Annotated in this window: 65 protein-coding genes and 5 tRNA genes (1 of these 70 running past the window's edge); 18 read left to right on the top strand and 52 right to left on the bottom strand. The window is 28.1% G+C overall.

The window, feature by feature from the left end; genetic code table 11:
- The 4 genes in view from flgK to XO12_RS04870 are tightly spaced (at most 14 nt apart) and all read left to right on the top strand, a layout consistent with a single transcriptional unit that may run on beyond the window.
- Positions 1–289, top strand: the 3' portion of a protein-coding gene (gene flgK / locus XO12_RS04890) for a flagellar hook-associated protein FlgK (protein WP_175419772.1). 2633 nt of this gene lie to the left of the window's left edge; the window shows 289 of its 2922 coding nt (coding positions 2634–2922); the start codon falls outside the window, past its left edge; it ends in the stop codon at positions 287–289.
- Positions 290–293: 4 nt separating this feature from the next.
- Positions 294–1190 carry a flagellar hook-associated protein FlgL gene (gene flgL, locus XO12_RS04885; protein ID WP_175419771.1) on the top strand — a complete coding sequence of 299 codons (897 nt, stop codon included), beginning with the start codon at positions 294–296 and terminating at the stop codon, positions 1188–1190.
- Positions 1191–1204: 14 nt separating this feature from the next.
- Positions 1205–2185 carry a flagellar assembly protein FliW gene (fliW, locus tag XO12_RS11615; protein ID WP_368493427.1) on the top strand — a complete coding sequence of 327 codons (981 nt, stop codon included), beginning with the start codon at positions 1205–1207 and terminating at the stop codon, positions 2183–2185.
- Positions 2186–2187: 2 nt separating this feature from the next.
- Positions 2188–2421, top strand: coding sequence for a carbon storage regulator (locus tag XO12_RS04870; RefSeq protein ID WP_047266132.1), 234 nt, complete (start codon positions 2188–2190; stop codon positions 2419–2421).
- 38 nt (positions 2422–2459) lie between these two features.
- Here XO12_RS04870 and tsaB read toward each other — a convergent pair whose 3' ends face one another.
- Positions 2460–3143 carry a tRNA (adenosine(37)-N6)-threonylcarbamoyltransferase complex dimerization subunit type 1 TsaB gene (gene tsaB, locus XO12_RS04865; RefSeq protein ID WP_047266131.1) on the bottom strand — a complete coding sequence of 228 codons (684 nt, stop codon included), beginning with the start codon at positions 3141–3143 and terminating at the stop codon, positions 2460–2462.
- A gap of 29 nt (positions 3144–3172) precedes the next feature.
- Here tsaB and XO12_RS04860 point away from each other — a divergent pair, with 29 nt between their 5' ends.
- Positions 3173–3712 carry a metal-dependent hydrolase gene (locus XO12_RS04860; RefSeq protein WP_175419770.1) on the top strand — a complete coding sequence of 180 codons (540 nt, stop codon included), beginning with the start codon at positions 3173–3175 and terminating at the stop codon, positions 3710–3712.
- On the opposite strand, the gene XO12_RS04855 is transcribed toward XO12_RS04860, so the two are convergent.
- From XO12_RS04855 to rsmG, 7 genes are all read right to left on the bottom strand, one after another.
- Positions 3697–5067 (bottom strand): M48 family metallopeptidase, encoded by a 1371-nt coding sequence (locus tag XO12_RS04855; protein WP_175419769.1) that lies wholly within the window; start codon positions 5065–5067, stop codon positions 3697–3699. The genes XO12_RS04860 and XO12_RS04855 overlap by 16 nt on opposite strands.
- Position 5068: 1 nt before the next feature.
- Positions 5069–6082 carry an AI-2E family transporter gene (locus XO12_RS04850; protein WP_047266128.1) on the bottom strand — a complete coding sequence of 338 codons (1014 nt, stop codon included), beginning with the start codon at positions 6080–6082 and terminating at the stop codon, positions 5069–5071.
- A gap of 1 nt (position 6083) precedes the next feature.
- Positions 6084–7067, bottom strand: coding sequence for an asparaginase (locus tag XO12_RS04845; RefSeq protein ID WP_047266127.1), 984 nt, complete (start codon positions 7065–7067; stop codon positions 6084–6086).
- A gap of 2 nt (positions 7068–7069) precedes the next feature.
- Positions 7070–8347, bottom strand: a complete 1278-nt coding sequence (locus XO12_RS04840) for a transcription antitermination factor NusB (protein WP_047266126.1) — start codon at positions 8345–8347, stop codon at positions 7070–7072.
- 719 nt (positions 8348–9066) lie between these two features.
- A complete protein-coding gene (locus XO12_RS04835; protein ID WP_047268258.1) occupies positions 9067–10209 on the bottom strand; it encodes a type III PLP-dependent enzyme in 1143 nt (380 codons plus the stop codon).
- Positions 10210–10349: 140 nt separating this feature from the next.
- Positions 10350–11138, bottom strand: a complete 789-nt coding sequence (locus XO12_RS04830) for a biotin/lipoate A/B protein ligase family protein (protein WP_047268257.1) — start codon at positions 11136–11138, stop codon at positions 10350–10352.
- Positions 11138–11842, bottom strand: coding sequence for a 16S rRNA (guanine(527)-N(7))-methyltransferase RsmG (gene rsmG, locus XO12_RS04825; protein ID WP_175419768.1), 705 nt, complete (start codon positions 11840–11842; stop codon positions 11138–11140). Before rsmG ends, XO12_RS04830 begins: the two co-directional genes overlap by 1 nt.
- 35 nt (positions 11843–11877) lie before the next feature.
- Between rsmG and XO12_RS04820 the strand changes: the two genes are divergently transcribed.
- A tRNA-Ser gene (locus XO12_RS04820) sits at positions 11878–11966 on the top strand.
- Positions 11967–12002: 36 nt separating this feature from the next.
- Here the strand turns inward: XO12_RS04820 and lepB are convergent.
- From lepB to XO12_RS04770, 10 genes are all read right to left on the bottom strand, one after another.
- On the bottom strand, positions 12003–12929 hold the full coding sequence (gene lepB, locus XO12_RS04815) for a signal peptidase I (protein WP_047266122.1): 927 nt from the start codon (positions 12927–12929) through the stop codon (positions 12003–12005).
- A gap of 2 nt (positions 12930–12931) precedes the next feature.
- The gene (gene rplS, locus XO12_RS04810) at positions 12932–13279 is read right to left on the bottom strand and encodes a 50S ribosomal protein L19 (protein WP_047266121.1); all 348 of its coding nucleotides are present in this window, start codon (positions 13277–13279) and stop codon (positions 12932–12934) included.
- Between the two features lie 32 nt (positions 13280–13311).
- Entirely contained in the window at positions 13312–13875 is a 564-nt protein-coding gene (locus tag XO12_RS04805) for an RNA methyltransferase (protein ID WP_047266120.1), read from the bottom strand.
- A complete protein-coding gene (gene trmD / locus XO12_RS04800; RefSeq protein WP_047266196.1) occupies positions 13865–14611 on the bottom strand; it encodes a tRNA (guanosine(37)-N1)-methyltransferase TrmD in 747 nt (248 codons plus the stop codon). The genes XO12_RS04805 and trmD overlap by 11 nt, the downstream gene beginning before the upstream one ends.
- A complete protein-coding gene (rimM, locus tag XO12_RS04795) occupies positions 14601–15167 on the bottom strand; it encodes a ribosome maturation factor RimM (protein ID WP_047266119.1) in 567 nt (188 codons plus the stop codon). Before rimM ends, trmD begins: the two co-directional genes overlap by 11 nt.
- A gap of 4 nt (positions 15168–15171) precedes the next feature.
- Positions 15172–15402, bottom strand: coding sequence for a KH domain-containing protein (locus tag XO12_RS04790; protein WP_047266118.1), 231 nt, complete (start codon positions 15400–15402; stop codon positions 15172–15174).
- A 17-nt stretch (positions 15403–15419) separates the two neighbouring features.
- Positions 15420–15695, bottom strand: coding sequence for a 30S ribosomal protein S16 (gene rpsP / locus XO12_RS04785; protein WP_047266117.1), 276 nt, complete (start codon positions 15693–15695; stop codon positions 15420–15422).
- 48 nt (positions 15696–15743) lie between these two features.
- A complete protein-coding gene (ffh, locus tag XO12_RS04780) occupies positions 15744–17072 on the bottom strand; it encodes a signal recognition particle protein (RefSeq protein ID WP_047266116.1) in 1329 nt (442 codons plus the stop codon).
- Between the two features lie 586 nt (positions 17073–17658).
- Positions 17659–19404, bottom strand: coding sequence for an AAA family ATPase (locus XO12_RS04775; protein WP_175419767.1), 1746 nt, complete (start codon positions 19402–19404; stop codon positions 17659–17661).
- Between the two features lie 408 nt (positions 19405–19812).
- The gene (locus XO12_RS04770) at positions 19813–20961 is read right to left on the bottom strand and encodes a hypothetical protein (RefSeq protein WP_047265361.1); all 1149 of its coding nucleotides are present in this window, start codon (positions 20959–20961) and stop codon (positions 19813–19815) included.
- A 209-nt stretch (positions 20962–21170) separates the two neighbouring features.
- Here XO12_RS04770 and XO12_RS04765 point away from each other — a divergent pair.
- Together XO12_RS04765 and XO12_RS04760 are read left to right on the top strand one after the other, a co-directional pair.
- A tRNA-Ser gene (locus XO12_RS04765) sits at positions 21171–21261 on the top strand.
- Between the two features lie 46 nt (positions 21262–21307).
- Complete coding sequence (locus XO12_RS04760; RefSeq protein WP_175419766.1) at positions 21308–23338, top strand: alpha-amylase family glycosyl hydrolase; 2031 nt, start codon at positions 21308–21310, stop codon at positions 23336–23338.
- A gap of 38 nt (positions 23339–23376) precedes the next feature.
- On the opposite strand, the gene XO12_RS04755 is transcribed toward XO12_RS04760, so the two are convergent.
- The 32 genes from XO12_RS04755 to flgB all read right to left on the bottom strand — a co-directional run bounded on the left by XO12_RS04755 (position 23377) and on the right by flgB (position 45848).
- Positions 23377–24504, bottom strand: a complete 1128-nt coding sequence (locus XO12_RS04755; protein ID WP_047265363.1) for a hypothetical protein — start codon at positions 24502–24504, stop codon at positions 23377–23379.
- A gap of 15 nt (positions 24505–24519) precedes the next feature.
- Positions 24520–25107 (bottom strand): CPBP family glutamic-type intramembrane protease, encoded by a 588-nt coding sequence (locus XO12_RS04750; protein WP_047265364.1) that lies wholly within the window; start codon positions 25105–25107, stop codon positions 24520–24522.
- 129 nt (positions 25108–25236) lie between these two features.
- Positions 25237–25455: a hypothetical protein gene (locus XO12_RS04745; RefSeq protein ID WP_047265365.1), complete on the bottom strand. Its 219-nt coding sequence runs from the start codon at positions 25453–25455 to the stop codon at positions 25237–25239.
- Positions 25456–25885: 430 nt separating this feature from the next.
- Positions 25886–25961: transfer RNA gene (locus XO12_RS04740), tRNA-Phe, on the bottom strand.
- 10 nt (positions 25962–25971) lie between these two features.
- Positions 25972–26047, bottom strand: a tRNA-Val gene (locus XO12_RS04735).
- A gap of 12 nt (positions 26048–26059) precedes the next feature.
- A tRNA-Glu gene (locus XO12_RS04730) sits at positions 26060–26135 on the bottom strand.
- Between the two features lie 84 nt (positions 26136–26219).
- A complete protein-coding gene (rdgB, locus tag XO12_RS04725) occupies positions 26220–26825 on the bottom strand; it encodes an RdgB/HAM1 family non-canonical purine NTP pyrophosphatase (protein WP_047265366.1) in 606 nt (201 codons plus the stop codon).
- Positions 26822–27481: a ribulose-phosphate 3-epimerase gene (gene rpe, locus XO12_RS04720; RefSeq protein WP_084822616.1), complete on the bottom strand. Its 660-nt coding sequence runs from the start codon at positions 27479–27481 to the stop codon at positions 26822–26824. Before rpe ends, rdgB begins: the two co-directional genes overlap by 4 nt.
- Complete coding sequence (rsgA, locus tag XO12_RS04715; RefSeq protein WP_047265367.1) at positions 27472–28371, bottom strand: ribosome small subunit-dependent GTPase A; 900 nt, start codon at positions 28369–28371, stop codon at positions 27472–27474. Before rsgA ends, rpe begins: the two co-directional genes overlap by 10 nt.
- On the bottom strand, positions 28368–28886 hold the full coding sequence (locus XO12_RS04710) for a PASTA domain-containing protein (protein WP_175419765.1): 519 nt from the start codon (positions 28884–28886) through the stop codon (positions 28368–28370). Before XO12_RS04710 ends, rsgA begins: the two co-directional genes overlap by 4 nt.
- A complete protein-coding gene (gene rlmN, locus XO12_RS04705) occupies positions 28883–29923 on the bottom strand; it encodes a 23S rRNA (adenine(2503)-C(2))-methyltransferase RlmN (protein ID WP_047265369.1) in 1041 nt (346 codons plus the stop codon). Before rlmN ends, XO12_RS04710 begins: the two co-directional genes overlap by 4 nt.
- A 43-nt stretch (positions 29924–29966) precedes the next feature.
- Complete coding sequence (locus XO12_RS04700) at positions 29967–30662, bottom strand: radical SAM protein (RefSeq protein ID WP_231580373.1); 696 nt, start codon at positions 30660–30662, stop codon at positions 29967–29969.
- Positions 30663–30762: 100 nt separating this feature from the next.
- A complete protein-coding gene (gene rnc, locus XO12_RS04695) occupies positions 30763–31485 on the bottom strand; it encodes a ribonuclease III (RefSeq protein WP_175419764.1) in 723 nt (240 codons plus the stop codon).
- The gene (locus XO12_RS04690) at positions 31482–33368 is read right to left on the bottom strand and encodes a transketolase (protein ID WP_047265372.1); all 1887 of its coding nucleotides are present in this window, start codon (positions 33366–33368) and stop codon (positions 31482–31484) included. The genes rnc and XO12_RS04690 overlap by 4 nt, the downstream gene beginning before the upstream one ends.
- Positions 33369–33395: 27 nt before the next feature.
- Positions 33396–33620 carry a DUF2905 domain-containing protein gene (locus tag XO12_RS04685; RefSeq protein WP_047265373.1) on the bottom strand — a complete coding sequence of 75 codons (225 nt, stop codon included), beginning with the start codon at positions 33618–33620 and terminating at the stop codon, positions 33396–33398.
- A gap of 1 nt (position 33621) precedes the next feature.
- The gene (locus XO12_RS04680; RefSeq protein WP_156166121.1) at positions 33622–34455 is read right to left on the bottom strand and encodes a regulatory iron-sulfur-containing complex subunit RicT; all 834 of its coding nucleotides are present in this window, start codon (positions 34453–34455) and stop codon (positions 33622–33624) included.
- Entirely contained in the window at positions 34452–35372 is a 921-nt protein-coding gene (locus XO12_RS04675) for a hypothetical protein (RefSeq protein WP_175419763.1), read from the bottom strand. Before XO12_RS04675 ends, XO12_RS04680 begins: the two co-directional genes overlap by 4 nt.
- 91 nt (positions 35373–35463) lie before the next feature.
- Positions 35464–35925 carry a YaaR family protein gene (locus XO12_RS04670; RefSeq protein ID WP_047265375.1) on the bottom strand — a complete coding sequence of 154 codons (462 nt, stop codon included), beginning with the start codon at positions 35923–35925 and terminating at the stop codon, positions 35464–35466.
- Between the two features lie 514 nt (positions 35926–36439).
- Positions 36440–37090 (bottom strand): RNA-binding cell elongation regulator Jag/EloR, encoded by a 651-nt coding sequence (gene jag, locus XO12_RS11460; RefSeq protein ID WP_052913149.1) that lies wholly within the window; start codon positions 37088–37090, stop codon positions 36440–36442.
- A 25-nt stretch (positions 37091–37115) separates the two neighbouring features.
- The gene (gene yidC, locus XO12_RS04660; protein ID WP_047265376.1) at positions 37116–38459 is read right to left on the bottom strand and encodes a membrane protein insertase YidC; all 1344 of its coding nucleotides are present in this window, start codon (positions 38457–38459) and stop codon (positions 37116–37118) included.
- A complete protein-coding gene (gene yidD, locus XO12_RS04655) occupies positions 38456–38719 on the bottom strand; it encodes a membrane protein insertion efficiency factor YidD (protein ID WP_047265377.1) in 264 nt (87 codons plus the stop codon). The genes yidC and yidD overlap by 4 nt, the downstream gene beginning before the upstream one ends.
- On the bottom strand, positions 38716–39066 hold the full coding sequence (gene rnpA / locus XO12_RS04650) for a ribonuclease P protein component (RefSeq protein WP_047265378.1): 351 nt from the start codon (positions 39064–39066) through the stop codon (positions 38716–38718). Before rnpA ends, yidD begins: the two co-directional genes overlap by 4 nt.
- Position 39067: 1 nt before the next feature.
- Positions 39068–39202: a 50S ribosomal protein L34 gene (rpmH, locus tag XO12_RS04645; protein ID WP_047265379.1), complete on the bottom strand. Its 135-nt coding sequence runs from the start codon at positions 39200–39202 to the stop codon at positions 39068–39070.
- A gap of 127 nt (positions 39203–39329) precedes the next feature.
- Positions 39330–41006, bottom strand: coding sequence for an HD-GYP domain-containing protein (locus XO12_RS04640; protein WP_052913150.1), 1677 nt, complete (start codon positions 41004–41006; stop codon positions 39330–39332).
- The gene (locus XO12_RS04635) at positions 40999–41712 is read right to left on the bottom strand and encodes a LysM peptidoglycan-binding domain-containing protein (protein WP_052913151.1); all 714 of its coding nucleotides are present in this window, start codon (positions 41710–41712) and stop codon (positions 40999–41001) included. Before XO12_RS04635 ends, XO12_RS04640 begins: the two co-directional genes overlap by 8 nt.
- Positions 41713–41757: 45 nt before the next feature.
- Entirely contained in the window at positions 41758–42492 is a 735-nt protein-coding gene (locus XO12_RS04630) for a Nif3-like dinuclear metal center hexameric protein (protein WP_047265380.1), read from the bottom strand.
- 100 nt (positions 42493–42592) lie between these two features.
- The gene (locus XO12_RS04625; protein ID WP_047265381.1) at positions 42593–43696 is read right to left on the bottom strand and encodes an ABC transporter ATP-binding protein; all 1104 of its coding nucleotides are present in this window, start codon (positions 43694–43696) and stop codon (positions 42593–42595) included.
- 32 nt (positions 43697–43728) lie between these two features.
- Entirely contained in the window at positions 43729–43992 is a 264-nt protein-coding gene (locus XO12_RS04620; RefSeq protein ID WP_047265382.1) for a type II toxin-antitoxin system Phd/YefM family antitoxin, read from the bottom strand.
- A 212-nt stretch (positions 43993–44204) separates the two neighbouring features.
- Positions 44205–44507 carry a cupin domain-containing protein gene (locus XO12_RS11610; RefSeq protein WP_047265402.1) on the bottom strand — a complete coding sequence of 101 codons (303 nt, stop codon included), beginning with the start codon at positions 44505–44507 and terminating at the stop codon, positions 44205–44207.
- A 181-nt stretch (positions 44508–44688) separates the two neighbouring features.
- Positions 44689–44997: a flagellar hook-basal body complex protein FliE gene (gene fliE, locus XO12_RS04610; RefSeq protein WP_047265383.1), complete on the bottom strand. Its 309-nt coding sequence runs from the start codon at positions 44995–44997 to the stop codon at positions 44689–44691.
- A gap of 12 nt (positions 44998–45009) precedes the next feature.
- Complete coding sequence (gene flgC / locus XO12_RS04605; RefSeq protein WP_047265403.1) at positions 45010–45435, bottom strand: flagellar basal body rod protein FlgC; 426 nt, start codon at positions 45433–45435, stop codon at positions 45010–45012.
- Between the two features lie 8 nt (positions 45436–45443).
- The gene (gene flgB / locus XO12_RS04600; protein ID WP_047265384.1) at positions 45444–45848 is read right to left on the bottom strand and encodes a flagellar basal body rod protein FlgB; all 405 of its coding nucleotides are present in this window, start codon (positions 45846–45848) and stop codon (positions 45444–45446) included.
- 63 nt (positions 45849–45911) lie between these two features.
- Here flgB and XO12_RS04595 point away from each other — a divergent pair, with 63 nt between their 5' ends.
- Complete coding sequence (locus XO12_RS04595) at positions 45912–46931, top strand: polysaccharide pyruvyl transferase family protein (RefSeq protein ID WP_047265385.1); 1020 nt, start codon at positions 45912–45914, stop codon at positions 46929–46931.
- A 14-nt stretch (positions 46932–46945) separates the two neighbouring features.
- Here the strand turns inward: XO12_RS04595 and XO12_RS04590 are convergent, their stop codons facing one another.
- A complete protein-coding gene (locus XO12_RS04590; protein WP_047265386.1) occupies positions 46946–47995 on the bottom strand; it encodes a hypothetical protein in 1050 nt (349 codons plus the stop codon).
- 165 nt (positions 47996–48160) lie between these two features.
- Between XO12_RS04590 and XO12_RS04585 the strand changes: the two genes are divergently transcribed.
- From XO12_RS04585 to XO12_RS04545, 9 genes are all read left to right on the top strand, one after another.
- Positions 48161–48577: an OsmC family protein gene (locus XO12_RS04585; RefSeq protein WP_047265387.1), complete on the top strand. Its 417-nt coding sequence runs from the start codon at positions 48161–48163 to the stop codon at positions 48575–48577.
- A gap of 1 nt (position 48578) precedes the next feature.
- Positions 48579–49400, top strand: coding sequence for an Mrp/NBP35 family ATP-binding protein (locus tag XO12_RS04580; RefSeq protein WP_047265388.1), 822 nt, complete (start codon positions 48579–48581; stop codon positions 49398–49400).
- Positions 49397–50425 (top strand): S-methyl-5-thioribose-1-phosphate isomerase, encoded by a 1029-nt coding sequence (gene mtnA, locus XO12_RS04575; protein WP_047265389.1) that lies wholly within the window; start codon positions 49397–49399, stop codon positions 50423–50425. The genes XO12_RS04580 and mtnA overlap by 4 nt, the downstream gene beginning before the upstream one ends.
- A gap of 336 nt (positions 50426–50761) precedes the next feature.
- The gene (gene thrC, locus XO12_RS04570) at positions 50762–51991 is read left to right on the top strand and encodes a threonine synthase (RefSeq protein WP_231580374.1); all 1230 of its coding nucleotides are present in this window, start codon (positions 50762–50764) and stop codon (positions 51989–51991) included.
- Positions 51975–52481 (top strand): (2Fe-2S)-binding protein, encoded by a 507-nt coding sequence (locus XO12_RS04565; protein WP_047265391.1) that lies wholly within the window; start codon positions 51975–51977, stop codon positions 52479–52481. Before thrC ends, XO12_RS04565 begins: the two co-directional genes overlap by 17 nt.
- Positions 52471–53316, top strand: coding sequence for a xanthine dehydrogenase family protein subunit M (locus tag XO12_RS04560; protein WP_047265392.1), 846 nt, complete (start codon positions 52471–52473; stop codon positions 53314–53316). Before XO12_RS04565 ends, XO12_RS04560 begins: the two co-directional genes overlap by 11 nt.
- Positions 53317–53321: 5 nt before the next feature.
- Entirely contained in the window at positions 53322–54104 is a 783-nt protein-coding gene (locus tag XO12_RS11605) for a xanthine dehydrogenase family protein subunit M (RefSeq protein ID WP_047265393.1), read from the top strand.
- Positions 54101–54559 (top strand): (2Fe-2S)-binding protein, encoded by a 459-nt coding sequence (locus tag XO12_RS04550; RefSeq protein ID WP_047265394.1) that lies wholly within the window; start codon positions 54101–54103, stop codon positions 54557–54559. The genes XO12_RS11605 and XO12_RS04550 overlap by 4 nt, the downstream gene beginning before the upstream one ends.
- Positions 54556–56856, top strand: coding sequence for a xanthine dehydrogenase family protein molybdopterin-binding subunit (locus tag XO12_RS04545; protein ID WP_047265395.1), 2301 nt, complete (start codon positions 54556–54558; stop codon positions 56854–56856). Before XO12_RS04550 ends, XO12_RS04545 begins: the two co-directional genes overlap by 4 nt.
- A gap of 195 nt (positions 56857–57051) precedes the next feature.
- Here the strand turns inward: XO12_RS04545 and XO12_RS04540 are convergent.
- Positions 57052–57671, bottom strand: a 620-nt coding sequence (locus tag XO12_RS04540; protein WP_175419762.1) for a PD-(D/E)XK nuclease domain-containing protein, incomplete at its 5' end; no start/stop codon positions are given.

The following is a 57671-nucleotide window of genomic DNA, read 5'->3' as shown; positions in this document are numbered from 1 at the left end:
ATTAAAAAGCGTAAAGATTTTTTCAGATGGAAGACATGATTTTGATGATTATATTTCAGATATGATAACAGATGTTGGATTATCAGGAGAAAAAGCTAAAAGAATGGAAATAAATAGCGATAGTTTAAGAACAGAATTTTTAAATCAACGTGAGAGCGTAAAAGGTGTTTCTCTGGATGAAGAAATGACAAATATGATAAAATATCAACAGGCTTTTAATGCTGCAGCTAAAGTAATTAATGTTGTTGACGGAATGCTAGACAGAATAATTAATGGATTGATGAGGTGATTTTATGAGAATTACTCAAAGCATGATAGCAAATAATGCTTTAAAAAATATAAGGAATTCTTATATAAGAAGAGAAGAATTAAGTGAGCAAATAAGTACAGGTAAAACTGTAAATAGACCATCCGATGATCCAACAAAAGCTGGAAAATCGAGTTATTTAATGAGTCGAAATAGATTACTAAATGAATACATAGATGATATAAAAAACACACGTTCAGTACTTGTTTATTACGATACAGCATTACAGGAAATGCAAAATGTCAATCATCGTATAAAAGAATTAACCGTTCAGGCTGCCAATGACACGCAAACTGTTGAAGATAGAAATCATATTGCTCTTGAATTAAAACAATTAAAAGAACATCTTTATAAACTCGCCAATACACAAATTGGAGGAAAGTATATTTTCGGTGGTGCAAAAACTAATGTTCCTCCTGTTAGAAAAGAAAATGAAAGTGTAGTTATTAATATTCCTCAGGAAGCGAATATAAGAGCCAAACTTCCTATTGAACATATAGACATAGAATATGGCGTAACAGTTTATGATGTTTTTAAAACAGATTCGGGTGAAACTGTATTTGGTATATTGGATAGACTTATAAATTCCGTAGAAAAAGGAAATAATGATGATATAGAACGCGATCTTGGATCACTTGATAATATACTGAATAAAGTAAATGCCAATCTTGCCAGAGTAGGAAGTGTTGATAATATGCTGGAATCTATGAAAAATAGATTTGAAAAGGTTGTAGACAACAATACAGATATTATAAACGAATTAATAGGAACAGATTTACCAAAAGCATTAAGTGATTTATCTCTGGAACAAACAACTTTGCAGGCAGCATTAAAAACAACTGCACAAATATTACCACAGTCCCTTGTGGACTTTATTAGATAGGGAGGAGATCAAAAGTGGCATTAAAAACATATAATACTCGAATTGGTGAAATCGAGGTAGAAGATAATGAAATCATTTATTTTGAAGATGGTATTCCCGGATTTGAAAATTTGAAAAAATTTGTTATATTTACCTTTCCAGAAACATATCCTATAATGTGGTTATTATCTTTAGAAGATGAACTTGTATCTTTTCCTATTATTGAACCTAAATTAATAAAAATAGACTATCAGGTTCAACTTCCTATTGAAATAGCTAAAAAATTAGATATAGAAAATATAAATGATGCCGCAGTTTTTGCAATAATGACAATACCTCATGAAAATCCGGAAAACGCTACTGTAAATCTAAAAGCACCTTTAATTATTTCTAAAAAAACAAATAAAGGAATACAATATATTTTAGACAATGAGGAATTATCTTTGAAACATATTATACGAGATGAAATTATAATAAGTCAGCAAATTCTTGAAAAACAGATAAAAGAAGTTTCTAAAATATCTAAAAAAACAAAAAATTTCAATACCAAATTTGGTGAATTGGAAATTTCTGATGACGAAATAATCACCTTTGAAAATGGAATTCCAGGGTTTGAAAATTTAAAGGAGTTCTACGTTTATTTTTCAAAGGATACATTTCCTATACAATGGTTAATTTCATTGGAAAATCCTGATATAACCTTCCCTATAATAGATCCAATATTGGTTAGAGCGGATTATTCATTTGAATTATCAAAAGACTTAGTCGAATATTTAAATATAAATAATCCAGAAGATGTTAAAATCTTTTCAATAATGACAATTCCTCATGGAGACCCTGATAATATTACCGTAAATCTAAAAGCACCTATAGTAATATCTAAAGTAAACAACAAAGGTATTCAAATTATTTTGGATAACGAACTATATCATCTAAAACATAATGTAAAAGAAGAAATAGAAAGAAGCAATGAAATTGTCAAAAAACAAGCACCTGATAATGAAAGGGGTGCATGATTATGTTAGTCTTATCAAGAAAAAATAATGAAGGTATTACTATAATGATAGAAGATAAAATTTTAAAGTTAAAGGTTTTATCCATCGAAGGATCGGTTATAAAATTGGGATTTGAAGGTCCAAAAGATTTCAAAATATATAGGGAAGAAGTATACAAAAGTATTATAGAAGAAAATATTTCAGCTACAAAGGTTAAAGATATTTCCCAGGTAAAGAAATTATTTGAAAAAAAATAGCCCTCAGGGCTATTTTTAATTAGATATTATAATTATTTTTAGTTATAAATATCTTTATTTATATTTACATTATTCTTTTTTTCAAAATTTTCAACTGCAAGTGGTTTTTGAAGATACAAAACTTTAAGATCTTCTGGTAAGACTGATAATTCTCTATTTTTTTCAATATAATTTACAAAAGATTTAGGAGATATATTCGCAATTTCTACCCGGTTATCCAGATTTAATTTTTCTTTGAAATATAAACTCTCTTCACCTAATAAAATTGTATCTTTTTTCAATAGAGCCGTTAAATCATCCAAATGAACAAGTTCTGGTCCAAAAGTACTTTTATTATTTTCAAATATATTTACATACGCAGCATCGACACGAGCCCTTTTTAAGATTGCTATCTGTTGAGATGAATTGTTATTCGTATTATAACTACTATACAGCAAATCTGTTGAAATAAGAGGAACAACCTTTTTCTTTTTCCTGAAGAGCAATCCCTGTATTGATGCTATTGAGATTCTTATACCTGTAAATGATCCTGGCCCTATTGTACAACCAAATAAATCTATATCATCTATGCATATATAATTTTCTTTTAAAACTGAATTTATCATTGAAATAATATAACTGCCGGAATTTTTTTCGAAATTTTCTTTATAATATATAGAATCATCTTTTTTCAATACAATCAAAACACCTTTATTGGAAGCATCTATACCTAATATATTCAAAATATCACCACCTGAAAGGAGAATAATGTATGCCAAATTTTAAAACACATATAATAACCGGAATTTTATTTTATCCAGTTTATTTTTTATTATATTCAGCAATTATGAATTTTTTTAACATTGAGTTTTATCAAAACGATACATTAATTTTAACAGCATTTTTTTTCTTTGTATTGGGTTCAGATTTGCCCGATGTCGACCATAATATGTCGTTGATAAACAAAGTATTCAGAATATTGTTAATTGGAGCAGGAATTTATTCTATATTCAAGATAGAAAAATATTATAATTTTCTTTCCTTTCTTTCAATAAATCTTTATTTAATAAAAACAATATATATTATAATAGGAATTATACTTGGATGGATTTTCGGTATTTTATTCAATCATATTACTAAACATAGAGGAAAATGGCATAGCCCATTTACTGGAATTTTGACTGGAATAATATTATATTTTCTTAAAACTTCAAATTATTATTCTGTTGATTATAAAACTTTATTCATTGCTTTATCTTTAACTACCGGATTTTTTATCCATCTGATTTTGGATTACTATTTTAAATCATGATTTTTTCTTTTGTTATGCGCTGTTTTATAAGCAATCATTGCTTTATCTATTTCATTTAATTCTTCTAAGATTCGGGCCATTAATATATAAGCTTTATAATCATCTGGATTTTTAATCAATATTTTTTCAACTACTTTTAATGCAACTTTATACATTTTCAAATTCATATAAAATTCAACACTTTTATATGAAACAACATTATAGGGAATATATAATACAAGCAATATTATCAAAATAATAACTATAGCTGGATAAATAATAAAACCTTTACTTTCTCCCTTTTCAGCAGATGTTGCCTTACTCGAAGTGGAAATATCTGATGTCTTTTGCTCTTTTGTATTTTGTAAAGTTGAATTTAATATTATTTTTTTCAAATTTGTGAGTTCTTTACTTATATTAGACGGTGATTTTTCAATTAAATCATCTAATTTATCTGGAATACTTTTAAATATTATCTTATTTGAACTTTCAATTCTTATACGTATGGTTTTGATAACTCCTTCTAATAATGTATATAACGTATTTTTTTCTATATTCAAATTTACCGTTTGATCGACTATATCTAAAACATTTAATGTAAAATCTAACAATTCTTCTGGTGAAATTATATATATATTAGAAGACAGTTCCCCTATTTTTGTTTTTAAATCAAAATATTTTTTTAATAATGAATATGTTTGCAATTCATTTGCGCTTATTACCCCCTGTTCTTTCAAAAAACTCAATAGTTTAAATGCTCCCATATAATTGTTTTCGTCTAAAAAATATGTTGAATTATTCAATATATTGTTAATATCCCGAATTTTAGACTTTGGAACAAATTTAACTATAAAGTTTTCCATATCTTTATCTAAAAAAACTGGGGATTTTATTGATTTATCAACCAGAATTTGTAAAAAACCCTCATAAGAAAAAGGGGTTATATATTTCTCAAGACCTTCTAATTTATATAAATTCTTATAAGAATTTAACTCCATAATCCCTGTTTCTAAAGTTCTTTTAACAATTAAAGGTATTTGTGGAAAAATTTTTAGAATTAATCCCGTTTCATCTTCATTTAATATGTTATTGTATAAACCTAAAGAACCACAAAATTTATTAAAATTTTCTTGAATTAGTGCTTCAAAAAATGGAGCATTTTTATAATTTTTATAAAAATACTTTTTTGCAGATAAAACTTCTCCAAGCACACCAATAGCAGGGTCATCAGGGTTTTCTGCAATATATTTAATGAATTCACCCCATGCTTGATTTAAAGTATCTGGCATTTTTGAAAGATTTTTAATATCTTCAATAGAAATAGAAAAAAGTATAATCGATAACACTAGAAAAAAAGAAACAAAAGTTTTTTTCATTTTAGCCCCTTTCAAGTTCTGGTTTTATATAAATTTGCCAGAAAACCTTTATTATCATAGCTGTCGGTACAGCAATTAAGGCCCCTGTTAGGCTTATAATTGAACCCAATATTAATAATGAAAAAATAGTAATAACTGGATTAATTCGACCATAATCTTTCATTATTGAAATAAATATAATAAATGCTATACCATGTATAACAGACATTATAAGCAAAAATAATAACATAGTTGTTAATCCACTTGAAACTCCGACTATAATCATAGGAATAAATTCTAAAACAACGCCTATAACAGGAATAAAATTTGTAACAGCTGCCCAAAAACTCAGTAATAACTGATATTTAATCCCTAAAAAAGACATTGCTAAAAAGGCTGAAACACCAACAAAGGCTGAAGCTAATAGCGTAGCAACAACATAATGTTCAATCTGATTAAACGTTTCATTGTAAAACTCATTTGCTGTTTTTCTCAAAGATTTCGGATAAAGATACTGTAATTTTTCTTTAAATGACTCAAAATAAAAACTAAAATATATAGTTCCGATAGTTAAGAAAAACAAAAAAGTGAAAGCTCTTTGACCATATGTTGGAATCAATTCAATAAAATTAGATAATAACTCTATTAACTTAGGTTGTAGTGAATTCATAAAATTTTCTATATTATCAACAATATTTTCTGGTTGATTTTGCAACAATACTTTCCATTGCGCTTTTTGAAAAAAGTCATTTAAAAAAACGACAAAATTGCTAATTTCTTTAATTACTGTTGGTATTAACAACACAAGTAATAAATATAAAAAGAATAAAGAACTAATAAGCGCTAGAATATTTGCAATTTTCATTGGAATTTTCAAACGATTCAATCCCTTGGCTATAAGATTTATAGCCAGAACAAAACCTATAGTAAAGATTATAATTGCAAAAACATCTCTTGAAATGAACGCTATACTTATAAATATTATAAAATAAACCGCAGAAAATAAAGCACCTTTTAAATTAGGGCTTAATTTCATTTTAATCAACTCCATTAAGTTCAAAATATTTTCTTAATTCTTCAATTTCGTTCGTAACCCCAAGAGCTACTGTCAATTTTATTCTTGCTTTTTGTCCTGAAACTTCATTTCCGAGTATTGCGCCTTTATTTTTCAAATCAGCTCCTCCACCATGATACCCATATACGCCTAAAACTCTTCCTTTAAAACATCTTGAAACAACAATAACAGGTATCTTTTTTTCCTTAACCAGCCATTCTATTTTATCAGCAACTTTTGGAGGAACATTTCCTCTTCCAAAACCTTCAATAACTACTCCTTTAAACTCAAGATCAGGTAAAACTTTCAAAATTGCTCCATCATCACCTGTATACGTTTTAATTAAAGCAACTTTATCCTCCACATCATTGGCATCAATATGCATTCTTAAAAGTGATTCTCTATAAAATATTACAGCATCTTCGTCAACAATACCCAGAGGCCCATACCCTGGAGAGTCAAAGGTTGCCACATTACTTGTATAAGTTTTTGTTACTTCTCTGGCAGAATGAATTTCGTCATTTAAACACACAAGAACTCCTTTATTCATAGCTTTTTTAGATGATGCGACTCGCACAGAAGAAATTAAATTCGCTGGTCCATCTGTACTTGGTTCATTCCAATTTCTCATAGCAGCTGTTAATACAACAGGTTTCCTTTCATTCAAAACTAAATCTAAAAAATATGCGGTTTCTTCAAGAGTATCAGTTCCATGAGTTATAACAACACCATTAATATCTTTGCGAGAAATAACTTTTTTTATAAATTTTGAAAGTTCAAACATAATTTTTGGTGTCATATGCGGACTTGGTATATTGGTAAATTCAATTAATTCAGTTTCAGCAATCTTTTTTAATTCAGGGATTTCGTTTAAATGTTTATTTCTTTCTTCAGAAGGTATTACCCCCAATAAAGGGTCATGAACCATAGCAATAGTTCCACCGGTGGTTATTATCGCAACTTTCATGTTTAACCCCTTTCTTTTATTTTAATTTTTGCCACATAAAATGGTATTAATGTATCATCAGGATAAAAATAATATCCAAAACCATCATAATAATTTTTTATATTATATTTATTCAAATCAATTTCTTCAAAGCTTATATTCGAAAACTTTTCGAATATATATTTCATAATTTTCGTATTCTCTTCTATCGAAATTGTACATGTAGAATATACAATTTCTCCATTGTTTTTAATCAAGTTACTAATAGCATTTTCCAATAATTTTATCTGAACATCTGAATATTTAATAAAATCTTTATTTGTAATTCTATGAAAGACTTCAGGATGAATTGAAGCCGTCCCTAAAGAAGAACACGGTGCATCAATAAGTATTTTATCATATTTTTCTTCATTATATTCAATGCCGGATATTAATTTTGTTTTAATTATATTAATTCCCAATCTTTGAATATTTGCTTCAATAAGTTCCAGCCTATCAATATCGATATCTAAAGCTACAATCTCTCCTTTATTATCTATCAACTGTGCCAGTTCTGTTGTCTTTCCTCCAGGAGCCGCACACATGTCCAGGACAGCTTCACCTGGATGAGGGTTTAAAATTAATGGAATAATTTGAGAACTTTCATGCTGAATATAAAAATAACCCTTTAAATATTCTTTTGTACTTTCAATTGGAAATTTTGGATTTTCAATAATAACTCCAAAAGGAGAATGAATTGTTGGTTTAATGGAGTATTCTGATAAATTTTTTATAAGATCATCTCGAGAAATTTTTAATGTATTTGTCCTTAAGGTAAGTGGATTAATTGAATAACTTTTTTTCAAGAATGCGTTGACATAATCTTCCGGAAAGTGTTCGTTCATATAGTCATATATCCATTTTGGAATTGAAAATTCTATCCATGGAGGCAAAATATAATCATCTTTTTTCCTCATAAGATTTTTAAGCGTAGCATTAACCAATCCTCTAACTTTTCTATTTTTCGCAACTTTAACCGTTTCATTTACAGCAACATAAGGCTTAAAACCATTTAGAATTTGATATGCCCCTAATCTCAATATCCATTTAGAAGCAGGTGGAATATTTTTATAATTTTTAATCAGTTTTTTTAAATAAAAGTCTATTTTCACAAGATTCCTTATAGTTCCCCATACAAGATTTTTTAATAACGCCATATCCTGATTTGAATAAATTTTAGTAAAATAATCAAAAGATTTTTGTGGAATATAATGCTTTTTATCAAATTCACGCAATAATAAATACGCGTCTTTTCTGACCATAAAATCACCTCTTTTTGTTATTATATCAGAGGTATATTACAGAATAAACAATTTCAAATTCAAATGTTTTTTCAAGTAATTATAATTTTATCGGAATAAATAGGAAATAATAATAACGAATCACAATCTTCGGCCAGGCGGTGAAAATTCTTAATCCTCATTAAATATTTGCTTACCGCTGTCGCTCAAACATTGCATCCATGCAATGGTTTCGCTCAAAAAAACGTCCTGTTTTTTTGACAGCTCACGCAAATATTTAACTCGGGAATTTTCAAGCCTTTTCTCAGATTATAATTCGTTATTATTATTAATCATATATAATTTATAATACATAAAATTTACAAACAATTATAAATAATTTTTATGACTATCATATTTTTTTAGAACTAATAACAAAATATTTCAAAAAATAATATGAGAGAAAGCTTGAAATTTCCTGAAAAAATTTTGAATGTTGCCGGTCAAAATCACATGGATGTGATTTTGAGCAAAGCCGAGCATGAATGCGAGTCTGAGCGACCGGCGAGAATGAAAAATTTTGAAGATTAGAAATTTCACCGCTTGAACGATATATTATTTTGAGAAATATTTTGTACCTAATAATTGACTCCAAAGTTTTTTATTATAATTTTATCAGATAAATAAATGATCGTCTGAACGAGATCAATACTTGCAAATTTTATATTTATAACTTCGATAAAATTTTATTATATAATTCCTCAATCTTTTAAAATTTCTTTTAATTCATCAAGTGTATAAACTTTTGGAGGTTCTATACCATTAAAATATGAAGAATATTCAACTGTATATGCACCTGAATTTATAAAATAAACAATATCATTATAATCAATATCTGATGGCAATAATGTATCCTCATAAATTGTGTCCACACTATCACATGTTGGCCCTGCTATTGTAAAAACATCTTTATTACCATGATTTTTACCTTCAACCTGAATTTCATACTGAAAATTTTCTATAGTTTCCATCAATCCATGAAACACACCAACATCTAAATATATCCATTTTTTACTTCCTTTTCTGCTTTTTAATATAACTCTTGAAACTAAAATTCCTGCATCTCCCACCATAGATCTTCCTGGTTCAGAAACTATCATTAAATTCTTGTGTTTCCATAAATATTCCCTTATGGAGTCTTCAACAACCTCTCCAATTTCTTCAACTGTTGGAATTGGTTTTGTATGTTTAACAGGTATTCCTCCACCTAAATTTAGCATTTTTAATTCAATTCCATTTTTCAAAAGTTTATTAAAAACAACACTCGACTCTAAAATAGCTTCTTGCCATTTATATTTATTATAAGATTGAGAACCAACATGAAAACTTACTCCAAAGGGCTTTAATCCATGTCTATTTGCCCAATTTAAAATAGAAATAACATGATCTATATCCGTTCCAAACTTTCCGGACAATGGCCAATCACTATCAGAAGAACTTGTTGCAATCCTTGCGTATACTTTTGAGCCCGGAGCATTTCTTGCAACCTTTTCTACCTCCATTTCACTATCAACAGAAAAATATTCAATTCCAACTTCCCATGCATAAGCTATATCTTTTTCTTTTTTTATTGGATTTCCAAAACTCATTTTTTTTGGCGATATTCCAAGAGATAATAATTTATTAATTTCTCCAACTGATGCAACATCAAAAGAAGACCCTAAATCCCTTAAAACTTTTAATATTTCAATATGAGAATTTGCTTTAACTGCATAAAATATTTCCACATTTTTCATTGAATCTTTTAATCTTAAATAATTTTTTTTAACCTGTTCTATATCCAATACTAAAAATGGAGTCTCTAATTTTTTAGCAGCTTTTCTAATTAAATCAGTAACTTTCATGTCTCTCCCTCCCTACAATTTTATAATATTGAGAAAATGATAAATCATTAATGTTACTATTACTAACATTATTGTTTAACAAAAAAAGCATTTTATATTAAAATAGAAAAACTAAATAAAATTAGGGATGGTCTCCATCCCTAAAGTGTATCGATATCAATTTCAAATTTTTTTACAAGTTTTTTTGTAAGGTCATATTCAGATTGTGAAAGTTCACCAATAAATACATCTTCATTAAATTCCTTTCCAAAACCGTATTTTAATGCTTCAGCTAGTTCTTCAAAAGAAATTTCTTTATTTAAAATACTTTTTATATCAATGACTTTTTTTTCCAGGTGATTATATAATTTTTCTTTCTTTTCCTGAGATAATTTAAATGAATTTACATAATTTCTCAATGGAAAACTTAATGGTATAGAACCATGTTGTAAAATATAATTTTCATTTCTATATTGTGCACTACCGATAAACTTTTTTTTATCAACTGTAATTTCATATATAGATGGTGCATCATAACATGCTGGAGTATTAAGATGCTTGTTTTTATTTTTTTCAACATCACAATGTATTTTCAAAATTTCTAAACTTTTCCTCAAAGCTTCAGCAATTACTTTATAGCTTCCAACTACATTATCCGGAAGCAACGGATGTTTGGTAGCCGCTGAAAAAAGATATGTTATTTCTTTATTATGTAAAACTGCTCTTCCGCCTGTTGGCCTTCTGACAATATCTATATTGTTATTTCTCAAATAATCTATATCTATATCCTCTATTTTTTGAAACCTTCCAAGCGATAAAGTTGGTAATGTCCAACCATATAATCTTATCGTTGTTGGTTGTATTCCCTTTCCTACATGTTTAGCAATAGAAAGGTCACATGCCATATTCCATGAACCCATATGATATGTATCGATAATAAGCCTTATCATCAAATACCTCCCAAAGGTTTTTTTAGCGCCATACCAATTTTTCTTGGAAAAGTAGACGGAGTTTCCCCCGTTTTTTTCAATATAATAAATACTCTATCTTTTTCAAAAAGTCTGTAATAATGTTCCTCTACAATATCAAAATATATTTTTTCAGCAGCTTTTATTAAATATTTTCTTTCTTCAGATATATATGTTGGACCTTTATACAGAAATAAAAGTCCATCTGTTTTTAATAACGGTGCAGCATATTCTAATAAAACATCACTTCTTGAAACTGCTTTAGCTGTAATATAATCAAAAGAAGATAAATTATTCTTTGAAAAAATTTCTACTCTTTCACTTATAGCATTAGCGTTTTCTAAATCCAATTCGTTTATAAAAAATTTTACGCCTTTTATTTTCTTTTCTATACTATCCAAAAGTGTAAAATTAATTTTTGGATACACTATTGATAATGGAATACCTGGAATTCCACCTCCTGTTCCAATATCTAAAAATTTATAATTATCTTTTAATTTAGCAAATTTAATAAAAGGGTATATACTATCTAAAATTAGGGATTTAAAAGCTATCTCGAAATCTTTTATTGCAGTAAGATTAACAGGGTAATTTATTATTAAATCAATAAACTTTTTCAGCTTATTATATGAATTTTTGTTCAAAGAAATTTCATATTCTTTAAAAAGTCTCAATAAAAATTTCATTGACAAGTACCTCCTAATGTGGTATAATACTTCTCGGAGACGTAGCCTAATTGGCTAAGGCGTCGGTCTTGAAAACCGATGGGGTTGACGCCCCGTGTGGGTTCGAGTCCCACCGTCTCCGCCAATATTAAACCGCCCAATTTTGTTGGGCGGTTTTTGGTTATTTTACAGATCCAAATCTATTATACGGCCATATTCTTAAAAAAGGTCTTCCTATTATATTTTCTTCTGGAACTATTCCAAAATATCTGCTATCAAAACTTTCAGTTGTATTATCTCCCATGAAAAAATAAAATCCATCAGGAAGATTAATTTTTACTCTGCCTTTTTCTTCAACAAAAACTTTATTTAAATCCAATTTAGATAAAACAGATTCATAATATTTTGTATAATCCAGTGTTTTGTTGTAATATCTAAAAGCACCAAGGTCAAACATAGGTTTTCTTATTTCGCTATAAGCTCTATATATATCGCTACTATATTTTTCTGGATATGCCATAAATTTATAATAGTCTTTTGAAGCAAAAATCCCATCAATATAATAATATCTATTTTCAAATCCTTCTGGTATCTTACCATTTACATATAATTGAGCTACAGAATTTTTTACACTTGATGGAACATTTTCCACACCATTATAATAATCTATGATTTTCTTTAACCAATATGGTGGTGTAAAATCTTTATCTGATTTTAATTTTTCCCATATTTTACTATCTGGCACTAATTCTAATGTATCTCCAGGAACACCAACTAATCTTTTTACATACTTCACATGACCATCAAATTTCTTCGGAGCAAATAAATCCATAAATTTATCAAATGCACCAAGTTGCTTTTGAGCACTTTTGTCAACAAAAGGTGTCCAAAAGACTATAATATCGCCTAATTTTGGCTTGCTATAATCATATGTTATTTTTTCGATAAACAAACGATCCAACACCTGTATGGTTGGTACCATAGAAGGTGTTGGAACCATCATTGTTTCAAAAACAAATAATCTTATTATTGTTCCAAAAATCACCGCATAAACAAGAGCATTAATCCATTCATACGTTTCTTTTTTTATTTTAGATTTAAGACTCAAGCTCAGTCCCTTCTCTCCTTAATCTTAATCTTACCTCTAATGTTTCTTAAGTAGTAAAGTTTTGCTCTTCTTACTTTACCTTTTCTTACAACCTGTATTTTTTCAATCGATGGTGAGTGCAATGGGAATATTCTTTCTACTCCTACACCATTTGCACCAATTCTTCTAACTGTAAATGTTTTTCCTAATCCGCCACCTCTTATTTTTATAACAATACCTTCATAGGCCTGTACTCTTTCTCTACCACCTTCAACAACCTTTACATATACTTTTACTGTATCACCAGGTCTGAATTCTGGAATATCTTCTCGTATATATTCTTTTTCAATGGCTCTAATATATTGATCCATGTTAAACCCTCCTTGAGAATATTTTATATTAATTAATTTTCTCCAAAAAGCCTATCCAACGCAATCGCAACCGCAGCTCTAACTGATAAATGGTTAAATTGCGCATTTCCTCTAATAGGTTCTAATTCATAATCACAAATTTCCCTTATTTCTTCTGGCATTCCCCAACCTGTTCCAAATAAAATTAAATGTGGTTCATCATTTTCAACAATAATTTTATTAATCTCCGAAAAACTCAGAGTTCTTTCTCTGATTTTCGCAGAAGTAAATATTAACTTCGGTTTTTTCCCTTCATTTTTCTCAATATCTTCAATAACATCTTCCAGATACGGTTTTAATTTTGCAATAGATAACGCATCATATCTATTTGGATTATACTCTTTCCCAAAACCTTCTGTCCAATATTTTAAAACATTTTTTACTATTTGCTGCTGGGCTGGAAGATTAGAAACTATATAATAATTCTTGATATTATATGTTCTTGATGAACGAGCAATATCATGAATATCCAAATTTGTTATTGCAGTTGAAATAATTTGCCCTTCTCTTCCTAATATTGGGTAGTGTATCAATGCTATATAAACATTATTTCTCATCTAAAATCAGCTCCCTGATTATATTAACAATCACCTTTTTATCAAATTCATCTAACTCATGTTTAATAAATAAATCCGGACGTTTTAAAATTGTTCGCATTATACTTTCTCTCCTACGATACTCATCTATCTTTTTATGATTTCCACTTAATAAAACATCCGGAACCTTCATTCCTTTAAATTCTCTTGGCTTGGTATAATGTGGATGATCCAATAATTGATTATAAAATGAGTCATTTTTTACACTATTAATATCTCCCACTACTCCAGGAACAAATCTTGATATTGCATCTATCATTAACATAGCAGGCAATTCTCCACCTGTAACAACAAAATCACCTATAGAAAACTCTTCATCAACAAGCTTCATAACTCGTTCATCAATACCTTCATATCTTCCGCAAAAAAATACTAAATTTTCTTTTTTTGCAAGCCTTTCCGCATCTGACGAATCAAATTTTTTCCCTTGTGGTGATGTTAATATCACATATGGTTTTTTCCCTTTCTCTTTCAGATACTCATCATAAAATTCATAAAAAGGTTCTACCTTCATAACCATCCCTGGGCCACCGCCATATGCATATAAATCTGTAACTCGGTGTTTATCTTTTGTATAGTCTCTCAAATTATGTGCATTAAACAATATAATTTTTTCTTTAATTGCTCTGGATAATACCCCAAATTTTGTTATGGCTTCAAACATTTCAGGAAATATTGTAACGACATCAATCTCTATCTTCGATATCATCATTATACCATTCCAATCTTTTTACAATAATATCATCAGCATTTTTATCGAATTTAACCACATTCTCTTTTATTAATGGATAAAGAATTTCTTCTTTTTCAAATTTATTTATTTCATTTTCAATGACTATCACATCATTTGCACCGGTTTCTAAAATATCAATTATTTTTCCAATATATGCACCATCATCATAAAAAACTTTTTTATTTAACAATTGAAAATAATAAAATTCTGTTTCTTCAAGATCTGGCAAATCTTTCTCAGAAATATAGATTATAAAATCTTTATATCTTTGAGCAGAAGATATATTTTCAACACCGTAAATTTTCACAATATAGACCTTATTTGCTTTTCTTATTGATTCCAATTTTGCATATAAGAAACGTTTTGTTTTTGGGTTATAAAGCAAAACATCACTTAAATTTTCAAAAATTCTTTGCTCACTAGTATAAGGAAAAAGTTTAAGTTCTCCATTCAAACCATGTGTATTGGAAATTTTTCCAATAGCTATCTTATCCTTCAAGAGGTCGTCTAACCTCTTCATTTTATCACCTTATTACCTTTAAAAGAAATTTAGTACTTTCATCTTTCTTAGCTGCTGTTAATAGAGTATTTATAGACTTTATAGTTCTTCCATCTTTTCCAATAATTTGTCCCACATCGTGTGGATCTACATGGATTTCAAAAACTATTTCATTATCATTTTTATATTCCACTATATTTACTAACTCCGGATTTTTAACAATTCCTTTAATTATATTTTCTAATAATTTCTTCATTTACATGCCTCCTGGCATTACGCTTTCTTTTCAAATTTTATTTCATGAACTCTTTTCATAACTCCAGCTTTTGATAAAATATCTCTTGCTGTATCAGTAGGTTGAGCACCTTTTAAAATCCATTCAACTGCTTTTTCAACATTTACCTGAAAAGTATCATTTTCTCTTAGCGGATCATAAAAACCCAACGATTCTATATACTTTCCACTTCTTTTTTCTCTTGAATCAACAACCACAATCCTATAAAAGGGTCTATGCCTTCTTCCCATTCTGTTTAATCTTATTTTTACCATACTAATAATACACCTCCTAAGAATTTTAGTTTATATTTAATATTTTTATTAAAATCCAAATGGCATTTTTCCGAATAAAGACTTTTTATTTTTCATTTTCTTTACCTGTTTCATCATTTTTTTCATTTGCTCGTATGATTTTATCAATTTATTTATATCCTGCAATGTCGTTCCACTACCTTTTGAAATCCTTTGTTTTCTTGAATAATTTAATATTCTCGGCTTTCGCCTTTCCTCTTTTGTCATCGAATTAATTATAGCTTCTATTTTTTTCAATTCTGCTTCACTTTTGTTTACATCTATTCCATCTTTTGGAACACCAGGTATCATTTCTAGTATTTTAGACAGTGGTCCTAATTTCCTAATTTGCTGTATTTGCTCTAAAAAGTCGTTAAAATCAAATTTACCTTCTAAAAACTTATTAGCAGATTCTTCTGCCTTTTCTTTATCTATTTCACTCTCAACTTTTTCAATAAGAGATAACACATCTCCCATACCCAAAATTCTACTTGCGTATCTTTCAGGATAAAATAACTCAAGATCATCAACTTTTTCACCAATACCTACAAATTTAATGGGTTTTTGAGTAATTTGTCTAATTGAAATTATTACACCACCACGTGCGTCACCATCAAGTTTTGTAACTATGAACCCATCTAATTCCAGTCTATTATTAAATTCTTTCGCAGAATTTACTGCATCCTGACCTATCATTGCATCAACAACCATAAGAATCTCTTCTGGTTGCGCTATTCTTTTTATTTCCTCAAGTTCTTTCATCATTTGATCATCTATATGTAATCTACCAGCAGTATCTAAAATAACTATATCATGCACCAATTTTTCTGCATAATCCATTGCTTCCTTTACTATATTTACAGCATTTTTTCTGTCCCCTGTAAAAACTGGAACTCCTATTTGTTCCCCTAATTGAACAAGTTGATCAATTGCCGCTGGTCTATATGTATCTGCCGCAACTAACAAAGGAGCTTTTCCTTGTTTTTTAAAATACTTTGCCAATTTTGCTGCATGAGTAGTTTTACCGCTTCCCTGAAGACCTACCAACATTATATATCCAGGTCTTTTAGAAATATTTAATTTCGTTTTTTCATTTCCACCCATTAATTCTATTAATTCGTCTCTAACTATTCTAATAAATTCCTGATCAGGCGTTAAACTTTCTAAAACTTCTTTTCCAAGCGCCTTTTCTCTAACTTTTTCTATAAATTCCTTAACAACTTTATAATTAACATCAGCTTCTAATAAAGACATTTTTACTGCTCTAACAGCATCTTTGATATTTTTTTCTGATAATTTACCCTGCCCTTTTAACGACTTAAACGCTTTCGATAGCTTTTTTTGAAGATTGTCAAACATGTGCACACCTCCGGTGAGGATTCGGTATTTTTTTTATTTCTTATTTTATATCTTCGTGCTGACGCACACCTCCGGTGAGGATTCGGTATTTTTTTATTTCTTATTTTATATCTTCGTGCTGACGCACACCTCCGGTGAGGATTAAAAATTTTTATTTTAAAAACAAAATAACTGCAGATTATAGCTTTTCTATTCGCTACAATCTGTACTTGAGCTTGGTCTATTCTATATTTAATGAATTAACATAAGGATACACAAGTTTAGTATACTATAAAAAACCTATTTTTTCATGAATTATATTGAACAAAATGTGAGAAGGTGGAAAATTTAAAGTTACAATTTGATTACTGTAATAGAAAGAAAAATTTAATTCATTCTCAAAGAAGATTTTACAATTATTCTTAGATAATTAGTTTAGTAAAAAACAAAGATTTAAAAAATATTATTATTACATTTATGATATCGAAAATGAAAAAATTATTTATTCAGATTTTGATGATTCTGAAAATGCTATGGAAAATTATAGAAATATTAATCCTATAATATTTAAATACCATTAAAATTAAAAACTCCCAGAACGGGAGTTTTAGTTTATTTCCTCAATATACTTCGCTTCTTTTCCAACAAAAACAATTATATACTTTTTCATCGTTTCATTTTTTGAGTTTAATTCATATGATTTCTTGTATTTTTCTATTTGTTCTTTTGCCTGTTTTATTTTCATTTTTAATTTTTCTTCTGTGTATCCTTTTTGTTTTATGTATTTTACTTCTATTATCGCTTCATATGGCACTTCTTCGTATCTTTTGAACATTGCTATGTCTATATACCCATTTTCTACTGGATATTCCATTTTTACCATTGCATATGGCGTTAATACTAAATAACTATACATTATTGCTTTTATGTATTTTTCATCTAATCCCATGAATATTCTGTTGTCCATTTTGTTCAGTAGGCTTTCTATTTCTTTTGCAAAGCTTTTTATTTCTCCATCTGATAGTATCTTTCTTACCGCTATTTCTATTGGTTCTGGGTCTATGTATTCTGTTAGTTTTTCTTCTATGTATTCTGTGAAATATTCTGAGAATATTTTTTTCATTGAGTAATTTGGTATTTTTAGATATGTTATTATTCCTTTTTTCTCAAATGTCATGAATCCCAGATAGAATAATAATGATTTTATATCTTTTATTTCTATCCTTTTTCCTGGGTTGAACATTGTTGTGAGTTCTGTTAATTCTGTTTTCCCTGTTAGTAATATTTCATTTAATAGTTGCCCTATTATTCTTTTTGAGGTTACTTTTTCTCTTTCTTCTTTTGTTGCTTCTTTTTCTATTTTTACTCCAAGCAATTCTCCTAAGCTAAATAAATTTTGTACTTTTTTGTAATCACTCATTATGTTGTCGTCTATTATTTTTTCTGGTGGTTTTTTTTCTGAAAAATATTCTGTTATAAAATAAAAGACCATGTCAGGATTATATACTTTTTCTTTTGCGTTTATGTTGAATATATATCCATTATAATTTTCTTGCATTTCTTTTAATAATTTTTCTGAATATATGTCATAATATTCCAATAATTCTTTTACTTCTGCTTCTTTGAATCCAAGCATCTCGTTGAATTTTATATCTATTGTTTTATTTTTAGTTATATTAAATCCGCTGGTTAATGAGTCTAACATTATTGGACTTACTCCTGTCATGAATAATCTTTCTATTATTGTTTCTGTTCCTTTTTTTATTTCTTCATAGAATTTTCTTACAAATCCATGTTTTGTTACACTATCTTTGAATAAATCAAGATTAAAACTCAATAGTTCATTTGCAAAGTGATCGTATTCGTCTATTAGTAAATATATTGGGTTGTTTATTTCATTCTTTATTCCGTCAAGAAATGAACCAAGAATATCTGCTGGTTCTGTTAGTTCTTTTTCTATTTTTATTTTTAATTTATAATCATTTTTAAAATTATCAAGAGAACGTATAACTTTATTTTTAAAACTCTTTATTAATTTTTCTTTATTTTCTGTTTGTATTCCAGAAAAATTCATTTTTAAAATATAATAACTGTTTTTTAACGATGTTGGATTTTTTCCTATGTATAAGTCTTTAAATAATTTTTCAAATTTCTCTGCATAATTGACATCATAATACTTTGCAAGTGTATCTAAAAACAATGTTTTTCCAAATTTCCTTGGCCTTAAAAACACTATATTTTTTTCATTTAATGATTCTAATTTTTCTATATATTCTGTTCTATCTATGTAATAGTAGTTTTGCATTATTACTCTTTCAAAATTTTGTTCTCCGTATGGTATTTTTTTTCTCATGGGTCACCTCCGGTGTTACACGCTTACAGCTATATACACGCTGCCGCGGGCATAGGTTTAATTTTTTTTGATTTTTAAAAAATTAAAAAACGCTTAAATAATTACGGTGTAATTATTTAACCTACGGCGGGTTATAGGATTAAAAACTTTTGATTTTAATTAAAATTTTGAGCTGTCGCTCTTCTCCGGTGTTACACGCTTACAGCGGGTTATAGGATTAAAATAGATATTAATAAAAAACCTCTGAATAATTGCAAAGCAATTATTCACGCTACGGCGGGTAATAAGAATAAAAATTGGATTTTAATTAAAAAAACTTTTGAGCTGTCGCTCATCTCCACACTTTTATTATATCACAATAATAAAAGGTAGTTTTTTCATGAAAACAGTGGTATTTAAGAATAATTATTAAAAAATAAGAATATATAATAAATGGGTTATGAATCCTGCAATGATACCAGCAATTGTATGTGAAAGGATTGCTTTACTTGCAAGTTTTCTCGCTTTTAAAGAATCCATCATTGCTATATGCGTGGAAAGATACCCGCTCCAGGTCATTCCAATAGCGGTTAAAACAGCTATATCATTTGGATGTATGGAATTTGTTTCTATAAATTTTGGAATTAAAGCTAATGCTGCTCCAGTTGAGCCTAAAGAGGTTAATGGAAAAGCTATTAATTTAGGCGATTTGAATCCAAATAAAAAATTTAAAATAAAATCCAATTTTGATCCTATCCATTGCAAAATTGGGACACCTTCATATGGTAATCCCTGATATCCAATTAAAGGATCTTTAGGTCCATTGGTAAACATCATTACAATAGTACTTATTATCAATACTCCAGGTATTATTGATAATCCTAAATCTACACCTGTTTTACCACCTTCAAGTAAAGCATCTATTAGCCTTGATATTACACTTCCTTTTGTTGCATTCCAATATTCAACATCCTCTAAATGCTGAACATGTTTAAAATCTTTATAATATTTTTTTGTATAAATAGAAAAAATCCTTACACTAATAACACTACCAATTACAGCACCAAAATTACCTAATAATACAGGTAGAAAAAGATTTTCTCCCATATTAGATGATTGTGCAATCATAAATGTTGTTACAATTAAGCCCATACCAAAAGATGTCCCTAAATTACATAATAAAGGAATTTGCCACTTTTCAAAATATTTTGTAAATTGTTTATCCTGAGCTAGAGATAATATTGCAGGATTATCAGATAAATATGTGGTCAAAATTCCAAGTGCAGAAGCTCCCGGGAGATTATATAATGGTTTCATTAATTTGGAGAGTAATTTATTTAAAAGGAATACAACACCAAATTCTGATAACACATTACCAAATGCGCTCGTCAAAACTGCAACAGCCATTATAAAAAATACAGTATTTAACAATAAATCATGCGCTGTAGACATCAATGTTTTAAAAAAATTGCTTAATCCCATATAATTCATTACAGGAAAAAAGATCAGAGAAGATATAATTAAAAACAAAAATGGTTCTCTGAGTTTGTTTTTTAACACAATTTCTTTTTCTTCCATAATAAACCTCCCGGCATATTGAATTTTTAAAGTTGAATTTTCAAACAAAATATATTATAATAGATATGAAAAATTTTTCAAAGTTTAAATTTGACGATTTATGGTTTTTGAGCACAAATAATACTATTTTTTCATTGATAGAACAATAAATTTAATTAAAGCTTCAAATTTAAATAACTTATTTCTGTTAAAATATAATTACAATGAACGGAGGCGTGTTCCGAATTGGCTAAGGAGCCGGTCTCGAAAACCGGTGAGGGTTATACCCTCGTGTGGGTTCGAGTCCCACCGCCTCCGCCATTTTTTTATACATTATGGTTATATATTATGGCGGGAGGGTTTAGCAATGAAAAAATTAAAGGAATTATATGAATTTCTCATCGCAAAAGTCGAAAAGGGGAAAATAAACTATGCTATTCCGAAAAGATGGATGCCAGATGATTATGAAGGAAATATAAGATTGAAAGGAAGAACATTTGTTGTAAATCCATATGAATATTTTTCAAAAATAATAGAAAAAATACTAAACAACGCAGACGAAAATAATGATTATTCCAAACCTTTATCTTTTATAACAAAGGAAAAAACAACACAGTGGTTAAAAAAATCAATTATATATAGTGCTCATGTTAGAATGACCTCTGCTTACCAGCACGATATTAATTCTGCTTATTTTAAACCCGATGATGATCTTGGATATAGAGAAAGTGGCACCTTTCTAAAAATGATAGCTTTACTACCATATTTAAAACAATACAATGTTGATACAATTTATTTATTACCAATAACACAGTCCAGCAACAAATTTAAAAAAGGTGAAGTTGGTTCTCCTTATGCAGTAAAAAGTTTTCATCATGTTGAAAATGATTATCATGACCCATTGTTGACACGTTTTACTCCAGATGAAGAATTTTCTGCTTTCGTTGAAGCTGCACATATGTTAGGGATGAGAATAATATTAGATTTTATTCCGAGGACAGCCTCAAGAGACAATAATCTAATTTTGGAACATCCAGATTGGTTTTATTGGATTGATATAAAAGAGTTATCTTCATACAAACCCCCGAAAATTGAGAATCTTGATTTTGAACAACCATCTGTAGAAAATCTTCCCATTTTATACTCTAATGCTGATGTAAAAAAGCATTTGAAAAAGTTCAGATGGGCGCCTAACATCACAAACCCCGAAAAATGGGAAAATTTTGTAAAAGCTAATAAAAATAACCCAGATTTTCTGGAAGAAATTGTCAAAGAATTTAAAATTATTACTGTTCCTGGTTTTTCTGATTGGATAAATGATCCACAACCAACATGGGATGATGTAACTTTTTTGAGATTATATCTAAGCCATCCAAAAGAAGCTGAAAAATATCTGGAAAATCCTGAAAAACAACCACCATATGTTTTATATGACGTTGTAAAATCAAGTAAATTCCCCGGAACGCAAAAAAACGAGAAATTATGGGATATGATTTCCAATATTATGCCATATTTTCAGAAAAACTTCGGCATAGATGGCGCAAGACTCGACATGGGGCATGCATTACCTAAAGAATTAGAACATAGAATCATTTCAAATGCAAAAAATTATGATCCGTCATTTGCAATTATCGCTGAAGAATTAGCTATGGACAATCATAAGAAAGCTAAAATAAGTGGTTATGATGCTATTTTAGGAAATACATGGTGGGCAGAGCCTAGACATAAAGAAAGCTGGTTTGTAAAAACTGTTAGAGATATTATGCCAAACTTAGAACTCCCATCATTTGCGACATCAGAAACCCCAGATTCTCCAAGAGCTGTAACAAGAGAAGGTAAAGAATTATTTTCAAAATTATCAGCAGTTGTAAATACGTTTATGCCAAATGGAATTACCGTTATAAATTCAGGAAGTGAAATTTTTGAAAAACAACCTATGAATTTAGGGCTCGATTTTGAAAAACCAGAAGAGGAGAGATATAAGTATTTAAAACCTACAGATCCGTTTTATGGGAAATTAGCATTTTTTGATTATTATGCCCTTCATTGGGATGTGGACAAACATATGGTTAGATTACTAACCGTTCTTGGAAAGATAAAGAAAGAATATATTGATTTAATATCAAATATAAGCAATTATAGATATATTGAGCATATGGATAAAGTATTTTCAATTTTTTACTGGAATGGAAATAATGGCTTATTAATACCTGTTAATCTGAATTTTGATAAAGCAATATCTTTTGGTGTGGATTTAGGTTATCATACATGGCGAGGAAATCATAGAATTAGTTTATTACTGGAAAATTATAGAAAATGTGATTTTAGATGGGATGAAGGCGCATGGCTTAATGTGAATTTGAATCCTGGAGAAGCTAAAATATATCTTGTAGAATAAAACAAATGCCCTTATATAAGGGCATTTGTTTTATTAAATTATAAATTTAATAATTTAGACATTAAACCATTATTTATTAAAATAATATTATTTTCATCAATAATGACAAAATTAAAATAACTATCACCAAACTCTTTTCTTTTAATAGTTTTATCTTTTGTGTCAAAGATAATAAAATTATTTCCAGATAAAATATATAATTTGTTTCCATATTTTTTTATTAAACTGCTATCACCATAAGCTTTTATTTTGTATCTTTTAACGTTCCCACTATTAATTGAAACTTCAAATAAATCGCCAAAATTTGTAGTAAAATATGAATTGTTAATATAATAAATAATATTCGAATTAATTTTCGGCTTATAATCTTTAAATTTATAATAATTTTCTAAATTTATAAATATTTCTGATTTATCTTTGGTATTTTGAATATAAAAAAAATTGTTTATGCTAAAAATAATTTTTTCGTTGTAATAAATAGGAAACCCATATTTTATGTATTTCGGATCTTTTATAATAAAAGCGGTTTTTATAGGAATTACCTTTTTCACATAAGGTAATTTTTCCTCATCATGAGATATGATAACTTTGATAATAGTATCTTTTGTTTTCTTGAAATAAAAATAATCGTTATTATTTAAAGGATATATTTTTAAGTATTCATAAGCTGATATATAAGTATCTAAATATAAAGAAAACTCATTTATTTGAATATATCCAGAATTTTCAATAATCATTTCACCTAATGATGGTAAATAATTTTTATCTTGATATAAAACTATAAATTTATTATCAGTTATTTTCCCTTTTAAAATTATAAACTTATAATCAAAACTTATTTTTTTTAAAACTTTACCTTTTAAATTTAACATATATAAATTAGAATTATTGGTTGTTAATATTAGTTTATCTTCTAAAGGTATAAAACTTAAAACGTTTGAATCAAAAATTTTTTCCCAATTTTTTTTAAAATTTTTTGAAAATGAATATAATTTATTATTTCTAAATCCTACATATATATTCCCTTTATTATCCTTAAACATATAAGATGAATTAATAAGATTTTTAAAAGAATACATTTTTTTTACAGATGTATTTTTTATTATATATATTGAGGGTATAAGTAAAATAAATATAAAAATAATTAAAAAAAGATTTTTCCTCATTGAAAACAGCCTCCTTCATTTTAGCGAAAAAAGATTTACTATTATATGAATTCCTGATAATATATATATATCTTTTATATAAGTATAGAAAATCAATGTGAAAAATTGATATAAAAATGTAAATTCAAAAAGTTTAAAATTATATGGTATTTTAAAAGTTTGTATTGAATAGTGAGACAATGTAAAGGCTAATGATAAAGCTATATAAATTAATAAAATATTGTATTTTTTTTCTTTAAACGAATTAAAAAGATACGCTTTAAAAAAGTATTCTTCACTAACGCCACCAATAATCAAAGTAAAAAAAAGAGCTTTTCTAATGAAAAAATACTTTAAATAAAAATAAACTATAATTATTAAAAGAATAATATAAAATGGAATATAAAACTTTTTAAGTTTAAAAGTTTTTTTTATTTCATTTTTTATGGATGGTTTCTTTAAAAATGAAATTATTAATAACGATTCGATAACAAATATTATATAAAAACCGTTGCTAAAAAAATTATAATAGGTATTTAGATCATATATTTTAGATAAATTTTTTATAAATATAGAACCTAAAATATATATAGTCATATTAATATAGTCAATAATATCTTTCATATTATCACCTTAAAAATAAAAATTTGCAATAAAATGCGTAGGGGAAAAAACTTTTTTATTTTTATTATAAAATAGTGGTAATAATAAAAATTCCTTATTATAAGATTCAAAGCTATTTAAAAATATGCTTCATCTATGTGTTAGTTTTAAAATATCAGCTGTTCCGCCGCCGCCCGTTCCTTGAATACCTTGTACAGTGCCCTGAATAGTTATAGTATTATTATAACGCTCCGAATAACTACCAGCATCAACTGTAGTAGATGTATTTCCATTCCCCAGAATTTTGTTATTATTTGCCGCATAATACGAACCATTTGCAGTGCCTGTAGATAAATATACAGCATTCATAAAATCCCCTCCTTGGATAAATTTGCATCATCCGGATGAATACATTATTATTATATACTTAAAAAGTAAAAAAAAAAAGTTATAGTTAATAATTAGTAAATTTTATAACATATTAATATTTTATTATATTTTAATTACTAAATGTTATAAAAAAATATCAATATATTATCTTTATATTAGAATTATTAAATTTATATTATAAATGTTTTATAAATAATTGGCAAAAAAACTTTGAGATGACTTGATTCATCAAACAACTACAAAAAAATAATTGTTTACCTGACAACAATAAAAGTAGCAAAAATATTAAAAAGAACAAAAAGCAGGAATATATATTGTATAAAGAAAGAATAAAAAAAGATGAAAAAATGGATAAAAAATAATTTAGTATAAAAAAACAAAAAAATCCCCGAAAAATCGGGGATTTTCGTGGTGGCCAGGGACAGAATCGAACTGTCGACACCTGGATTTTCAGTCCAGTGCTCTACCAACTGAGCTACCTGGCCGCTAATAAAATGGTGGGTGCTGCAGGGATCGAACCTACGACCTTCTGCTTGTAAGGCAGACGCTCTCCCAGCTGAGCTAAGCACCCACTCGTTTTTTCTGGCGCCCCCAACGGGATTTGAACCCGTGCCTTTGGCGTGAAAGGCCAATGTCCTAGGCCGCTAGACGATGGGGGCAATTCGGTTGAAATCTTTTTCATAACCGAAATATATAATATCAAAAAATTTTTAAAAAGTCAAGAAAACAAAAGGTTAAGTTCTTTAAGAAATGATTTCTAATTTTGGAATATTAAGCAATATAGAAAAAAGTTTTTGAAAGGCTCGCTTTCTATGACTGATTTTATTTTTTACTTCTTCACCTAATTGTCCAAAAGTTAAGGTTTCTCCTTCAGGAATGAAAATTGGATCATATCCAAAACCTTTTTTTCCCAGAATTGAATAAGCTATTTTACCTCTTACTTCACCTTCAACTGAGAACAAAATATTATTTTTAGGATCAAAATATGTTGCTACACAAACAAAACGCGCATTTCTTTTTTCAAAAGGTACATTTTCTAATTTCTTTAAAATATGTTTCATCTTTTCTTTATATGATTTGTTTTCCATAAATCTTGCAGAATATATTCCTGGAAAACCGTTTAATATTTCTATTTCCAATCCTGAATCATCCGATATAACCGGCGTTCTTAAAACATGAGCTGTTTCTATCGCTTTTTTTATAGAATTTTCAAGGAATGTTTTGCCATCTTCATTCACTTCAAAATTCTTCAGAATTTCAAACATTCCTTTAATTTCAAAATTTTTAGGTTTTATTTCATTAACTTCTTTTAATTTATGTTTATTATTAGTCGCAAGATAAATTATCATATTCCCATACCAACCTCTTTCAATCTTTTAGCTGCGTCTGATGGATTCACCTGATGAAATACACCAGCACCAACTACAAATTCTCTAACTCCTGAATTATAAAGCGCTCTAATATTTTTCAATCCAACGCCTCCATCTACTTCAATTACTGTATTCAACCCTTTTTCATCTATTAGCTTTTTTAATTTTTTTATTTTCATAAAGATTTCTGGTATAAACTTTTGCCCTGTGAATCCAGGATTTACACTCATAATTAATACTCTATCAACAAATGGGAGTATTTCTTCCAGGAGCAATACAGGGGTATGCGGATTTAATGATACTCCTGCATCGCACCCTAATTCTTTAATTTTTGTAATTGTTCTATGAAGGTGTGTAACTGCCTCATAATGAACTGTTATTCCATTTACTCCCATCTTAGCATAATCTTCTATATACCTATCTGGCTCTATAATCATCAAATGTGTATCAAGATATTTATCTGTAATTTTTCTCACATATTTTACTATTGGACTACCAAAAGAAATATTCGGTACAAATACTCCATCCATTATGTCTAAATGAATCCCATCAATATTATTTTCTACACTTTTTATATGTTCTCCTAATTTTGAAAAATCTGCGGCTAAAATTGAAGGATATATTTTCATTTCCATCTTTTCCTCCTTATTTTTTTATTATATTCTTCCACTTCATTATATATTTTTAAATAATTTTTATACCTCACTTCGGATATTTGGTTATTTTCCACAGCTTCTTTCACACCACAATGCGGCTCATTTATATGAACACAATCACTAAAACCACAATACATAGAATGTTCATGAAATTCTACAAAATATTCCTGTAATTTTTCAGGTTTAAAATCATATATTTCAAAAGCTGCGAACCCCGGAGTATCTGCAACAAATCCACCAAAATCAAATTTTAATAATTCTGTGTATGTAGTTGTATGCTTTCCACGCTGTAGTTTATCGGATATTCTACCCACTCGAAGTTTAAGACCGGGATTAATTGCATTTAATAAAGAAGATTTCCCTACTCCTGACATTCCAGCAAATGTTGATATTTTATTTTTTAAGTGTAATTTTATCTCTTCAATACCTATTTCTTTTTTTGCGCTTGCCAGTATTACAGGATATAACGGTGAATATATTTCTAAAAATTTATCAATTTCATCTTTAGTTAATAGATCTACTTTATTTAACACTATTATACAATTCAAATTATTTTTTTCTACCTGAATAAGAAATTTATCTATTATTAAATAATCTACTTTTGGGCTCTTTAAACAGGTTACTAAAACTGTTTGATCAACATTCGCAATTTTTGGTCTGTAAAGCATATTGCGTTTAGGAAGAATATTTTCTATTTTAGCTACACCATTTTCAAATGAATAATCCACATAATCACCAACTATTGGTGTAATCTTTTGTAATTTGAATTTTCCCCTTAGAAATGCTGTTATCTTTTCCCTTGTTTCTAAATCAAATAATTCCAACGTATTTGAATGAAAACGAGTCACTATGCCTCTGCGTATATTCACCTATTCACCTCCGAGGAAGATATTTTTAATAATATAGTATCGCCTTTATTTACATTCGTTCCCGGCTTTGGTTCAATATCTATAACTGTTTCTATTTTAGTATCAGAATTATATATTTTTATTATTTTATAATTTAATTTGTATGCTGTTAAAAACTGTTCTGCTACTTCCAGAGGAACACCTATCAGGTCTGGTACTTTAAGCGTTTCTATTTTTCCTAATTGTATAAACACGTGCCTTCCTTTTTTTACTCTGGATCCTGCTGATGGTTCAGTATATAATACTGTATCACCAATTCCCTGAATTATTGGAATTAATCCTGTTTCTTTTAGTGCCTTCATTGCCGTGTCTTTTTCTTCTCCTTTTACATCAGGGATGACAACATATGTATAATTATTGACAAAGATAAATATAATCAGGAGTAAAATTAAACCTCCTGTAATTGCCCCTAATATATACATAAAAAAATTGTATAAAAATTTTTTTATACGTTCTCTAATATACAAAAATTTCATTTCAAATTTATTCCTCTTTTTCTTAGTTTTAACTGCCCACATGCAGCATCAATATCTGTGCCCTTTTCAACCCTCAATGTGGCTTCTATGTTATATTCCTTCAATTTGCTTATAAAATTATTCAAAAATTTCTTTGAAGGTCTTTCAAATCCTGCTGGATTTGGGTTTATCGGTATTATATTAACCATTACTTTTAATCCTTTTAACAATTCTGCCAATTCTTCTGCATACTTTTCCTCATCATTTAATCCTTTTATTGCTATATATTCAATAGTCACTCTATTTTTTGTCTTTTCCTGATAAATTTTACAGGATTGTATTACTTCTTCTATTGGATATTTAGCATTAATTGGCATTATTTTATCTCTTATATAATTGTTTGGCGCATGTAACGATACAGAAAGCCTGGTATCTAATTCAAAATCTGCTAATTCTTCTATTTTATCAGCTATTCCAGCTGTTGAAATAGTTATTCTTCTTGCACCAAGATTTTTCATTTTTTTATTATTCCAGTTTCTAATGGCCTTTAATACATTATCATAATTTAATAACGGCTCTCCCATTCCCATTAGTACTATGTTATTAATATTTACGTTTTTTAATTTTTCTATAGCCAGAACTTGTGATACTATTTCTCCAGAACTTAAATTCCTTTCAAAGCCACTTGCTCCAGTTGAGCAAAATTTACATTTCAAAGCACAACCAACCTGTGTTGAAATACATGCGGAAGTTCTATTTGGATAGAATAATAAAACCGATTCTATTGTCTTTCCATCTTCTAATTTCCAGAGAAATTTTGTAGTTTTATCTTTTTTTGATTCCTGAATTTCAATTGGTTCAGGAATATATATGTAAAAATGTTTATCCAGAAGTTCTCTGTGAGATTTGGATAAATTTGTCATTTCAAAAAAATCAAAAATGTTTTTTTTGAATATCCAATCTAAAACCTGATCAACTCTAAATTTTTGTAAACCTATTTTTTTAAATTCTTCAATTAACTCGTCATAAGAAAAATCTAATATATTTTTTTTAACCATTTCAAAGCCCTCCTGATTTAAAACTCTCCTAATTTTACCTTCCTTAAAATACGCAACACTCATAACTCCAAGTTATTTCAAATTCTAATTTTTCTGCTAATTCTACAGTATGTTTTACAGGTTGAACAATTTTATCTGCAATAAAAAGTAATTTTTCCTGTAATTTTTTCCTATACATTCCTTTTGGATGCATACATCCAAGGGTCAATTTTACATTTTTCATAATACTTTTGGTTTCATAAAATACTTCAAATACTTCTTCTATTTGTGGGGGATTATTTTTTTCAAAATACGATCCTTTAGTAGGGATAAAAACTAGAAATATTATTTCATCTATTTTATAATTTTTTAGTCTTTTTAACACATCAATTTCATGTGTTAATTTTCCACCATTCAATCCTATAGTTATGTGCGGTTTTACATTGAATCCTAAATTTATTAAATCATCAAAAGTTCTCCACATTTCTTCAAACTTATCTATTCCATAAACATTTAACATTGTTTCTTTATTTCCAACTAAATCAAAAGATATTGCATCACTAATATCCTTAATCTGATTTAATTCATTATAATTCATAAAACCTGTATGTAAGTTATATTTGAATTTATATTTATCTTTATACTGTTTTAATTTTTCAACAAAATTATATACAGGAACCTTTATTTCTTCATTCATTCCTCCACTTAATAATAATGAACTCATATCAGATAATTTCTCAATATCATTTATTGTTGCCATGTTTTTTAGATAGTGCTTGTTACAGTGTTTACAATTAAGATAACAAAAACTTCTAGTTAACGATATAGATTTTGTATTTTGCATTTTAACAAAATGTATTTTATTTTCCATCCATATCACCACTAAAATTTTCACAGGCCTCTTTTGCTGCCAGCTGTTCTGCTATTTTTTTAGATTTTCCTATTCCTCGTCCATATCTTTTTCCATTTATTATAGCATCAATTATAAACGTTCTATTATGTGGAGGTCCTTCCTGCCTTACAAGTTTATATTCCGGTCTTATTTTTAAATCTTTTTGGGTTAACTCTTGAAGCCGCGTTTTATAATCTAAAAATAATTTCCCTTCTATTGATTGTTTAATAAAGTTTTTTAAATTTTTTATAGCAAATTCTCTGGTTGTTTCAAACCCTAAGGATAAATAAATGGCTCCTAATATAGCTTCAAATAGATCTGAAATTATTGAATGCTTTTCTCTTCCACCAAATTTTTCTTCATTTTTACTAAGTAAAATATACTCTCCTAATTTTAATCTCTTAGCAGTCTCAAATAATATTAATTCACTTCCAACAGTTGCACGGATTCTTGCCATATCTCCTTCATTTAGATTATAATTCTTAAACAAATGTTCAGCTATAATCAAATTTAATACAGAATCCCCCAAAAATTCGAGTCTTTCATTTGATTTTATAGGACGACCTTTTGAATTATAATCATTAGAATATGAAGAATGACAAAGAGCTTCGAAAAGAAGCTCTTCATCGATATTTTCAATATCAATAATTTTTTTAACTTTTTTTACAATTTTCTTTTCAAAATCATTCATTTATTGATTTTCTCCTTAATTTTTTCGTATAAGGAATCCTCATCTAATCCAAATATTTTAAATAAATTTTCATTATTGCCAGATGGAGAATAATTATCAATACCTAAATTTTCAACACTTAGAGGGGATAATCTGTTTTCAACCACAGATTTTGAAAATTCTACCATTAATCCGTTATATTTATTATGGTCTTCATAAATTATTATATGAGAGTTATCGATGTATTCAGATATTTTCGATGCATCAAATTCTAAAGGAGCAGATACATTTATAACTGATATATTTATACCTTCTTTTTTCAATTTATCAGCAACTTTAACTGCTTTATAAGCTACACTGCCATGAGTTAAAATTGTTAACTTTTCTCCTTTTCTTAATATATCCATCTTTCCATATTCAAATTCATAAGTTTCACCAAAATATGGATTACCATTTTCATCTAATATTACAGGTATTTTCGACCTGCCCATTGCAATTACAACATTCCCCAATGTTGATGCAGCATATCTAACTGCTCTATCTGTTTGGTTAGGATCTGCTGGTACTATTAATTTTGTATCAAAGAAACTCCTTACAATTCCAATATAATTGATTTCATGATGAGTCTTTCCATCTTCACCAATATCTATACCACAATGAGTTACTGCTGTTTTTAAGTTCGTATGATTTATGTCATTTAATCTCTGTTGGTTGAATGTTTCATCTAATCCGAAAACTCCAAAATCAGCAAAAAATGGTATAACACCACAAACGGACATTGCACCTGCAATTGTAGCTGCATTATGTTCCTGAATACCTATTTGAACATATGTTTCCGGACTAACTTTTTCAAATTTACCTAATTTTACTGAAGGTTTCAAATCACAATCTACTGCTACAATTTTTCCTTTATTAATCTTGGCTAAATCTGCTATTGCATTTCCAAAAGCTCCTCTATTATCTACTTTATCTTCTTTGGTATAGGTGATAGGTGTTCCTGCATCGGCTGTTATCACATAATCATCAAATTCTAATTTTTTCCTTAATAAAGGTAAGGTTTTTCTCATTTCTTTATATTTTTCTATATCATTTTCCACACCTAATTCCTTTAAAGCTTTATCTGCTTCAACATCATTTAGAGGTGCTCCATGATATTCATGCCTATTTTCCATAAAAGATACGCCTTTTCCTATAATAGTTTTGGCAATAATTACAGTAGGCCCTAATTTATAATTTTTAGCTTCTTCTATTGCATTAAATAATTGTTCAAAGTCATGTCCATCTACTTCTATAATATTCCATCCAGCAGATTCATATTCTTTAAAAAGATCAACATATAAAACATCTCTTGCTCTTCCAGAGATTTGTATATCATTATAATCTACCAATACAGTTAGATTATTTAAATTTTCTTTTTTAGCTGTTCTTCTTGCTTCGGCAATTTGACCTTTTGGTGCTTCACCATCACTGTGCAAAACAAAAACGTGATAATTATTTCCCGTTATTTTTGATGCTAATGCCATACCCACTCCAGCAGATAAACCTTGTCCTAAATTACCTGTAGTCCATTCAATTCCAGGAATTCCTCTTGTAATATGACCTTCAAATATAGAACCTGAATGTCTGAATCCTGCAATTACTTCATCTGGATTTAAAAAACCCAATCTTGATAATGCAGAATAAACGCCAGGTGAAGTATGTCCATGACTTATAACCACTCTATCTCTTTTATAATCGTATGGATTTTTTGGGTCTATATTTGCCAGATTAAAAACGCTCAAATACATGTCAATAGATGACATAGAACCTCCAGGATGTCCGGACTTTGCCACAGTTGTCATTTTTATAATGTCTCCTCTGCAAATTTTTGCTAACTCTTTTAATTCATTTAAAGATTTTTTCATCTATACTCCTCCTTTTATCGTTATAATCTATTTTATAAAAATTTTTATAATTAAGTATAAAAAATTTAATATAATACTTATTAATATTGCCGATGTTATTGGAAAATAAAAGATAAAACCTTCCTTTTTTATTATTATATCTCCCGGAAGATGCCCAAATTTAAAAGGTATTTTATTAGAAAAATAAAAAATAAAACCTAAAAATATCATTAAAATACCTGAAGATATTAATAATTTCCCAATATTTTGCATTTTAATCACCTAAAGGACATTTCTTTTTGAAATATTCGAAAGGTAATTTAACCATTACCGGTTGATTATTTTCAATTATTTGTAAAGTAACCTGCTTTAGAAATGCATTTACTGTAATTACTCTTGCGGGAACGTTTTCATATTCTATAGTCGTTCCTTCATTTGGAATACATTTTAGTGTGGATTCATAAAAATCATTTTCATATGCAAGACAACACATTAATCGTCCGCAACGACCTGAGATTTTAGCTGTGTTTATTAACATTTGTTGAGTCTTTGCCATTTCCATTTTTATTGAATCAAATTTTCTTAAAAACCTTGAACAACACGTCATCTGACCACATAGTCCGACTGCTCCTATCATTTTTACTTCATCTCTTATACCAATTTGCCTTAATTCAATTCTTGCCTTAAATTCTTTTGCTAAGTCTTTTACTAATTCTCTAAAATCAACTCTTGTATCAGAACCAAAATATACAATTATTTTTGACCTATCAAACATATATCGTGCAGATAAGATTCTCATAGGAAGTCCCAATTCTTTAGCTTTTATTTCTGTAATTTTTTTTGCTTTTTCTGCCAACTTTTTATTTTCTGAATATTTTTCTAAATCTTCATCATTTAACTTTCTTAGAATTGAAGTTACTTCATACCCAATTTCTTCAAAAGTCAGTTCTTTCGGTCCAGATACAACTCTTCCAACATCTAATCCCATCTCTGTGTTAACTAAAACCAGATCTTTTATTTTAATATCCTCCCCATTTCCTGCATAATATTGTATAGGAGATAATTTTGTAGTTTCCACACCATATACTAAAGCCTTTAAATTAATCATATTGAGTCCTCCTTATTTTTAAAAAAAGCCTGAATAAATCTTAAAAACATAGTTTGTATAGTTAAGTCAAAATTAAAATTTGAAATAGTACTTTTGGAAATATCTTCACACCATTTTATATTTTCATATATCTTTTTGAAGTCAAGATCGAAGTTGTATAGTCCAAAAAAATAAACCATATTTAATGAATAAAATTCTTTCCAATAATTGGTCAAAGAAAATATAAATGAATCATGGTATAATGCCAAAAATAATTTCGAGAAAAACTTTAGTGTTTTTAGCTTATCGTCTATTTTATTTTTATACGACAATATTTTATCAATTATATTTTGAATTTCTATTAAATTTAGTTTTTCAAATCTTTTTATTAATTCAAAAAAAGCTTCATATTTATAAATTCTATTTTCTATGTCATCTTTTTCATTCATAATATATTCTACAATATTATATGCGTCTAGATCCGGGAATGACTTTACTGTATTTAATATATTTTCTCTTTTTTGTGGATTTTCCAATATATAATTAGCACATTCAAAATCGTTTTTTATGGAATAAGATAAATTAACATAACATTCAGGACATACTCCTTTTATTTTATTCAAAAAATCTGGATTAGGTAATAATATTTTATATAATCTGCTTCTAATAGTAGGTAAAAGATTATACCATCGCATTGTGGTACTTACTATTATTGTAAAGTCAGGAGGTTCTTCAAGAATTTTTAGTGCTGAATTTGCAGCCTGTATATTCATTTTATCTATCTCATGAATAATTATCAATTTGTAATCTGAAAAATTTGGTTTATATAGCAAAAATTCCTGCATTTCTCTGATTTCAGAAATCTTGATATTCCCTCCTTCGGGAAAGATTTCAAAAATATCATTTATGCTCACAGTTTTTTTTATAGATTCAATCATATTATTTAAAACGAATTTATTTTGATTCACAAGACATACTGAGCTTCCTTTAAATTTAGAAATATTGCTAGCTATAATTTTTATCACCCCATTATTTATACAAATCAAGCAGTAATCCATTAATTGAATCAATTTTCTTAGCATAAATAAAGGCTCCACTTTCATTTTTTAAGAGTTCGTCTGTGATTGTTTTGAGATCCTCATTTATTTTTTCTGCTATTATATAAAAATTTCTTTCTTTGAAATTGGCTCTGGAATTTAAAAGATATAAGTTTTTTTCTACCTTTTTTAGAAAACTCTTCACACTTTTTTTGTATTTTTCCAGATTTCTTTCTATTGGAGATCTTTTAAATTCAGCACCGTATTCTTCAATTTTTTCAAGAAGTTTATTTAAATCTTTTTTTATTATTTCTATTTCATTTAATTCCATAACTTCTGTAAAAGAAATCTTTTTTCTTTTCATTACAGTATGACCTTTTTTAGTTTTTTTATTTTTGGTTTTCTTATTTTCAGGTTTTTGTGTTGAATTTCCTGATAATGGATTTATAAACATGCTCTCACCCCCGTTGGAGAACAAAAACGAATATTGAATTATTTAAATGCACTTTTATTATACTACAAAAAAGAGAAATATAATATTTTTTCTAAACTCTGATATCTAAAATTTTAAAATAATTTATACTGTACGTTGTTCAATTAGTAAAGCAAGCGAAAACTCGCAGATTGTCCATACACGCTACCGCGGGTATTGGTTTAAATTTTTATTTTCTATAAAATACAAAAAAACTATTCACCTTAGATTTTTTATAAAAAATCTAAGCGTAAAATGTAGCCGGTCAATTTTGCACGGATGCAAAATACCGAACATGGATGTAAGTCTGATACGACCGGCGAGAATGAGCTATTTTTGAGGATTAACAATCAAGGTTTGAGCAACTTTACTTTTTGGACATCGTATTTATACTGTTGAAATATTTAAAAATAAAATAATATTAACATCTTATTTTGTATTTCATATTATATTATAAAAAAGAAAAAGGGGCATTCCCTTTTTCTTTTTTATATTTCTATGCTTTAATATGAGACTTTGCAAGTTTTATAACAACTTTTCTATAAGGTTCTAATCCAATAGATTCTGTTTCTAAATCAGGATAATTCTTTCTTACATACTCATGGACAATACGCCTTTCATATGAAAACATAGGAGCTAATTCGATTCTTTCATTTTCTTCATTTAATCTTTTAATAGCATTATCAACTATTTCATAAATTTTTTCCTTTTTCTTTCGTCTATATTCCCCTACATCCAGATTAACATCTATTTTTGTGCTTGATAATCTATTAATGTATATTGAAAGTATATGTTGCATAGCTCCAATAGTTCTTCCATATTTACCTATTAATTTTCCCAAACCTTCTCCTTCCATTCTTATCAATACGTTCTTACCCTGAAAATTTATTGAATAATTAAAATCTCCATCAAAATTTTCCAGAATAGAACTTAAAAATTCATTTAATCTGTTCATCAAGTATTTTTCATTTAAAAAAGCGTTAATAATCGCCATTTTATTCCCTATTCCCAAAAATCCTTTTTTAGGTTGTTGAATAACTTCAAAACTTATTTCTTCTGGAGAAACACTATAAAATTTCACCGCTTCATTAAACGCTAAATCTATACTTTTACCTTCAAAGTTTTTTTCTCGAATCTTAATATTCACTTTGAGCACCTCCTAATTATTGCAACTATTTTGATGTTTTATAGGGTTTAGGCCCTAAACCAAGAAATTCTCTCAATGTTAAACCTTTTATATGATTTTTCTTATTAACATAAGCAGTAATAAATACCTGTAAAATCGCATTGGTTACCCAGTAAATAAATATACCCGTTGGCAATCCTATGAATAAAAATGGAAATACTACCATCATAATAGCTGTGTTCCATGCAGTTTTTCTATCAGTTGCAGATTGCAATGAGTTATATAAATAGGCTCCAACACTTAAAAGCACTAAAATTATATTCTGGGAAAATCCACCCTGAGATAAATCTGTCCATAGCAAAAATCTCGGATTATACGCAAAAGTTCCCTGATAATAATTAATAGCTCCATATAATATCCAGAATATTGGAAGTTGTATAAAAGCTGTCAAACAGCCTCCAGCTGGATTTATTTTATGTTCTTTATATAATTCCATTAATGCCTGTTGTTGTCTTTGTGGGTCTTTATATTTTTTCTTTATCTTTTCTATTTCAGGTTGCAACTTTCTCATTTCTATCATAGATTTAGTTTGTTTATGATACAAAGGATATAAAATTAATCTTATAACTAAAGTAAATATCATTATAGCCCAACCAAAATTTCCTGTAAATCTATATAACCACCATAAAAATGTTACAAATCCATAATTTATATACCATAACCAATTAATTGCACCAACAGTTTTGGATAATTCCCTTATTCTATCGTATTTTTGTGGGAAAACCTGTTTAATGAATATATATTTTCTCGGACCCATATATGCTTTAAAAGTTTTATCAGTTGTAATTTGAATAGACTGGTCTTCAATATTCAAGTCTGAGGCATCAAATATGAAAATGGATTTTATAGGTTTTTCAAGATAAGATATTAATAATTCATTTTCAACAGCAACTGTGTTAGGATACGAGATAGTAGGAATTATCACTTTTCCGTATAAATTTTTAAAAGAAATCTCAAAATCATAATATGGAGTGTTGAAAAATTTATAACTCTTTATTCCTCCATTTTCAAAATAAAAATTCAATTCTACGAATTTATTTATATGATCTTCTGAAATATCAAAAGAAGTTGGCAATAATTCATTACCATTTTCGTCATATATATCAAAACTATCATTATAATAACTATAAATTTTGGTGAATAATGTATTGCTTCTATCTTGTAATATTTCAAAACTTTTCATATGCCCCAGATTATCAAAAGAAACTTTATATAATCTCATTTGCAAATTAATTTCTGTTGAAGACGAAGTAATGCTATATTCTGGTGTTTGTGAAAAAACAAAAACTCCTAGGACTATAAGTCCTATAATTAAAAGTACTTTCTTCAATTTTTTACACCCCTTTGTTTATTTTTTATTTGTGGTATAAACGAAAATTTTTCTGGTACTGGATCAATCCCGCCCTGATGGAAAGGATGGCATCTGAGAATTCTTAATATTCCTAAATACATTCCTTTAAATGCACCAAATTTTTCAATTGCTTCATATGTATATGTTGAACATGTTGGATAATAAATACACTTTGAAGGTTTATAAGGCGAAATGTTTTTTTTGTAAAACTTTATAAACCATAATAATAATCTTTTCATTTTATACGCTCCATTATATCTAAAATAATATTTTTAATATTATTAAAAGACATATTATCAAAATCTTTAGAAAGCTTTTTTCTTGGCAAAAATACAATATCATAATCTTGTGGAAAGAGACCTTTATTCTTTCGATATATTTCCCGAATATATCTTTTTAATCTATTCCTTTTATAAGCTTTTCCAAATTTTCTTTTTATAGTAATACCAATTCTTGAAAAATTTAAATTATTTTTGGTATAAACTATTACAAAATACTTATCAATATGTCTCTTTCCACAAGAAAAAACTTTGTCAAAATCCTTTTTAAAATGAATTCTTTCTTTTTTTTTAAAAGTCTCTTTCATATCAAACAGCTAATCTTTTTCTTCCTTTTGCTCTTCTTCTTCTTAAAACAGCCCTTCCACCTGGAGTTTTAGTTCTTGCTAAAAATCCATGTGTTCTTCTTCTCTTTCTTCTTGAAGGTTGGTATGTTCTTTTCATTAGAATTCCTCCTTTTAAAATTTTTCTATATATACCTTCACCTATTATACCCTTAAAATATTTTTTATGTCAATATAAAAAGTTACAATTATTTTGTTTTTAAGAAAAAATTCGGGACATCCCGAATTTAATGTAACATTTTTAATTGTTCCTGGCGTAAATTGATGATTTGAATTAATTTTGTATATTCTTCATCTGTGATTTCACCTATTTTAAAATCACAATGATAATAACCACTAAAAATTTCCTCTTTATATATAATTTCACCTACTAAATTAATTTTCAACTTCATAGCTTCAAAGGTTATTAAAATTTTTTTATCTGACATTTTGTTTATTTTATCTTTCAATGCATAAAAAATTATATTTTTATTTGAAATACTCTCTATGTTAATTTTAAAAGCTTTTTCATTATCAAGACGCCACACATATTTATTTACAAAAACAACCCTTTTTAGTGGAACTCCTATACCATTCAAATTCCATTTTACAGAAATAATTTCATTTTCTTCAATATCTTTATTAATTTTCAAAATATATCCTAAACGATTTTTTCCAACTATTGTACAATTTTTTAGAATAGAATTGTTTCCAGAATAATATTCCAGGTAAATTTCTTTCTTCATTTCAAGAAATTTTTCATTAATATTAATAATATCTTTTTCAATTTCCACTGTTTTTATTGGGAGATATAGATTAATATAATCTTTTTTGAGATCAATAATTTTAGCATCAATCCTTATATCTTTACCTTTATAATCAAACGTAACAAATACATCATTATATTTCATAAATGTGTTTTGAGATAATCCTCCATAAAATTCAGGTATTATTTTTATAACAGCTTTTACTATTTTTTCATCTAACTTATTGTTTTCTACCATTTTTAATAATATTTTTATTGCATCTTTTATTTTCATTGCCTTTCTCCACGGCCTATTTGAAAGCAACGCATCAACTACTTCAGCAACAGCTAAAATTCTTGATAATATAGAAAGGTCGTATTTGCTTTTCTTTGAATATCCACTACCGTCAAGATACTCATGATGATTTTTAGCTATTTCAACAAATTCTAAAAAATAATCATTTCCAGCAAATAAAAACTCTAATTTTTGTGTGTGCTGCTTTATCTGTTCCAATTCAGGTTGTGTAAGTTTCTCAGATTTTTGGAGAATATCTTTAGATATCCATATTTCTCCAAGATCATGTATTAAAGCTGCATAATATACTTTTTCAATATCTTCCTGTTTTAAACTTAATTTCTCAGCAATAAGAACTGATAAATCTGCTATTCTCAGGGAATGATAATAAGTGTATGCATCATGAGCTTTTAATATATAAAATAATGAATTTATTGTTTGCTCAATTGAATACTCTTTCAAAATATAGTCTTTGGTATCTAAAATAATGGTTAAAAAACTTTTCAAATGTTCATAAAAAAGGTCTTTTAACGTATTAATATTATCATACTTTGTTGTTTTATCTATTAATACATATATAAATCCAACAACTTCTTTCCTAAAAATAATATTTTGACCAACAGCAAAATAATCTTCTTTACCTTCGAAAAAATGTTTGTTAATAGATTCTTCATACAGAACCGAGTCAAAATTATTTACAAGAAATTTCTCTTCTACGGAGAAATACATGCCGTTTATAGAAAAATCAAAATCCATCTTTTCAGAGTCAAAATAAGTAATAACTCTAAACAAATTTTCTGATATTTTTATACCTAAAATCAATCTGAAATTTGAAATAGGCATATTTGCAATAATTGAATTTATTGCATCATAATGGTTAATCATTTATTTCACCTTTACCTTTAAAATTTTTTGATGTGCCAACAATAATAAACATACCATCTTTTAACAATTCCGGTGATTTTATATTATTAATTTTCAACAAATAATCTATAGAAACACCAAAAATCCTTGAAATACTATATAATGTATCTCCATTTTTTACTTTATAATAAATATAATTATCTTCTTTTAAATCTTCTTTATAAAATTTTTCAAATACTGAATTATCTAAAGAATATATTTCTCTTGGAAATGTATCTTTTATAACAAATGAAAAATTATTCAAATTTAAATTCGTACTTTCCTGACTAATCTTTACACCATGAAGAGAAACATTTTTGTATAAAATTAATATAGAAATATTAGCATTTTTTATTTCTTCATTATATTTATTTATTATGCTATTTGAACCGTACACAGTAAAATCGCTATTTGAATAATCTTCTTTTCTTTCAATTAATCCCAATACAAAAATCTCATTACTTTTATATAAATATTTTGTGTAGGGTAAATAATAAAAATCATTTTTAAATTCTAAATTAGCAAGTAAAAACGGCATGTTTACGTCAAAAAGTCCTTCATTCAACGAAATTCCTAAAAGGGGTTTGTATGCAGGAATTTCATAATATCCTTTTCCGCTTTTTGAAAAATTTATTGAAAATATAATAATGCTATATATTAAAATTATGAAAATTATTATCTTTTTCATATAATCCCTCCTGAATTTTATCAGGATAATTATATCATAAAATAATTAAATTTCATTATATATATCAATAAAAATACATTCTAAATTAAATTCTTTTTCCAATAATTTTGCAATAGATTTTACTCCAAATGTTTCTGTTGAATAATGTCCAGCATTTATATAATTTATCCCCATTTCTTTTGAAATATTTCTAATATGTTCCTTAACCTCTCCAGTTATATATGTATCAACTTTACCTTCAAGTGACTCTAAAGCATAAGAACCTCCACCTGATATAATAGCAACTTTTTTTACGTAATTTTTAGTTTTATATATTAATAAATCATCACGTTCAAATATATTTTTCAATTTTTTTTCAAAAACATCAAATTCTACTGCTGAATCATATTCGCAAATAAAACCAACATCAATAGGTTCTAATATTTTCAAATCAAGCTTTTTAGCAATCTGTACATTATTTCCATATTCAGGATGTGCATCAAGCGGTAAATGATATCCCATCAAAGTTAAATTATTTTTAATCAGTGGCGATATTCTGTTTTTCAAATATCCGCGTATTTTGAAAAAACCTTTTCCAAAAATCCCGTGATGAACCAATAACATATCAGCATTAATTTTTAATGCTTCATCTAAAAACTCCTTATTAAAAGATACTCCAATGGCTACTTTATTCACTTCATATTTTCCTTCAATCTGTATTCCATTAAAACAAAAATCATTAAATTTATCAATTTCTAAAAGATTATTTAAATAATTTTCTATATCAAAAATATTTGCCATATTTACACCTCCATATTAATTATAACAAAAATAGCTAATAAACAAAAATAACGAGGCCCAGAAAAGGGCCTCTAATTTATTAATTAATAAGACTACTTTTTTAAATAACTGCTAATTCTGTTTCCTTATCAAATACATGCATTGTTTCCATTTCCAAAATAAGTTCTACTTCTGTATCTTCTTTAGCTTTTGTAGTTGGATCAACTTTAGCAACTAACGCTTGACCTGCTATATTTACATGCAATAATGTTTCACTACCTAATGGTTCTGCAACATCTACAACACCTTTTATAACATCATTAGTATGTTCTCCTTTATATATAGATTTATCATGAATATTTTCCGGTCTAATACCAAAAATAACATCTTTATCTACATAAGACTCCAATTTTTCTTCAAATTCTTTTGGTACTTTCACTTTAAAGCCGTTTGATGCTATCCATAATCCACCTTCTCCTCTGATTACACTTGCTTCCAAGAAATTCATAGGAGGTGTTCCAATAAATCCTGCAACAAATTTGTTTGTTGGTTTGAAGTATACATCATATGGAGAACCAATTTGTTGGATTACACCATCTTTCATAATAACAATTTTATCAGCCATAGTCATAGCTTCAACTTGGTCATGTGTAACATAAACAATTGTTGCATTTAATCTATGATGTAATTTTTTCAACTCACTTCTCATTTGAACCCTTAATTTAGCATCTAAGTTTGATAAAGGTTCATCAAATAAAAATACTTTTGGATCCCTAACTATAGCTCTACCAACTGCTACCCTTTGTCTTTGACCACCGGATAATTGCTTTGGCTTCCTGTCTAATAAATGTGCAATATCTAAAATTTTAGCTGCATTTTTAACCCTTGCATCTATTTCATCTTTAGGAAATTTTCTTAATTTCAATCCAAACGCCATATTATCATATACTGTCATATGAGGATAAAGAGCATAATTCTGGAAAACAAAAGCAATATCTCTATCTTTTGGTTCAACATCGTTAACAACTTTACCATCAATTATTAATTTCCCATTTGTGATCTCTTCTAAACCAGCAATCATTCTCAAAGTTGTAGTTTTACCACAACCAGATGGCCCTAATAATACGCAAAATTCTTTGTCTTCAATCGTAAAACTTGCATTTTTTACAGCATGAAACCCATTAGGGTAAACTTTATCAATATTTTCTAATACAACTTGTGCCATTTAAAACACCTCCATATTATTCATATAAACTATTATTCATCTAAACTTTCAATCTCTTTAAATAAATCTTTTATTTCATTATATTTACCAGGTTCTCCGATCTCCATTAAATATAAATCTCTTATTTCGTCAATAAAGTTCATTAATTTTTTAAATCGTTCAAAATCAATCAAAACGAATTCTGGTTTCCCGTTTTTGGTTATTACTACAAAATTTTTTTTTGATTCTTCTGCAGCTTTAGAAAATTTAGCTTTCGCTTCCGCAATACTATAAAATTTCAAATTTTCAATATCCATAAAAAACCCCCTTGACTATAATTATAGTCATATTAACAAAAATCAAAAAATTCATATTCAAAAGATTATACATATATATTAGCAAATATTTGTTATTAAATGTAAAATTCTAAATTTTTCTTATTTTTTCAAATTATCAAAAAGCTTATATGAAATATAGCATTAATTTTATTTTTGGATATTAAGATAAAAAAAGGATTGCATCTGCAATCCTATATATCTATACCAAAATTATAATGTTTTTTTATATCTTCAAGTATTTCCCAAGTGCATGAAAGTCCTTTTCTAAATCTAACCAAATCTCCCTTTTCAATAGTATAGTCACCATTTTTAGTATGAACTATAACCTTTCCTTTTAAAATATAACAAACTTCAGAATCATCATAATACCAATCAAAAGTAGAAATCTCTTTTTCCCATATAGGCCATTTTTCTACATTTAATTTTTCAAGTAAAGATTTTTCCGGATTTTTAATAATTTTAATATCTGGATCATTTTCTAAAAATACACTCATTGGATTTCTAAAACCTCCTTCAGCACTTAAAATTGCTTCTCCTATAAGTTGAAAATAAAATTCAACATCTTTTTTATTAAAATTTCTATAAAGAAAAACTTCCAGAGAGCTAAAATCCGCCTCTGGATTTTTTTCAAAAAATTCATCTACAGCTTTTATAATTTCATCCATAACATATCACCTAAATCTGCATCCTCATAATTTCTTTATAAGCCTGAACTATCTTATTAGTTACTTCTGTTGTTAATTTTAACGATAAAGATGCTTTTTCAGCAGAAATAATAACATTATGAATATTATCTATTTTTCCTGCTGCATAATCTGCACTCATTTGTTCGGAAATTTTCTGAGTTTTATTTACATCTTCAATAGCATTTCTTAAAATGTCAGCAAAATTCAAATTTTTTGAAGATGTATTATTACTTTTTTGCGTCCTTGCTATATTATTAATTCCATTTATTCCTGATACTCCTGGTATTTTTTCTATCATCTATTACACCTCCTAAGCTCCACGACCTATAGATAATGCCGAATTAAACATTGTTTTTGCAGAATTTATAACAGCAACATTAGATTCATACGCCCTCTGGGCACTAATTAAATCGACCATTTCCCTCAAAGGATTAACATTTGGATATTTTACATATCCATTTTCATCTGCATCTGGGTGACCTGGATCATACACTAATCTAAAAGGACTATTATCTTCCTTTAAATTTGAAACTCTTACTCCAGATAATTGCTCATCTCTTTTAGTCCTATTTTTGTTTAAAACTTCTTTGAATGTTACTATTTTTCTTCTATATGGGCCACCATTTTCTGTTCTTGTAGTATTCGCATTTGCAAGATTATTAGATATTACTTCTGTTCTGAACCTTTCAGCCGTCATACCACTTGCAGCAATATCCATTATTCTAAAAGTATTGATATTCATTTTTATCTAATTCCTCCTATAACAGTTTTATAATCAGAAAATCTATAATTAATTAGTTTTGTTAAAGCATTGTATTGTAATGTATTCTCCATCATTTTAACCATTTCAACATCAATATCAACGTTATTACCATCTTCTCTATTTGAACGCGAGTTATCTTCAATAATCTTATAACTCACCTCATTAACAGACGGTATATTTTTTATATGTTTTCCATTATTTATTTTTAATTTAATCTCATCAGAATTCCCTAAAGCTTTCTTTAATTCTTCTTCAAAAGATACTTCTTTTCTTTTGTATCCTGGTGTGTTATAATTAGCTATATTATGAGAATATATTTTTTGTCTTGTTTCAACAGCATCTAATGCTTTTGGTATAATATTTATTGCAAGATCTTTATAAAACATTTTACTCGCCTCCTGAATTATTGTTCTATGAAAAAACTAAAAAAACCTAAGGAGATGGATGACATGAATAAAATATTTCTTATAGGTTATTACGGATATAATAATCTGGGTGATGAATTATTATTTCAATCAATATTAGAGATTTTTAGCGAATTAAATTTTGATGGAAAAGTTTATACATTATTGGATAAAACAAAAATAACTAAAAATTACAGCTTTAAAATACATAAAGTTGATAAATATAATATCCAGAAAATAATAAAAATTATAAAAGAATGTGATATAGTTATTTACGGTGGAGGAAATATTTTTCAAACAGAAACATCATTGAGAAGTTTTTTATATTATGATTTTTTATTTAAAATAGCAAAACATTATAAAAAGCACATATTATTTTTATCTCAGGGATTTGGACATTTTAAACATAAATATGCAATAAAAAGGATGAGGAAACTTTTAAAATATAAAAATTTATCTGGAATATTAAGGGATGAGACAAGTTATAGGTATGCAAAAAAATTTTCGAATCATTTTGAGTTAGGCACAGACATTGGAATGATCAAATACAAAAACTTTCAATTTCAAAAAGATATAAAAAAATACCATATATCTATAATAATAAAAAACAAACGAAATTGGGACAAAATAATATATTTGCTAAAATATGTTAATATAAATAGTATAACACCTATAGTTTTAAACAAATCTCAAGATGCCATTATAGCCTATGATTTTTTTGAGAAATACAAAAATAATATAAATATATCTTTCCCGGTTTCAGAAGAAAATAAAATCATTAATAAAATGTTAAAATCAGAATTTGTAATATCGGATAGACTACATGGGGGTATTTTGTCCTTATATCTTGGAATACCCGTTATAATGTATAAAAATCAAAAGAATTATAGAGTATTCAAAACAATTGACAAAAAATATAATCTTTTTTTTAAAAATGAAGATGATTTAATTGATTCTTTATCTCAGTTAAAAACTTATGACTTTGAAAAAATACAAAAAAATTTCATGGATAAATTAAACATATCACATCAAAAAACTCTAGAAATTATTAAAGCTTTTTTATAAATGTTAATTTCATATCAAAATCGTCTTATGATTTTTAATTCTCTACCATCAGTGGATAACACAAGAATAATATTATCAGTTGGCACTTCAACATCTATAGGATAACCATCAATCTTTAATTTTTCATATATATTAAAATTTTTATCAATAACAAAAAATTCACCTGTTATATGCGAAATTGCAAACAAATAATCACTTTTAGGATTATATGCAAAATCTGTAATTGGGATATTTTTCAATATTACACGAGTATTTTTATCCTTTAATGAATAAATATAAATTCCACCAAAAAGAGAATTTCCTATAATGTTATCATTAAATATTCCTATGTTAATTAAATATTTTCCGAATTGGGCAATCTTTTTTTGATAATTATTCCATAATTCATAAATACCGCCATCAAAATATTCACCTAAGTAATATTTATCTTTGTACTTTTTGATGTCAATAGGAAAAGAAATCCTTTTTAAATTCATTACAAAACTTTCATCACTTAATTTAAACAACAATTTATAAGTCGTAAGAATATTATCTTTTTTATTCTCATTTTCATACATTGGAATCAATATATCATCATCCACTATAGATATGAAGGGGGTTTTTACCGGAAATTTATAAAATTTCTCTATCTTTAAAGCTTCTTTGTTTATTACATACATTCCATATGGATTAGTTGTAGTAATATAAAACTTATTTTTTAAAAATTTCATATTCACAGGTTTTGCATCCAATTTCAACTTTCTGCTTAAAGTACCCCATTTATTAATTACTTTCAATGAAGGGTCTCCGTTATCTATTACATAGAGATAATTATTAATATAATATCCTGCCATTGGCCTTGAAACTATACCATTATCAACATACAACGTAACATCTCCATTAACATAATCGATAACCTTTACAGTACCACTATAATTACAAATAGTAGCATAATTACCAAATACATCAATATGAAATGTTCTTTCACCAACAGCTATTTTATCTACAATTAAAAAAGTATCTGGAGATGCTATCAATATCAAAGGAAAAAAAATGGATACAAGTATAATTATCTTTTTTATCATATACAACCTCCAAAAAGCAGTTTTTTATATTATACCTCAAAAAAATTAAAACTCAAAAATTAGATTAAAAATAAATACTATTTTTTAAAGATAATGTTATACATTATTATAAGTATAGCGCTATAATTATACTTGACTTAAAAAATCATATTTAGGAGGGGAATTATGGAAATTGAATTAAAAAACACTACAGGTATGCAATTTGTTTCAAAAACTCCTTCTGGTCACGATGTAATTATTGATGCATCACCAGAAGTTGGTGGAACTGGTAGCGGACCAAGAGCTTTAGAGTTATTTTTACTTGGAATAGGCGGTTGTACAGGAATAGATGTTGCTATGATTTTAAAGAAAATGAAAGTAGATTATAAAGATTTAAGAGTAAAATTAGAAACAGAAAGAAAGGAAAATCATCCAAGAGCATTTACAAAAATACATATAAAATATTATTTTAAAGGAAACAATTTACCTATTGAAAAATTAGAACGTGCGGTAAAATTATCACAGGAAAAATATTGTTCAGCATCAGCTACTGTAAAAGGCGTTGCTGAGGTAACCTACGAAATTATAGTTGAGGAGGAATAATATGGCAAACAAAAATGTTCAATTTAAATTACCTGATCAAAATGAGTTAAAAAATATAAAACACGTAATAATGGTAATGAGTGGAAAAGGTGGAGTCGGAAAATCAACAATAGCAGTAAATTTATCTGTAGCTCTTGCATTGGAAGGTAGAAAAGTTGGGTTAATGGATATTGATATGCATGGTCCAAATGTAATGAGGATGTTAGGAGGAACAGAAAAAGATCATCCTTATCAGGTTGGTGAAAAAATAGTACCTCCAGAAGTTAATGGCGTTAAAGTAATTTCAGTTTCACAATTTGTACCAGAAAGCGGAAAACCTATTGTTTGGAGAGGCCCAATCAAGACTGGAACAATAAAACAATTTTTTAATGATATTGAATGGGAAGAATTAGATTATATGATTATCGATGCACCTCCTGGTACAGGTGATGAACCGCTAACTGTTATGCAAATGTTAAAGAAGTTCGATGGAGCTATTATTGTCACAACGCCATCCGAAGTATCGAAAGATGATGTAGAAAGAGCTATAAACTTCTTTAAAGTTATGGATAAAAAAGTTTTGGGATTAGTTGAAAATATGGCATATTTTGAATGTCCAAATTGCCACACAAAGCATTATATTTTTGGCAAAGATGGTGCAAAAAGTTTGGCAGAAAAGTATAAATTGCCTATTTTAGCTGAAATACCAATAAGCGAAGATATAAGAATAAACATGGATACAGGAAAACCCGCAGCATATTTTGGAAAACCTGAACACGTTGCACCTTATGTTCAATTAGCTAAAAGAGTTATAGCAGAAGTGGAAAAGGATGACAAAGAATGAGTAAGTTAAAAACCATGTCTATGGAATGGACTGGAGATTCCTTAATATTAGTTGATCAGAGGATTTTGCCTCTAGAAGAAACATATATAACATGTAAAAATTATAAAGAAGTTGCTACCGCTATAAAAGATATGGTAGTTCGCGGAGCTCCTGCGATAGGAGCATCTGCTGCTTTCGGCTATGTGCTTGGAGTAAAAGAATTTCTTAATGATTTCAACAAAATGAAAGAAGTCAAAGAAACACTTGCTAATACAAGGCCAACTGCTGTTAACCTTTTCTGGGCTTTAGACAGAATGGAAAGAAAATTTTTAGAAATTAAAAACAATAAAAATTTAATAGATTTAATTGAAAAAGAAGCATTAGACATAGCCTATGAAGATATTGAAGCAAATAGAGCTATGGGAAAATTTGGTGGTGAATTGTTAAATGATGGCGATACAGTATTAACACATTGTAACGCAGGAGCTCTGGCTACTGTAGACTATGGAACCGCTCTTGGTGTAATAAGAGGAGCTAGAGAATTAGGAAAAAATATAAAAGTATATGCAGATGAAACAAGGCCTTATTTACAAGGAGCAAGGTTAACTGTATGGGAATTATATAAAGACGGATTTGATGTAACATTAATTTCTGATAATATGGCTGGATGGGTAATGAAACAGGGAAAAATAAATGCAGTTATTGTTGGAGCAGATAGAATAGCCTCAAACGGTGATGTTGCAAACAAAATAGGAACTTACTCTGTCGCTGTATTGGCAAAAAAACATGGAATACCATTCTATGTTGCTGCCCCATTATCAACTATAGATTTAAATACTCCAACCGGAAACGAAATCCCCATAGAGGAAAGATCACATAAAGAAGTTAGATTTTGTCACAAATCAAAAATGGTTCCAGAAGAAATCAAGGTTTATAACCCTGCGTTTGATGTAACACCAAATGAATTAATCACAGCAATTATTACGGAAAAAGGTGTAATAAAACCCCCTTATTCTGAAAATTTAAAAAAATTATTTGAAAAATAAAATGAGGCTTCTGCCTCATTTTATTTTTTTATTCTTCGTTAATACTTACATGATATTAGATACTTTACTGCCAAATAAAAACCCTCCCTTATGGAGGGTTTTTATTTATTTTTTTACAAAACTAATGATAATTGGATTATCTTATTTTTAATTACTCACGCTTTTCGTGAGAGAATCTTTTTCTTTTAGATATTACAAAAAAAGCTATTAAGCAGGAATAATTGAATATTATTGATTATATTTAACCGAAAATAGCTTTAAGCAAGATTTAATTTAAGTATAAAATAATGTAAAATTTAATATATATGAAAAATAAAAAAAATAGGAGGAAAAATAGTGAATTACAAATTGCGTTGCATTAACTGTGGAAAAATATACGGTGCTGAAGAAGCTGAATATATCTGTCCAACATGTGGAAATCGTTTAGGCACACTGGAAGTTGTGTTTAATTATGATGGAATAAAACTACATAGAGAAGATTTTACTAAATATAATAGTATATGGCAGTTTGAGAAAATTTTACCAATAAAGAACGACGCATACAAAACACATTTGCATGTAGGCGGAACACCGCTTTATATAATGCCAGAATTGGCTGAAGAGTTAGAGATAAAAAGTTTATTAATTAAATATGATGGCACCAATCCTACTGCTTCTTTTAAAGATAGAGCTTCTGCTATTGCAATTGCTAAAGCATATGAAAAAGGATATGATACTATCTATTGTGCATCAACAGGAAATGCTGCCAGTTCTCTAGCAGGATTGAGCGCTGCTTCAAAATTAAAAACATATATTTTTCTTCCTGCTTCTGCTCCAATAGCCAAAATATCCCAACTTTTTATCTATGGTGCAAAAGTAATCCCCATAGATGGAAGCTATGATGAAGCTTTTGACATTTCTATGAAAATCGGCGAAGAAAAAGGATGGTATTGTAGAAATTCGGCAATAAATCCTTATTTACTCGAAGGAAAGAAAACGGGAGCATTAGAAATTGCTGTTCAAAATAATTGGGAAATTCCAGATTATTTATTTGTAAGCGTCGGAGATGGAACCGTTATAAGTTCTTTTTATAAAGGATTTTATGATTTTTATAAATTAGGTTTAATAGATAAAATCCCTAAAATAATTGGCGTTCAGGCGGAAGGTGCTGCTGCTGTAAAAAAAGTTTTTGATAAAGGAGAACCATTTTTACCAGATGATATAGAAACGAATACAATTGCAGATAGTATAAGTGTTGGGAAACCCAGGGATGTTATAAAAGCCTGCAAATACGTAAAAGCAAGTGGTGGATATTTTGTAAGTGTTTCTGATGAAGAAATACTAAATGCTGTATATGAATTATCTTTAAAAACCGGAATTTTTGGCGAACCTGCAGGAGCAACATCTTATGCTGGATTAAAAAAAGTGTCAAAATCACTCGGTAAAGATGCGACTGTTGCAATAGTAATTACCGGCAATGGTTTAAAAGATGTAAAAGCAATAGAAAAATTTGTGCATTTTGAAAAAATAAAACCAGATATAAACGGAGTTAGAGAGGTGATAGAAAAATATGAAAATCAGATTTAAACTCAATAATAAATATATAGAATATGATGTTGAAGAATACAAAAGGGCTTTGGATTTTTTAAGAGATGATATGAGAATGACATCTGTAAAAGAGGGTTGCGGTGAAGGCGAATGTGGTGCCTGCACAATAATTTTGAATGGTAAAAATGTTAATTCATGTATGATTTTAGCAGTTGAACTGGATGGACAGGAAGTATGGACACTTGAAGGATTAAACGAAATAGGTGATACATTAATTCAGGAATCCTATATAGAAAAAGGAGCTATTCAATGCGGTTTTTGTACTCCAGGATTTATAATGTCAACAAAAGTTTTACTTGATAATAATCCTGATCCAGATGACAACGAGATAAAAGAAGCATTAGAAGGTAATCTTTGCAGATGTACTGGATATACGAAGATAATTGAAGCTGTTAAATTGTCCTCGACAAAATTAGCAAAAAAAAATGAAACAGTTGCTGATAAAAGAGGTGAAAAGAATGCAATTTAAATACTCTAAACCAAAAACAATAGAAGAATTAAGCATGCTAAAATCTAATTATAACGCCAAATTACTTGCTGGTGGTACAGATTTAATGGTAAAACTTAGAGCAAAATCATGTAAACCGGAAATCATAATAGATACTAAAGGATTAGGGAAAGATGAAATAAAATTTGAAAATGAAAAAGTAATAATTCCATTAAATACAACTTATAGCGATTTATTAAAAAATAGGGAATTTAAAGAAAAGTTTCCGATGCTTATTGATATAATAAAAAAAATCGGTTCCCCTCAAATAAGAAATAGAGCAACACCCATCGGAAATATCTGCAATGCTTCACCTGCTGGCGATTTTTTATTGGCAACATATCTTTTTCATGGTTATGCTTATATTAAACCCACAAATAAAAAAATAAAAATTTCACAGTTAATAGATGGCCCCGGAAAAATTAAATTAAAACCTGAAGAATTTATATATTCTATCGAATTAAAAGAAAGGATTGGATATGAATATTATTATGAAAAAGTTGGAAAAAGAAATGCAATGAACATATCTATTATTAGTTTAGGGATTGTACTAAAAAAGAAACAAAATATTATAGAAGAAATAAAAATAGCTTATGGGTCAGTAGGCCCGACTATAATACGATTTGAAGATCTGGAAAAATCTGTTATAGGCAAAGAAATAACCAGAGATCTATTTGGCTGGTTAGGAGAAAAATATATGGAAAGAATTAATCCAATTACCGATGTTAGAGCAACGGCTGAATATAGAAAAAAAATGATAAAAAATATTTTAATAAAAGCTTTTTATAATTTAAATAAAACTTTTCAGGAAGGGTGATAGGTGTGATAGAGATAAAAGATTATTTCAGGCCTAAAAGTGTGGAAGAAGCATATGAAAAACTGATTAATATTGAAGGCGCTGAAATTATTGGAAGTGGCGCTTTTATGAGATTGGCATCGAGAAAGATAAATCTGGCTATAGACCTGCAAGATACCGGACTTAATTATGTAAAACTGGAAAATGATGAAATAAAAATCGGCGGCGCAACACCATTAGGCGAAGTTGAAAGAAGCAAAATAATAAAAGAAGTATTTGAAGGTAAATTAATTCATGTTTTACAAAGTATTTGGTCTGTGCAATTAAGAAATATTGCTACAATTGGAGGAACCATCTTTCCAAAATTGGGTTTTTCTGATTTAATAACAGCTCTTCTTGTATTGAATACAGATGTTGTATTATTCAATAACGGAAGAATGCCTTTGGAAGTTTTCTTAACAGAAAAAATAAGAAAAGATATATTGGTGGAATTAATAATAAAAAACGAAAATAGAAAAATGTCTTTTCAATATATGAGAAATTCTTTTTATGATTTTTCTATTTTAAATTCTGCGGTTTCTGTTGATGAAGAGAGAAATTTCCGTATTTCAATAGGAACAAGACCCGCGGTAGCAAAATTAGCAACTAAAGCCATGGAATACTTAAAGAATAATAATGATATTGAAGAGGCATCTAAAATTGCTGCTGAAGAAATGGAATATGGTTCAAATATAAAAGCTTCAAAAGAATACAGAAAGATGATAGCACCTGTTCTTGTAAAAAGAGGTTTAGAGGAGGTTATACAATGAAAATAATACTTACAATAAATAATACAAAAAAAGAAGTAGAAATATCTCCATCGGAGTTTTTATTAGATGTATTAAGAAAGTTGGACTATACAAGTGTAAAAAAAGGATGTGACACAGGTACATGCGGTGTGTGCACAGTTTTAATGGATGGAAAACCTGTATTATCCTGTTCGATTTTAGCAGCATCTGCTGATGGACACGAAATAACAACTATAGAAGGTATCGAAAAAGATCCTGAATTTAAAAATATATCAAATGCCTTATTAGAAGAAGGTGCTGACCAATGTGGGTTTTGTGGTCCTGGATTAATTTTGAATGTATATGCCATGAAAAAGGAATTAAAAAATCCAACTGAAGAAGAAATTAAAAAATATTTAGTAGGTAATTTATGTAGATGTACAGGTTATGTTCCTCAGTTAAGAGCAATAAAAAAGTATTTTGAGGTGAAAGCATGAAAGAAGTAAAAAGTTCCATAAAAAAAGTTGATGGTATTGGATTGGTTAGTGGAAAACCAGTTTATACAGATGATTTAGCTCCCAAAAATGCATTAATTGTAAAGGTTTTAAGAAGTCCTCATGCATTTGCAAGAATAAAAAATATTGATACAAAAGAAGCAGAAAGTTTAGATGGTGTGGAATGTATATTAACATATAAAGATGTACCTAAAAACAGATTCACAAGAGCAGGTCAGGGTTATCCTGAACCATCTCCATATGATAAATATATTTTTGACGAGTATGTAAGATATGTAGGTGATGAAGTTGCCGCAGTAGCTGCAAAAGATGAATATACAGCCGAAAAAGCTTTAAAATTAATAAAAGTAGAATACGAAGTTCTGGAACCTGTTCTTGATTTTGAAAAAAGCAAAGGTTCCAAAAGTATCATTCATCCGGAAAAAGATTTTCAGAGTGAAGGATTTATAAGTTCTGATCCAAAAAATAATATAGCTGCAACATATGAAATGAGTATAGGAAATATCGAAGAAGAAATTAAAAAATCCGAAGTAGTTATTAAAGAAAGGTTTTATACACAGGCTCAGGCTCATGTTATGATGGAACCTCATTCTGCATTTTCATATATAGATATGCAAGGAAGATTGGTTGTTGTTTCTTCAACACAGGTTCCATTTCATGTAAGAAGAATATTATCAAGAGCTTTGGATATACCAATAAAAAATATCAGGGTTATAAAACCAAGAGTTGGTGGAGGTTTTGGTGGGAAACAGGGAATTCATGGAGAACCCTATGTTGCTTTAATTACATTAAAAACAGGAAAACCTGCAAAAATATATTATACAAGAAAAGAAGTCTTTGAGTCCACATATACCAGACATACTATGAGATTTGATATAACCATTGGTGCAGATAAAAATGGAAAAATAAACGTTATAGATGTTAAAGGGCTTTCTGATACAGGTGCCTATGGAGAACATGCTTTAACAACATTTATGGTAGCTGGCTCAAAAGTATTGCCAATGTATAATAAGGTAAAAGCTGTAAGATTTGGTGGAGATGTGGTATATACTAACCATCCATCTGCTGGTGCATTTAGAGGATATGGCGCAATCCAGGCTAATTTTGCTATTGAATCAGCAATGGATATTCTGGCTCATAAATTAAATATGGATCCGGTAAAACTTAGAGAAATAAATATGATACGAGAAAAAGAAACTTCACCTATCTTTAAAATAATGGGTGAAGGTAGGGAAGGCGTAGAAATGATAGTCAACAGTTGTAAACTGGATGAATGTATTGAAAAAGGTGTAAAGAAAATCGATTGGGAAAATAAATTCAGATCTAAAAAAGAAGGTAAAAAAGTAAAAGGTGTGGGGATGGCAATTGCCATGCAAGGATCTGGAATTGCAAAAATTGATATGGCGTCTGCAACGTTAAAATTGAATGATGATGGATCATTTAACTTATTAATAGGTGCAACTGACATTGGAACTGGTAGCGACACAATTTTATCACAAATAGCTGCAGAAGTATTAAATGTTCCAACTGATGATATAATACCTTATTCTTCAGATACGGATATAACGCCATTCGATACTGGAGCCTACGCATCAAGTACAACATATGTTTCTGGTAATGCTGTTAGAATAGCCGCCGAGAAAATGAAAAAAGAAATTATTAAGGCCGGCGCTGAGTACTTTGAAATTTCTGAAGAAAAAGTTAGTTTTAATGGTAAAGAGATAATTGCTGGAGAAAATAAAATAACTCTAAAAAAACTGGCAGAGATCCTTTATTATAATGAAAATCAAAAACAATTGAGCGTAACTGGATCATATGTAGGTGAAGAATCACCACCGCCATTTATGGCAGGTTTTGCTGAAGTAGAAGTAGACACAGAAACAGGAAAAATCGATTTGCTTAATTATGTTGCTGTAGTAGATTGCGGAACTCCAATCAATCCAAACCTCGCAAAAGTTCAGGTAGAAGGCGGCCTTGCTCAGGGAATAGGAATGGCAATATATGAAGAAGTTATATATGATAAAAACGGAAGATTATTAACCAACAACCTTATGAATTATAAGATCCCATCAAGAGTTGATATAAATAAACTTGATGTTGAACTGGTAGAAAGCTATGAACCATCTGGCCCTTTTGGTGCAAAAAGTGTCGGTGAAATAGGAATAGATACTCCACCTGCCGCAATAGCAAATGCAATATTTAATGCAATTGGTGTTAGAATAAAAGATCTTCCAATTACACCAGAAAAAGTATTAAAAGCATTGAAAAATAAAAAATAAAGTTTTTCCTGAGATATGAATTATTAAAGGAAGAAAATTGAATTTTCTTGAAATATCACTAATAAATATAAATTTTAAACCCTTCATATATATAAAAGCGCCAGGTATATTCCTGGCGTTATTTTTTCCCCTGTAAAACAAAAAGATAAATTTTGAGGTTTCACTTATTTTAAAATTTTTTATATTATACTACCCTTATTTTATTTCCTCAATATACTTCGCTTCTTTACCAACAAAAACAATTATATACTTTTTCATCGTTTCATTTTTTGTGTTTAATTCATATGATTTCTTGTATTTTTCTATTTGTTCTTTTGCCTGTTTTATTTTCATTTTTAATTTTTCTTCTGTGTATCCTTTTTGTTTTATGTATTTTACTTCTATTATCGCTTCATATGGCACTTCTTCGTATCTTTTGAACATTGCTATGTCTATATACCCATTTTCTACTGGATATTCCATTTTTACCATTGCATATGGCGTTAATACTAAATAACTATACATTATTGCTTTTATGTATTTTTCATCTAATCCCATGAATATTCTGTTGTCCATTTTATTCAATAGGTTTTCTATTTCTTTTGCAAATGGTTCTATTTCTCCGTCTTCTAATATCGTTATTATTGCATTTTCTATTTCATCTGTGTCTATATATTCTGTTAGCCTTTCTTCTATGTATTCTGTGAAATATTCTGAGAATATTTTTTTCATTGAATAATTTGGTATTTTTAAATATGTCCTTAATCCTTCTTTTTCAAATGTCATAAACCCAAGATAGAATAATAATGATTTTATATCTTTTATTTCTATCCTTT

This window comes from Marinitoga sp. 1154 (genome assembly GCF_013363285.1).
GTDB lineage: Bacteria > Thermotogota > Thermotogae > Petrotogales > Petrotogaceae > Marinitoga.
Note: the sequence above shows the minus strand (reverse complement) of the source record. Positions and strands in the feature narration are given on the sequence as shown.

Excerpts from the sequence above, each read along its gene's own strand:
- XO12_RS04845 (WP_047266127.1), bottom strand. The coding sequence starts at position 7,067 with ATGAAAGTTGCGATAATAACCACCGGTGGAACTATTGCTATGGTTCAT.
- XO12_RS04625 (WP_047265381.1), bottom strand. The coding sequence starts at position 43,696 with ATGGCACAAGTTGTATTAGAAAATATTGATAAAGTTTACCCTAATGGG.
- rlmN (WP_047265369.1), bottom strand. The coding sequence starts at position 29,923 with ATGGTTAAAAAAAATATATTAGATTTTTCTTATGACGAGTTAATTGAA.
- XO12_RS04790 (WP_047266118.1), bottom strand. The coding sequence starts at position 15,402 with ATGAAGAAATTATTAGAAAATATAATTAAAGGAATTGTTAAAAATCCG.
- XO12_RS04830 (WP_047268257.1), bottom strand. The coding sequence starts at position 11,138 with ATGATAAGGCTTATTATCGATACATATCATATGGGTTCATGGAATATG.
- XO12_RS04760 (WP_175419766.1), top strand. The coding sequence starts at position 21,308 with ATGAAAAAATTAAAGGAATTATATGAATTTCTCATCGCAAAAGTCGAA.
- XO12_RS04590 (WP_047265386.1), bottom strand. The coding sequence starts at position 47,995 with ATGATAAAAAAGATAATTATACTTGTATCCATTTTTTTTCCTTTGATA.
- XO12_RS04565 (WP_047265391.1), top strand. The coding sequence starts at position 51,975 with ATGAAAATCAGATTTAAACTCAATAATAAATATATAGAATATGATGTT.
- XO12_RS04585 (WP_047265387.1), top strand. The coding sequence starts at position 48,161 with ATGGAAATTGAATTAAAAAACACTACAGGTATGCAATTTGTTTCAAAA.
- XO12_RS04640 (WP_052913150.1), bottom strand. The coding sequence starts at position 41,006 with ATGATTAACCATTATGATGCAATAAATTCAATTATTGCAAATATGCCT.
- XO12_RS04745 (WP_047265365.1), bottom strand. The coding sequence starts at position 25,455 with ATGAATGCTGTATATTTATCTACAGGCACTGCAAATGGTTCGTATTAT.
- XO12_RS04870 (WP_047266132.1), top strand. The coding sequence starts at position 2,188 with ATGTTAGTCTTATCAAGAAAAAATAATGAAGGTATTACTATAATGATA.
- rpmH (WP_047265379.1), bottom strand. The coding sequence starts at position 39,202 with ATGAAAAGAACATACCAACCTTCAAGAAGAAAGAGAAGAAGAACACAT.
- XO12_RS04550 (WP_047265394.1), top strand. The coding sequence starts at position 54,101 with ATGAAAATAATACTTACAATAAATAATACAAAAAAAGAAGTAGAAATA.
- XO12_RS04630 (WP_047265380.1), bottom strand. The coding sequence starts at position 42,492 with ATGGCAAATATTTTTGATATAGAAAATTATTTAAATAATCTTTTAGAA.
- XO12_RS04560 (WP_047265392.1), top strand. The coding sequence starts at position 52,471 with ATGCAATTTAAATACTCTAAACCAAAAACAATAGAAGAATTAAGCATG.
- mtnA (WP_047265389.1), top strand. The coding sequence starts at position 49,397 with ATGAGTAAGTTAAAAACCATGTCTATGGAATGGACTGGAGATTCCTTA.
- XO12_RS04545 (WP_047265395.1), top strand. The coding sequence starts at position 54,556 with ATGAAAGAAGTAAAAAGTTCCATAAAAAAAGTTGATGGTATTGGATTG.
- XO12_RS04840 (WP_047266126.1), bottom strand. The coding sequence starts at position 8,347 with ATGGTCAGAAAAGACGCGTATTTATTATTGCGTGAATTTGATAAAAAG.
- XO12_RS04700 (WP_231580373.1), bottom strand. The coding sequence starts at position 30,662 with ATGGCAACAATAAATGATATTGAGAAATTATCTGATATGAGTTCATTA.
- XO12_RS04855 (WP_175419769.1), bottom strand. The coding sequence starts at position 5,067 with ATGAAAAAAACTTTTGTTTCTTTTTTTCTAGTGTTATCGATTATACTT.
- XO12_RS11610 (WP_047265402.1), bottom strand. The coding sequence starts at position 44,507 with ATGAGTGTATTTTTAGAAAATGATCCAGATATTAAAATTATTAAAAAT.
- yidD (WP_047265377.1), bottom strand. The coding sequence starts at position 38,719 with ATGAAAAGATTATTATTATGGTTTATAAAGTTTTACAAAAAAAACATT.
- XO12_RS04635 (WP_052913151.1), bottom strand. The coding sequence starts at position 41,712 with ATGAAAAAGATAATAATTTTCATAATTTTAATATATAGCATTATTATA.
- XO12_RS04620 (WP_047265382.1), bottom strand. The coding sequence starts at position 43,992 with ATGGATATTGAAAATTTGAAATTTTATAGTATTGCGGAAGCGAAAGCT.
- XO12_RS04680 (WP_156166121.1), bottom strand. The coding sequence starts at position 34,455 with ATGATTAATTTAAAGGCTTTAGTATATGGTGTGGAAACTACAAAATTA.
- XO12_RS04675 (WP_175419763.1), bottom strand. The coding sequence starts at position 35,372 with ATGATTGAATCTATAAAAAAAACTGTGAGCATAAATGATATTTTTGAA.
- XO12_RS04775 (WP_175419767.1), bottom strand. The coding sequence starts at position 19,404 with ATGAGAAAAAAAATACCATACGGAGAACAAAATTTTGAAAGAGTAATA.
- rsmG (WP_175419768.1), bottom strand. The coding sequence starts at position 11,842 with ATGAAATTTTTATTGAGACTTTTTAAAGAATATGAAATTTCTTTGAAC.
- XO12_RS04750 (WP_047265364.1), bottom strand. The coding sequence starts at position 25,107 with ATGAAAGATATTATTGACTATATTAATATGACTATATATATTTTAGGT.
- XO12_RS04685 (WP_047265373.1), bottom strand. The coding sequence starts at position 33,620 with ATGCAAAATATTGGGAAATTATTAATATCTTCAGGTATTTTAATGATA.
- flgB (WP_047265384.1), bottom strand. The coding sequence starts at position 45,848 with ATGTTTTATAAAGATCTTGCAATAAATATTATACCAAAAGCATTAGAT.
- XO12_RS04595 (WP_047265385.1), top strand. The coding sequence starts at position 45,912 with ATGAATAAAATATTTCTTATAGGTTATTACGGATATAATAATCTGGGT.
- XO12_RS04850 (WP_047266128.1), bottom strand. The coding sequence starts at position 6,082 with ATGAAATTAAGCCCTAATTTAAAAGGTGCTTTATTTTCTGCGGTTTAT.
- rdgB (WP_047265366.1), bottom strand. The coding sequence starts at position 26,825 with ATGATAATTTATCTTGCGACTAATAATAAACATAAATTAAAAGAAGTT.
- rnc (WP_175419764.1), bottom strand. The coding sequence starts at position 31,485 with ATGAATGATTTTGAAAAGAAAATTGTAAAAAAAGTTAAAAAAATTATT.
- XO12_RS04860 (WP_175419770.1), top strand. The coding sequence starts at position 3,173 with ATGCCAAATTTTAAAACACATATAATAACCGGAATTTTATTTTATCCA.
- rpe (WP_084822616.1), bottom strand. The coding sequence starts at position 27,481 with ATGGAAATGAAAATATATCCTTCAATTTTAGCCGCAGATTTTTCAAAA.
- rpsP (WP_047266117.1), bottom strand. The coding sequence starts at position 15,695 with ATGGTAAAAATAAGATTAAACAGAATGGGAAGAAGGCATAGACCCTTT.
- XO12_RS04670 (WP_047265375.1), bottom strand. The coding sequence starts at position 35,925 with ATGTTTATAAATCCATTATCAGGAAATTCAACACAAAAACCTGAAAAT.
- XO12_RS04805 (WP_047266120.1), bottom strand. The coding sequence starts at position 13,875 with ATGAGAAATAATGTTTATATAGCATTGATACACTACCCAATATTAGGA.
- rplS (WP_047266121.1), bottom strand. The coding sequence starts at position 13,279 with ATGGATCAATATATTAGAGCCATTGAAAAAGAATATATACGAGAAGAT.
- flgL (WP_175419771.1), top strand. The coding sequence starts at position 294 with ATGAGAATTACTCAAAGCATGATAGCAAATAATGCTTTAAAAAATATA.
- XO12_RS04690 (WP_047265372.1), bottom strand. The coding sequence starts at position 33,368 with ATGAAAAAATCTTTAAATGAATTAAAAGAGTTAGCAAAAATTTGCAGA.
- XO12_RS04755 (WP_047265363.1), bottom strand. The coding sequence starts at position 24,504 with ATGAGGAAAAATCTTTTTTTAATTATTTTTATATTTATTTTACTTATA.
- XO12_RS04580 (WP_047265388.1), top strand. The coding sequence starts at position 48,579 with ATGGCAAACAAAAATGTTCAATTTAAATTACCTGATCAAAATGAGTTA.
- XO12_RS04835 (WP_047268258.1), bottom strand. The coding sequence starts at position 10,209 with ATGAAAGTTACTGATTTAATTAGAAAAGCTGCTAAAAAATTAGAGACT.
- XO12_RS04710 (WP_175419765.1), bottom strand. The coding sequence starts at position 28,886 with ATGAAATTTTTGTATATTAGAGAACGTATAAAAAAATTTTTATACAAT.
- ffh (WP_047266116.1), bottom strand. The coding sequence starts at position 17,072 with ATGTTTGACAATCTTCAAAAAAAGCTATCGAAAGCGTTTAAGTCGTTA.
- XO12_RS04770 (WP_047265361.1), bottom strand. The coding sequence starts at position 20,961 with ATGGAAGAAAAAGAAATTGTGTTAAAAAACAAACTCAGAGAACCATTT.
- rimM (WP_047266119.1), bottom strand. The coding sequence starts at position 15,167 with ATGAAGAGGTTAGACGACCTCTTGAAGGATAAGATAGCTATTGGAAAA.
- rnpA (WP_047265378.1), bottom strand. The coding sequence starts at position 39,066 with ATGAAAGAGACTTTTAAAAAAAAAGAAAGAATTCATTTTAAAAAGGAT.
- fliE (WP_047265383.1), bottom strand. The coding sequence starts at position 44,997 with ATGATAGAAAAAATACCAGGAGTATCAGGAATAAATGGAATTAATAAT.